The sequence below is a fragment of the Mucilaginibacter sp. 22184 genome (genome assembly GCF_052045695.1).
In the GTDB taxonomy this organism is placed as follows: Bacteria; Bacteroidota; Bacteroidia; order Sphingobacteriales; family Sphingobacteriaceae; genus Mucilaginibacter.
In genome coordinates this window covers 1-57671 of record NZ_JBQEPI010000006.1, presented here as the reverse complement: position 1 = coordinate 57671, position 57671 = coordinate 1, and the positions used below count along the sequence as shown (strand labels likewise).

The 57671-nt window shown below is 42.7% G+C and carries 49 protein-coding genes (1 of these 49 running past the window's edge); 39 read left to right on the top strand and 10 right to left on the bottom strand.

All coding sequences use genetic code 11. From position 1 onward, the window contains the following. A protein-coding gene (locus ACTJKG_RS14300) for a polysaccharide deacetylase family protein (RefSeq protein WP_172333721.1) crosses the window boundary here: on the top strand, positions 1-206 show its 3' end. Its footprint begins 610 nt before the window's first position; the window shows 206 of its 816 coding nt (coding positions 611-816); its start codon lies off the left edge, out of view; the stop codon is at positions 204-206. Between the two features lie 14 nt (positions 207-220). Here ACTJKG_RS14300 and ACTJKG_RS14295 read toward each other — a convergent pair whose 3' ends face one another. After that, entirely contained in the window at positions 221-1690 is a 1470-nt protein-coding gene (locus tag ACTJKG_RS14295; RefSeq protein WP_440739610.1) for a ligand-binding sensor domain-containing protein, read from the bottom strand. A 266-nt stretch (positions 1691-1956) separates the two neighbouring features. Here ACTJKG_RS14295 and ACTJKG_RS14290 point away from each other — a divergent pair, with 266 nt between their 5' ends. The 7 genes from ACTJKG_RS14290 to ACTJKG_RS14260 all read left to right on the top strand — a co-directional run bounded on the left by ACTJKG_RS14290 (position 1957) and on the right by ACTJKG_RS14260 (position 10027). Further along, a complete protein-coding gene (locus ACTJKG_RS14290; RefSeq protein ID WP_440739609.1) occupies positions 1957-2781 on the top strand; it encodes a hypothetical protein in 825 nt (274 codons plus the stop codon). A gap of 106 nt (positions 2782-2887) precedes the next feature. Further along, on the top strand, positions 2888-4135 hold the full coding sequence (locus tag ACTJKG_RS14285; protein WP_440739608.1) for an MFS transporter: 1248 nt from the start codon (positions 2888-2890) through the stop codon (positions 4133-4135). Between the two features lie 3 nt (positions 4136-4138). Then, positions 4139-5416: an arsenic transporter gene (locus ACTJKG_RS14280; protein WP_253952153.1), complete on the top strand. Its 1278-nt coding sequence runs from the start codon at positions 4139-4141 to the stop codon at positions 5414-5416. A 502-nt stretch (positions 5417-5918) separates the two neighbouring features. Then, positions 5919-6473: a YciE/YciF ferroxidase family protein gene (locus ACTJKG_RS14275; RefSeq protein ID WP_440739607.1), complete on the top strand. Its 555-nt coding sequence runs from the start codon at positions 5919-5921 to the stop codon at positions 6471-6473. 75 nt (positions 6474-6548) lie between these two features. Continuing rightward, on the top strand, positions 6549-6998 hold the full coding sequence (locus ACTJKG_RS14270; protein ID WP_440739606.1) for a ferritin-like domain-containing protein: 450 nt from the start codon (positions 6549-6551) through the stop codon (positions 6996-6998). Positions 6999-7432: 434 nt separating this feature from the next. Then, positions 7433-8734 (top strand): paraquat-inducible protein A, encoded by a 1302-nt coding sequence (locus ACTJKG_RS14265; RefSeq protein WP_440739605.1) that lies wholly within the window; start codon positions 7433-7435, stop codon positions 8732-8734. Then, positions 8735-10027, top strand: a complete 1293-nt coding sequence (locus ACTJKG_RS14260) for a paraquat-inducible protein A (RefSeq protein WP_440739604.1) — start codon at positions 8735-8737, stop codon at positions 10025-10027. Between the two features lie 163 nt (positions 10028-10190). Here the strand turns inward: ACTJKG_RS14260 and ACTJKG_RS14255 are convergent, their stop codons facing one another. After that, positions 10191-10643, bottom strand: coding sequence for a xanthine dehydrogenase family protein molybdopterin-binding subunit (locus tag ACTJKG_RS14255; RefSeq protein ID WP_253952168.1), 453 nt, complete (start codon positions 10641-10643; stop codon positions 10191-10193). Positions 10644-10856: 213 nt separating this feature from the next. Between ACTJKG_RS14255 and ACTJKG_RS14250 the strand changes: the two genes are divergently transcribed. Further along, a complete protein-coding gene (locus tag ACTJKG_RS14250) occupies positions 10857-11225 on the top strand; it encodes a hypothetical protein (RefSeq protein WP_172333715.1) in 369 nt (122 codons plus the stop codon). A gap of 305 nt (positions 11226-11530) precedes the next feature. Beyond that, on the top strand, positions 11531-11974 hold the full coding sequence (locus ACTJKG_RS14245) for an RNA polymerase sigma factor (RefSeq protein WP_172333714.1): 444 nt from the start codon (positions 11531-11533) through the stop codon (positions 11972-11974). A 594-nt stretch (positions 11975-12568) separates the two neighbouring features. Here the strand turns inward: ACTJKG_RS14245 and ACTJKG_RS14240 are convergent. The 3 genes from ACTJKG_RS14240 to ACTJKG_RS14230 form a co-directional block, all read right to left on the bottom strand. Continuing rightward, positions 12569-16195, bottom strand: a complete 3627-nt coding sequence (locus ACTJKG_RS14240; RefSeq protein WP_440739603.1) for a YobI family P-loop NTPase — start codon at positions 16193-16195, stop codon at positions 12569-12571. An 857-nt stretch (positions 16196-17052) separates the two neighbouring features. Continuing rightward, positions 17053-17964, bottom strand: a complete 912-nt coding sequence (locus ACTJKG_RS14235) for a helix-turn-helix domain-containing protein (RefSeq protein WP_440739602.1) — start codon at positions 17962-17964, stop codon at positions 17053-17055. Positions 17965-18031: 67 nt separating this feature from the next. Then, positions 18032-19036: an aldo/keto reductase gene (locus ACTJKG_RS14230; RefSeq protein ID WP_440739601.1), complete on the bottom strand. Its 1005-nt coding sequence runs from the start codon at positions 19034-19036 to the stop codon at positions 18032-18034. A 186-nt stretch (positions 19037-19222) separates the two neighbouring features. Here ACTJKG_RS14230 and ACTJKG_RS14225 point away from each other — a divergent pair, with 186 nt between their 5' ends. The 15 genes from ACTJKG_RS14225 (at position 19223) to ACTJKG_RS14155 (ending at position 33983) form a co-directional block, all read left to right on the top strand. Then, on the top strand, positions 19223-19981 hold the full coding sequence (locus ACTJKG_RS14225; protein ID WP_440739600.1) for an SDR family oxidoreductase: 759 nt from the start codon (positions 19223-19225) through the stop codon (positions 19979-19981). 96 nt (positions 19982-20077) lie between these two features. Then, entirely contained in the window at positions 20078-20818 is a 741-nt protein-coding gene (locus ACTJKG_RS14220) for an SDR family oxidoreductase (protein ID WP_440739599.1), read from the top strand. A 59-nt stretch (positions 20819-20877) separates the two neighbouring features. Beyond that, positions 20878-21924, top strand: coding sequence for a twin-arginine translocation signal domain-containing protein (locus tag ACTJKG_RS14215; RefSeq protein ID WP_440739598.1), 1047 nt, complete (start codon positions 20878-20880; stop codon positions 21922-21924). A gap of 108 nt (positions 21925-22032) precedes the next feature. Next, positions 22033-22929 carry an AraC family transcriptional regulator gene (locus ACTJKG_RS14210; RefSeq protein ID WP_440739597.1) on the top strand — a complete coding sequence of 299 codons (897 nt, stop codon included), beginning with the start codon at positions 22033-22035 and terminating at the stop codon, positions 22927-22929. Positions 22930-23023: 94 nt separating this feature from the next. Further along, entirely contained in the window at positions 23024-24058 is a 1035-nt protein-coding gene (locus tag ACTJKG_RS14205; protein ID WP_440739596.1) for an SDR family oxidoreductase, read from the top strand. Positions 24059-24076: 18 nt separating this feature from the next. Continuing rightward, a complete protein-coding gene (locus ACTJKG_RS14200) occupies positions 24077-24910 on the top strand; it encodes a helix-turn-helix domain-containing protein (protein ID WP_440739595.1) in 834 nt (277 codons plus the stop codon). Positions 24911-24931: 21 nt separating this feature from the next. Beyond that, positions 24932-25831 carry a helix-turn-helix domain-containing protein gene (locus ACTJKG_RS14195; RefSeq protein WP_440739594.1) on the top strand — a complete coding sequence of 300 codons (900 nt, stop codon included), beginning with the start codon at positions 24932-24934 and terminating at the stop codon, positions 25829-25831. Positions 25832-25893: 62 nt separating this feature from the next. Then, complete coding sequence (locus tag ACTJKG_RS14190; RefSeq protein ID WP_440739593.1) at positions 25894-27042, top strand: aldo/keto reductase; 1149 nt, start codon at positions 25894-25896, stop codon at positions 27040-27042. Between the two features lie 93 nt (positions 27043-27135). Then, positions 27136-28272: an SMP-30/gluconolactonase/LRE family protein gene (locus ACTJKG_RS14185; protein WP_440739592.1), complete on the top strand. Its 1137-nt coding sequence runs from the start codon at positions 27136-27138 to the stop codon at positions 28270-28272. Between the two features lie 119 nt (positions 28273-28391). Beyond that, positions 28392-29192 (top strand): SDR family oxidoreductase, encoded by an 801-nt coding sequence (locus ACTJKG_RS14180; RefSeq protein ID WP_440739591.1) that lies wholly within the window; start codon positions 28392-28394, stop codon positions 29190-29192. A gap of 8 nt (positions 29193-29200) precedes the next feature. After that, positions 29201-30004: an SDR family oxidoreductase gene (locus tag ACTJKG_RS14175; protein WP_440739590.1), complete on the top strand. Its 804-nt coding sequence runs from the start codon at positions 29201-29203 to the stop codon at positions 30002-30004. 41 nt (positions 30005-30045) lie between these two features. Then, positions 30046-30966, top strand: a complete 921-nt coding sequence (locus ACTJKG_RS14170) for a helix-turn-helix domain-containing protein (protein WP_440739589.1) — start codon at positions 30046-30048, stop codon at positions 30964-30966. Positions 30967-31070: 104 nt separating this feature from the next. Further along, positions 31071-31919: an SDR family NAD(P)-dependent oxidoreductase gene (locus ACTJKG_RS14165; protein WP_440739588.1), complete on the top strand. Its 849-nt coding sequence runs from the start codon at positions 31071-31073 to the stop codon at positions 31917-31919. After that, positions 31916-33082, top strand: coding sequence for an alkene reductase (locus ACTJKG_RS14160; protein ID WP_440739587.1), 1167 nt, complete (start codon positions 31916-31918; stop codon positions 33080-33082). The genes ACTJKG_RS14165 and ACTJKG_RS14160 overlap by 4 nt, the downstream gene beginning before the upstream one ends. Beyond that, positions 33069-33983 (top strand): helix-turn-helix domain-containing protein, encoded by a 915-nt coding sequence (locus tag ACTJKG_RS14155; RefSeq protein WP_440739586.1) that lies wholly within the window; start codon positions 33069-33071, stop codon positions 33981-33983. The genes ACTJKG_RS14160 and ACTJKG_RS14155 overlap by 14 nt, the downstream gene beginning before the upstream one ends. A gap of 49 nt (positions 33984-34032) precedes the next feature. On the opposite strand, the gene ACTJKG_RS14150 is transcribed toward ACTJKG_RS14155, so the two are convergent. After that, on the bottom strand, positions 34033-34791 hold the full coding sequence (locus ACTJKG_RS14150; protein WP_440739585.1) for an SDR family NAD(P)-dependent oxidoreductase: 759 nt from the start codon (positions 34789-34791) through the stop codon (positions 34033-34035). Positions 34792-34904: 113 nt separating this feature from the next. Between ACTJKG_RS14150 and ACTJKG_RS14145 the strand changes: the two genes are divergently transcribed. The 4 genes from ACTJKG_RS14145 to ACTJKG_RS14130 all read left to right on the top strand — a co-directional run bounded on the left by ACTJKG_RS14145 (position 34905) and on the right by ACTJKG_RS14130 (position 39912). Further along, positions 34905-35249 (top strand): winged helix-turn-helix transcriptional regulator, encoded by a 345-nt coding sequence (locus ACTJKG_RS14145; protein WP_440739584.1) that lies wholly within the window; start codon positions 34905-34907, stop codon positions 35247-35249. 30 nt (positions 35250-35279) lie between these two features. After that, positions 35280-36209, top strand: coding sequence for an AraC family transcriptional regulator (locus ACTJKG_RS14140; RefSeq protein WP_440739583.1), 930 nt, complete (start codon positions 35280-35282; stop codon positions 36207-36209). A gap of 74 nt (positions 36210-36283) precedes the next feature. After that, positions 36284-37606: an amidohydrolase family protein gene (locus tag ACTJKG_RS14135; RefSeq protein WP_440739582.1), complete on the top strand. Its 1323-nt coding sequence runs from the start codon at positions 36284-36286 to the stop codon at positions 37604-37606. Between the two features lie 986 nt (positions 37607-38592). Beyond that, positions 38593-39912, top strand: coding sequence for a phage integrase SAM-like domain-containing protein (locus ACTJKG_RS14130; protein WP_440739581.1), 1320 nt, complete (start codon positions 38593-38595; stop codon positions 39910-39912). 148 nt (positions 39913-40060) lie between these two features. Here ACTJKG_RS14130 and ACTJKG_RS14125 read toward each other — a convergent pair whose 3' ends face one another. Further along, positions 40061-40648, bottom strand: a complete 588-nt coding sequence (locus ACTJKG_RS14125; RefSeq protein WP_440739580.1) for an RNA polymerase sigma-70 factor — start codon at positions 40646-40648, stop codon at positions 40061-40063. A 149-nt stretch (positions 40649-40797) separates the two neighbouring features. Here ACTJKG_RS14125 and ACTJKG_RS14120 point away from each other — a divergent pair, with 149 nt between their 5' ends. The 4 genes from ACTJKG_RS14120 to ACTJKG_RS14105 all read left to right on the top strand — a co-directional run bounded on the left by ACTJKG_RS14120 (position 40798) and on the right by ACTJKG_RS14105 (position 50220). After that, a complete protein-coding gene (locus ACTJKG_RS14120) occupies positions 40798-41952 on the top strand; it encodes a FecR family protein (protein ID WP_440739579.1) in 1155 nt (384 codons plus the stop codon). Positions 41953-42083: 131 nt separating this feature from the next. Continuing rightward, a complete protein-coding gene (locus ACTJKG_RS14115) occupies positions 42084-45443 on the top strand; it encodes a TonB-dependent receptor (protein WP_440739578.1) in 3360 nt (1119 codons plus the stop codon). Between the two features lie 27 nt (positions 45444-45470). Next, on the top strand, positions 45471-46934 hold the full coding sequence (locus ACTJKG_RS14110) for a RagB/SusD family nutrient uptake outer membrane protein (protein WP_440739577.1): 1464 nt from the start codon (positions 45471-45473) through the stop codon (positions 46932-46934). 337 nt (positions 46935-47271) lie between these two features. Further along, entirely contained in the window at positions 47272-50220 is a 2949-nt protein-coding gene (locus tag ACTJKG_RS14105; RefSeq protein ID WP_440739576.1) for a discoidin domain-containing protein, read from the top strand. A gap of 261 nt (positions 50221-50481) precedes the next feature. On the opposite strand, the gene ACTJKG_RS14100 is transcribed toward ACTJKG_RS14105, so the two are convergent. Then, entirely contained in the window at positions 50482-50616 is a 135-nt protein-coding gene (locus ACTJKG_RS14100) for a hypothetical protein (protein WP_440739575.1), read from the bottom strand. Between the two features lie 225 nt (positions 50617-50841). On the opposite strand from ACTJKG_RS14100, the gene ACTJKG_RS14095 reads away from it, so the two are divergent. Together ACTJKG_RS14095 and ACTJKG_RS14090 are read left to right on the top strand one after the other, a co-directional pair. Further along, entirely contained in the window at positions 50842-51648 is an 807-nt protein-coding gene (locus ACTJKG_RS14095; RefSeq protein ID WP_440739574.1) for a hypothetical protein, read from the top strand. A 444-nt stretch (positions 51649-52092) separates the two neighbouring features. Next, the gene (locus ACTJKG_RS14090) at positions 52093-52467 is read left to right on the top strand and encodes a DoxX family protein (RefSeq protein WP_440739573.1); all 375 of its coding nucleotides are present in this window, start codon (positions 52093-52095) and stop codon (positions 52465-52467) included. Between the two features lie 92 nt (positions 52468-52559). Here the strand turns inward: ACTJKG_RS14090 and ACTJKG_RS14085 are convergent, their stop codons facing one another. Continuing rightward, a complete protein-coding gene (locus tag ACTJKG_RS14085) occupies positions 52560-53144 on the bottom strand; it encodes a Crp/Fnr family transcriptional regulator (RefSeq protein ID WP_440739572.1) in 585 nt (194 codons plus the stop codon). A 360-nt stretch (positions 53145-53504) separates the two neighbouring features. Here ACTJKG_RS14085 and ACTJKG_RS14080 point away from each other — a divergent pair, with 360 nt between their 5' ends. The 4 genes from ACTJKG_RS14080 to ACTJKG_RS14065 are packed head-to-tail and all read left to right on the top strand — an operon-like array spanning position 53505 to position 56917. Continuing rightward, positions 53505-54245, top strand: coding sequence for an SDR family oxidoreductase (locus ACTJKG_RS14080; protein ID WP_440739571.1), 741 nt, complete (start codon positions 53505-53507; stop codon positions 54243-54245). Between the two features lie 29 nt (positions 54246-54274). Beyond that, entirely contained in the window at positions 54275-55141 is an 867-nt protein-coding gene (locus ACTJKG_RS14075) for an NmrA family NAD(P)-binding protein (protein ID WP_440739570.1), read from the top strand. 5 nt (positions 55142-55146) lie between these two features. Then, positions 55147-56334 (top strand): MFS transporter, encoded by a 1188-nt coding sequence (locus tag ACTJKG_RS14070; protein ID WP_440739569.1) that lies wholly within the window; start codon positions 55147-55149, stop codon positions 56332-56334. A 25-nt stretch (positions 56335-56359) separates the two neighbouring features. Further along, a complete protein-coding gene (locus ACTJKG_RS14065; protein ID WP_440739568.1) occupies positions 56360-56917 on the top strand; it encodes a YbhB/YbcL family Raf kinase inhibitor-like protein in 558 nt (185 codons plus the stop codon). A 331-nt stretch (positions 56918-57248) separates the two neighbouring features. Here ACTJKG_RS14065 and ACTJKG_RS14060 read toward each other — a convergent pair. Next, positions 57249-57671: helix-turn-helix domain-containing protein (locus ACTJKG_RS14060; RefSeq protein ID WP_440739567.1), on the bottom strand; the 423-nt coding region annotated here is incomplete at its 5' end.

Genomic DNA, 57671 nt, shown 5'->3' with positions numbered 1-57671 from the left:
GGGAGTTTACCAATCTGTATCATAAAGAAAAATATGGTTTGCCACGCTATATATCCAGAAACTCTGGAGAGCCATTTATAAATCGGATAAAAAATTTTATAGCGTGGGCACAATTAAAAGGATATGAGTTTTCCAGAACGGATAACTTTGTATCTTCGATAGCAAATAAACATGCCGTTATAAAAAAGCTTACACCGGCTTCATAACAGCCCGCACGCTTTTATCTCCTCTTTTTGATCCTTAGTAAACCATTAGCTGTAGCCGCGTAGAGAACACCTTTGGAATCCTGGGCCAATTTATTTATGGTATAACCAGGCATAGGCGTATTATTGTTGTGATAGTTTTCCCAGCCATCTTTCAAATTAAACCTTACCAGTCCCGATTGCTCAGTAGCGATCCACAAAACATGTTCATACTTGTCATACAACATGTCGTTAACGTGGTTTGATGGCAAGCCGGAATTTTTATCCGTATAATGAAGCCAGGTTCCATTGGGCCTCAGCACTGCTATGCCTTCTTTGTCATCATCGCCCGGAGTTGCGTTGCAAGCGGTTAATGAGAAATACAAATTACCCGACTCATCTTCCGTAGCATTAGAAATATAGGTGTTTTTCAGAGGAGTGTTGGAGGTGTTATAAGTAGTTGGCACATTGTGATCAAGCATGATGCAACCCTTTGATGTGCCTATCCACAAACGTTTCCTGCTATCTTCATAAACATAATTAACATTGTTAGAGGGTAATAGCGGAATTGTTTTTTTATTCAGCACAACAACCTTATCCTGTCTTAAAACAACTAATCCGGCTTCTGTAGTGAAAAGAAGGTCACCGTGGCGGTTGTTTAAGATACGGATAGCTCCTGGAGTCACAAACTTTTTGAAATCAAAGATCTGCCATCCCGCATCACTGTACTTGTACATCTTATTATCAACGTATACCCATTTGTTATTATCCTTATCTACATTGATATCCATTACCGCTGTTTCGGCAGTAAATGGAGAGTTAAATTCGTTGATAGGGTTAAAGTTTTGACCATCAAAACGAGTCAACCCTTTAATGGTAGTATACCATAACACATCAGTTTTATCTACAATGCAAGTTTTGCTGATGTTATCCGGCAGGGGAGAGTTATACTTGGTCCAGGTGGTGAATTCATAAGAGTTCAAAGATGGATTGGTATAAGCAACTGTTTTGTTATAAATAGTTGGATCACCGGGTGGCTTTAGTTCGCTTAAATCCATCCTTTGCATTTGAGCAGATATTCTCCCATTCGCAAATCGGAAAATTACGTTAACAGATGCAGAAACAGTCTTGCCATTTATTTTGGCAGCTCGCCATATATTACCGTTCAGATACCTGATCAATTCTGCTGTTAAAGGACCGTTTGTAACGTCGGTGTGGCTCAATACACAACTGAAACCAGATGGCTCAACCAATACCTGGAAGGATATTGATCCAAAAGCATCTTTCAAAATATATTTACGATTGATTTGATCACATATATAATCAAGTGTAAACTGATCACAGGTTGCTTTGGGATCGCCACAATCCATGCAAAAATTGGCCGCATTACATATATCTATTTTTTCTAAAAACAGATTTTGCGCAAAGAGCGGTGCCGGTGCAAGTAAAATAAACAGGGTGATAAAGGATAACTTTCTAATTTTAAGTGGGTATAAGAATGCCAGCATTATGTTATAAATTAAAGAAAGCAAACTCAAACCACCAAATAAATATTAGTTAAATTATGTTAAACAAAAATATCAGGTGGTTAATTGTTTTACAAACGTATAACAGCAGCCAGGCAGAAAAAGTATTGGAACACGTTCAATGACTTAAACATATTAGAAAATATTACTAATTTTAGTGCCATTCATCATAACCTGTAAAGCTTCTGATAATGGATTTTCAAACAAATCAATCATTAAGCCTGCGGTTACATCATACTTGTTTCTATATGAAAAGATACGTTTTATTATTCCTGTTACTCAGCTCATTTTCTGTGTATGCTCAAAATACCATCAACAATTATAAATATGTTGTAGTGCCTGAGAAGTTTAGCTTTCTGAAACAAAAAGATCAGTATGGGTTAAACACTCTGACCAAAGGTCTTTTAGCAGAGAAAGGCTTTACTGTTTATTTTGATAATGCAGAATTGCCAAGTGAAATAGCAAATAATAAATGCCAGGCACTGAATGTTGACCTGTTAGAAAAAAATACCATGTTTACTACCAGTGTTACGCTTTTATTAAAAGATTGCCAGGGTAATATAGTTTTTAAGTGCAAAGAGGGTAAAAGCCGAGAAAAGGAATACCGGGTTTCTTATAATCTGGCCCTAAGAGAATCCTTTACATCATTAGATGCAGTATCATATGCTTATAACGGTGGCGTTAATACACCAGTGACACAGTCAACAGCTACCACAGCTGCTCCTTCCTTAACGGCTGTAAACACAACTACCCAGCCAGCAATTGCTACATCACCTGCAGTTGTTTCAACTGTTGCTGCAACTGCTAATGCAACTACCGCAGCAAAACCGGCACAAGCAGAAACAAATCAGCCCACCGGAACTTTATATGCCCAGGCTATAGCCAACGGATATCAATTAATTGATACTACACCCAAAATAGTTTTAACCCTTACTAAAACTTCAGTTCAGGATTATTTTATAGCAAGCAATGGAACTTCTAACGGCGTGGTACTAAAAAAGAACGATAGCTGGTTCTTTGAATACTATAAAGATGGCAAGCTTGTTTCAGAAAAACTGCTGGTTAAATTTTAGCCCATCTTAATTGAAGAACACTTCATAAGGGGAATAGCCATCGATGTTTTGTTTAATATAATTTAAACCCAAACATTGATGATCAAATGCTGTTGAAACTTGCAGCATGAACAAACAGTCCTCCCTCTATATTGATAAAAAAGTTATTCCGGCACTCCAGTCCCTTAATTTTTTTATGGCTGATATGCAGGCCGGTATTGGCCCTTTCTTGGGTATATTTTTATTAGCCCATGGATGGAAAAGCGGTTTAATAGGCTTTGTAATGACCATAGGCGGCGTTGCCGGCATGTTAATGACTGCGCCTGCAGGTGCACTGATCGATGCGACAAAACGTAAGCGCATGTACGTTGTTATCCCTGGTGTTTTTACCATTATTGCTTCCGGAGTAATTTTAATATCTCAAAATTTCTGGCTGATAAGTATATCTCAGGTAGCTACCGCTATAGCAGGAGCGGCAATTGGGCCTGCAGTAATTGGCATTACACTGGGTATTGTAAAACAATCCGGGTTCAATCGTCAAAATGGCTATAATCAGGCTTTTAACCATGCAGGTAATGTAGTAGGGGCCGGATTATCGGGTTATTTGGGTATGAAGTTTGGCATGCCTGCAGTGTTTGGACTCGCAGCCATCTTCGGAATGTTATCTATTATATCTATATCGTTGATACCTGCTAAAACAATTGATAATGATGCCGCCCGGGGTTTAAGAAAGGAAACAGCAATGGCTGAAAAAGCCAGTGGCCTTAAAACCCTGCTTACTTGCAAACCTCTTTTAATCCTCGCCGGGGCGCTTGCGGCATTCCATTTAGGCAATGGGGCAATGCTGCCTCTCTACGGAATGGCGGCTGCGGTAAACAATCAGGGAAATCCTATTATGTTTGTAGCTATGACTATTGTTATTGCACAATTATCCATGATTGGAATGTCGGTGATAGCGATGCGAATGGCAGCTAAAAACGGTTATTGGTTAGTAATGTTAATCTCTTTTTTAGCGCTTCCGGTTCGCGGTTTTATCGCGGCCCATATGATTAGTCATGTGGGGTTATATCCGGTACAAATACTGGATGGCGTTGGCGCAGGTTTACAAAGTGTGGCAGTACCAGGTCTGGTGGCTCATATTTTGAATGGTACGGGGCGTATAAATATTGGACAGGGCGCTGTAATGACTATCCAGGGACTTGGCGCCTCGCTTAGCCCTGCCATAGGTGGATGGATAGCTCAAAGTATGAACTTTAGCGCGGCTTTCCTGGTTTTGGGGAGTTTTGCGGTAATGTCTATATTTTTATGGCTGATGTTCTCTAAAATAATAAGAAAGGCTTGTGTTGTTAAACCTGTTATTGCAGCCAGCCTTTAAAACATGATTACATTTGTCGGCAAAACACACGCTCTTATGGCTCATTATATTATCTGGATTGTTACTTTTTTAGCTATATCGGGCGTTATTATCCGACCATTTAAAATACCGGAAGCTGTTTGGGCTGTATCTGGTGCTGTTCTGCTGGTTGTACTACAGCTCATTTCACCCGCGGATGCTTTTTTAGGAATTACCAAAGGTACCGACGTTTATTTGTTTTTAATGGGTATGATGCTATTAGCCGAAACAGCCCGGGAGGAAAAACTTTTTGACTGGCTGGCTGCCCATGCCACGCAGATGGCTAAAGGATCATCAACCCGCCTTTTTTTTTTAATTTACCTGGTTGGCATTGTTGTTACCACGTTTTTATCCAATGATGCTACGGCTGTGGTATTAACACCTGCAGTAGCTGCTGCGGTAAAGGCGGCTAAGGTTCAAAAGCCACTTCCTTATCTTTTAATTTGCGCCTTCATTGCCAACGCCGCTTCTTTTGTGCTGCCCATATCAAATCCTGCCAACCTGGTTATTTACGGAGATCATATGCCGCCATTACTACTGTGGCTGTCACAATATATTATACCTTCGATAGTTGCTATAGGCATAACATATCTGATGCTTTACTTGACTCAGCGAAACGCCCTAAAGCAGAAAATTGAAACCAATATTCTAATACCCATACTCTCGGAAGGAGGTAGAACAGCGATTTTTGGTATTGTTGGTACTGCTGTGATCCTTCTGGTAGCTTCGGCCTTAAATATTCAGTTGGGATTCCCTACAGCGGTTACTGGAATAATCACCTCAGGTATTGTGATCATCAGGGCCAGGAAAAATCCATGGATAGTTGTAAAAGATGTGTCCTGGAGTGTACTTCCATTGGTAGCGGGACTTTTTGTACTGGTTGAAGCCCTCAGCAAAACGGGTGTAATTCAAGTGTTGAATATTCTGTTGCACCAAAATGCACAAAATGCAGTTAACCAAACCGCCTGGGGAACTGGTATTGTTATTGCCTTTGCCTGCAACCTGATGAATAATTTGCCTGTGGGGCTTATAACGGGTAGCGTTATACAGGGCGGTCATATACCTGACATCATCAAAAGTTCTGCTTTAATCGGTGTCGATTTGGGTCCTAATCTTTCGATAACCGGCTCCCTCGCTACGATCTTATGGCTGGTAGCCCTGCGTAGGGAAGGGCAAAGCGTGAGCGCCTGGGCTTTCCTGAAACTTGGATTTTTGATCATGACCGTAGCGTTATTGTTTACCCTGGCATCGCTATGGATATGATCTTTAAGCTCTAATGTTTATGGGATGAGTTGTATTTACTTTTTCGGCGACAGGATGCCTGGGTAAAGAATACCATCGGTTTTTAACTTAAGGTTGATTAGGGGTGCTATATCTTCCAGCCCCATTAATGGCAATATCGTTCCTGGTTTTATTCCCCGGCCAAACGCTACAAAACCAGTCTGGATTTTCGGGCTGCATGTATCAATACTTCATTTAAATCAACCATCATCATTTGATTTTAAGTTTTACTCATTGCCCCCGTAGCTGAGCAACACCATAAACGGCAAACCATCGGTACTATAGATTTCAATCTTTTCATAAATTTTAATATAGCAGCTTACTGGGCGGGACGGGATTTATTTACTACAAAGAAATGAATCTTAATGTTTGATTATTTAATTAAAAAATAAATAATTTACTAATTGATAAAAAAATAACAACTCAATTAAAACTTTAGTCTGTTATTAAGGTTGTTAAAGAACATCTTATAAAACAACATCCTATGACAACTTTAACAGAAAACAACGGCACAAAGACCACGATTGGCAAAAACGGAAAAATGAAGAACTCAGAATTTCATGAATTCTTTGTAGACGAACTGAAAGATATTTACTGGGCCGAAAAACACCTGGTCAAGGCGTTACCAAAAATGAAAAAGGCGGCTACAAGCCCAGAACTGGCCGCAGCTTTTGATAAGCATACACAGGAGACCCAAACGCATGTAGACACTTTGGAAAAAGTATTTGGATTACTAGGTGAAAAAGCGGTAGCAAAAAAATGTGATGCTATGGCAGGTTTAATTGAAGAAGCTAATGGCATAGTAGAAGATACGGAAGCAGGAACCCTGATTCGCGATGCAGGTCTGATCCTGGCCGCACAAAAAGTGGAGCATTATGAGATCGCTACCTATGGAACACTTAAAGCTTTCGCCGGTAGTATGGGACATACGGAAGTGGCGGCATTATTAGGTCAAACACTGGAAAATGAAAAAACGACGGATCATGCATTGACCGGGCTTGCAGAAACCTCCATCAATGAACAGGCCGTCTCTGAATAGGATCAACCATCGCGCTTAGAGATAATAAGATAATAGATAACATAAATAATGATCAATAATAATTAATAAACACTCATGGAAACTACAGAGAAAACAACCGACATATTAAATGACTTGATTGAGATCAACAATGACCGCGCCGCAGGATTTGAAAAAGCTGCTGCTGATCTGAATGATGAAAACATTGATCTAAAAGCTACTTTCGATCAATTGGCACAGCAGAGCCGTACAAACGTAACCGAACTGGCAGCCGCGGTAGGTAGAAATAATGGCGCCCCGGAAACAGGCACCAGTGTGTCAGGCTCATTACACCGTGCCTGGATCGACGTAAAAGCTTTATTTGGCGGCAGTGATCGTAAAAGCATACTTGAAGAATGTGAACGTGGTGAAGATGCTATAAAAAAAGCTTACCGTGATGCACTGACAGAAACTGAACTGGAGCCAGAAGCTCGTCAGTTAATACAAACTCAGGGACAAAGTATTAACGCAAGTCATGATACGATTAAAGGTTTAAGGGATATGTAAATCCTACAAATCATCAATTTGAGTAAAAGCCGCGTCTTGAACAGTGCGGCTTTTTGAAAAATAAGTAAATATAAATGCCTGAACATGTGCAGTTCAAACTTATTGCGCATAAAGGGTACAATTTTCTTTAAATCCTCGCTATCAGAAAGGTATATTATATAACTATTCTTGGAAAGAGTTTATGGAAACGTTCCATTCCGCGAACCTGTAAATCTTGTCCGAAAAAAAATACAGAAAGAGCAATTAACGTTCCTTTTCATTCATGAAAAGGCAATGGCATGATATTGTATGATAGGTAATTAAACCTAATAGTATGGAACCATTTTTTTCTATTCAGGCATCTTTGCTATTGAAAACGCAAATTGACAATCGCTTTAAAAGCGACGCGGCCGTACGGTATAGTTACAAAAATTAGTCGCCTGATTTATCACATTTTGAAAACACAAAATCTTTTACCAAAACTACTTTTAATCCTGGGTCTTACTGTTTTACTGGGCCTGGAAGGTTTTTTTAGCTGGCGGCTACACGAGCTATCGGCAAAGCAGGAAACCATCAAGCTCGACCATTCCACCGTTAATAATATATCCTACGGTTTATTGTCTGTAGATCAATGGCGCGACGAAGTAGCGGGCATCGTGAACCGGCAGGTAAAACATTTCCAATTGACATCCAAACAAAAAAAGGAGCTGCAGACTGAAGTTGAATCTGTGCTTTACGCCCTCATCAATAAAGCCGAAGCTATGGTGGAGAAAAAACCTCAAAGCCTGGTCGGAAAAATTCGCAAGGCTGCCATAAAAACCTTCGTTAAAACAGATAAGATCAAGGCGCAGGTTCCTGATTTAGCCCGATCTATCATCACCAAGGCAGACAATCCCAACCAAAAGACCAAACTGAGCAACCTGGCGATGGGTAAATTTACCCAGTTGCAGCATACCGAAAGCATAGACAGTACATTGCGGGCCAATCATGCCCTGTTTGATAACATGTACCATAAATATGGGGTTCACTCTAAAGAACAGCTGAATCAAAAACTGGATGGCTTACTACAGGCTGTCCGTGTGGAAATGTACCGTTATTGCTTTTTTATGCTAGCCTGCATACTGGCTGTTCTGGTACTGTGGTGGGTATTGCGTAAGCGTACCGAACTGCACGGCACGCTGTTTATACTTTCGTTATTATTTGCATTTGTATTACTGGCAGTAGGGCTGAGCGCTTCGATGATTGAGGTGGATTGCCGTATTAAAACGCTTGATTTTGTGTTGCTTGGCGAGCACGTTTCCTTTAAAGATCAGGTATTGTTTTACGAAAGTAAGAGCATTTTGGGTGTAGTAGAAGTATTGGTGAAACAACCGGCCATTGATTCTATTGCGGTAGGTATACTTATCCTTTGTTTTAGTATCCTCTTCCCGGTCATGAAACTTAGTTCCACGGGTATCCATTTGCTTAGCAAAAGAAAGCTGGCCGAGAACCGCGTGATCAAATATTTTGCTTTTCAATCCGGAAAATGGAGCATGGCCGATGTTATCGTTATCGCTATATTAATGACTTATATCGGTTTGAACGGCTTGTTAGACAAACAACTCGCTATGCTCAATATTCGCGGTGATGACCTGACGCTCATCACGACCAATAACACGGCATTGCAGCCTGGATATATCATTTTTATCAGCTTTGTATTGTACGGGTTGATCTTATCTACTATTCTGAAATATATAACACCCTATAATGCTCACTAAATGAAGTACACCATTTTAAATATAATTGTACTTATCGGGCTTAGCCTTTTGTTAGGTGGTGCGGTTTATTCGGGCTATCGCCTGGCAGGGGTTTCTGCCGAGCGGGAACAGGTTAAGGAAGATTATAGCTTATCCAATAGTGTTTCATTCGGCTTATTTTCTATAGATCAGTGGCGAGACCGTATTACCGATGTGCTAAGCAGCCAGATACAGGATTTTCATATAACAAAAGCGCAGCAAAAAGATCTGCTGGTGATGGTGGAAAAGCAAATGCATGAACTGATTAGCAAAACCGTAGCTGAGATCAATCAGCCTCAGAAGGGGCTAGGGGGCAAGTTGAAAAAACTGGCCTTCAATACGCTGGTCGACTCGGCCGAATTACAAGCGCAGGTAAAGCCCTTCGCTAAAACCGTTGTTGCTAAAATAAGCAGCCCTGAAAGCGAAAAGCGGCTGAAAAACATTGCCGGAAGCAAGGTTAACCAGTTGACTAAACAGATCTATGACAGTGTTAGTGTAGCCAATTACACTGTTACTAAATATGTGTACAAAAAATATAAGGTATCTAATCCGGTTGCTTTTAACCAGCGTATAGATCAAAGGCTTTCTGCGTTGAAAATACAGCTTATACAATATGTATGTATCATGCTGGGTTGTGTATTATTGGCTCTATTACTGTGGTTTAGTTTGCGAAAGCAGGTGCATATGCAAACGCCATTATTTGTTTTCGCGTTGATTTTTGCCATGGTGATGTTGATAACAGGTAGCCTGCTGCCTGTAATAGAGGTGGATGCGCGTATCCAATCGCTGGATCTGGGGCTGCTAAATGGTAAGGTGGAATTTAAAAACCAGGTGCTGTTTTATCAAAGCAAAAGTATCCTGGGGGTGGTTGAAACATTAATCGCTCAGTCCAAACCAGATGCTATCGTTGTTGGTATACTTATTCTGCTGTTTATCCTCATTCTACCCCTCCTGAGGCTTATCGCCAAAGGGATTTATGTGCTTAGTCCCCAAAAGTTTGGCGGCAATGGCATAGTTCGTTACCTCACATTCGAATTGGGTAAATGGGATATGTCAGATGTAATGATAGTTGGTATGTTAATGACTTATATCGGTTTAAATGGTATTTTAAAAAGCCAGCTGTCGAACCTCAATATTCACAGCGAATCGTTAAATGTAATAACCTCAAATGGAACCTCGTTACAGCCGGGCTATTTTATTTTCGCAGGCTACGTTTTTTTCGCAGCCCTGCTATCTTATATTTTAAAACGTGTTTCACCCCATGATGGGTTATGAATTAATTTCGATAACAAAAGCCCGCAACCCGGCTGTTTTTCCATTCCGAAATTCCCACACGCCGCAGTAAGCATAGTGTTTAATATTACCCTTTTGTCCTTTCGGTGTCAGGCAGCTCCATAGACTTGTATAATCATATTGACTTCCTTCATCGGTCAATACTTCATACTAATTTATCTGGCGTCAATGGCAAGTCTCTTAATCTTTTCCCCGTTGCATTGAATACGGCATTGGCAATCGCTGCTGATACACCTGTGATACCAATCTCCTCGGCACCCCCTGCTCCAATGGGTGAAATATGCGGGTCGGGTTTGCCAATAAAATGCACATCGATTAGCGGAACATCCAGATGAACAGGGATGTGATAATCCGCCAGGGTGCGTACCACCGGGTTGCCCCAAAGTTTATCATATTCTGTCGCTTCCATCAAAGCCGCGCCTATTCCAAAAATTACACTCCCAATGATCTGCGAACACGCCGTCTTTTCATTCATGATGCGGCCCACATCCATTACGCTGGTAAAGCGTTTTACGCGAATTGTTCCAAAATCCTGATCCACCCATACTTCGGCAAACTGCGCGCCGAAAGATTGAAATGTATATTGTTTAACATCCAGTGCAGGTACAAGGATAAATCTTCAACTACAATCGCCCTCAAAAGTTAGCGTATTCCTCTCGATACAGATAAGGTACTATAGAGAATATCTTTAATAAGATGCCCTTCAAGCTTTATCAATAAATATTTTAAAATTATTTCATTTTTATCTGGGCCATAGGTTAGACTCAGCGGTCTATATCTTTTACAAGGAAATTTCAGTGCTTTTCCAATTATGACCAAAGAGCAAATAAAAGCCATATTACTAAAATATGAGTCGGGAACCTGTACAAAAAGTGAAAAGGCCTTGCCCAAAACCTGGTTTTTAAAACAATGGGTAGAAAATCTGCCTACATCCGATGAGGTGGAGGATGATCGTGACGCCATTGGGGCCGCATTGAATAAAAAAGTTCAGCCTCATATCTGCGGCCTTACTTTACCTTGTATTGTTGCTGTAGCCCCGATCATTTTGTGCTTATCCTTCGGCCGTTATTTCGTGTTGCAGAAACCTGTTAAGGCAAAGTGTTTTAGACTAACCAGCACAAGCAATTATAGCGTATTGAGCTCAATGTCAAGCTTTTCAGAAATAAATGCTGTGAAATAGAAAAGGTAAAATATAAAAATAAAACCGAGAGATGAAGGATTTATGCTTTCGGTTCAAAGAGATAATCAAAGGGGAATCTTGATTATAATAGGTTATAATGGTTAAGGAGCCCCGAAGGGGCTCCTTTTTAAGCAATAAGCAACTGGGCTTATCCTGAAACAGTGGCTGGTAGTGTAAAATATCTTCTTAATAGATGTTGTTGGATTTTTAAAGGCGAAAACTGATACGGATAATGAACAAGAATCAGGGATAGTCGGCCTGATGTGCAATTTATTGCTATTTGATTTTTATAAATTATTAATTAGGTGAGGCACAGTTTTTTAACAGACGAAGAATTATTATCTCTCTTAAAGGGTGGCGATCAGTTTGCGTACACCGAAATTTATAACCGACATTATAATGTTGTTTTTCGTTTTGTTCGTAAATACTTAAGATCATCCGAATTGGCCGCCGATATTAGCCAGAATGTTTTTTTAAAATGCTGGGAACAAAGAGAGCAATCTGTACTTATCAGGGAGCCTGCCTCATGGTTGCTTACCATTGCCAAAAGGCAGGCCATCGATTTCCTTAGACGGGCATCGGTAGAACAGACAGCATTAAGCACAATTCTGGCCAGTTATCCAACTCATCAGAATAAAGCAGAAGAGGATCAGTTCAGTCTTGATTATTGCGATTCGAATTTTGAACTACCTGATCCAACTTCACACACATATCCACTAACGTATACATTGTTTTCCTGGTCAACTTAGACAAATAATTCACTTGGTCTTCTTAGATGATGCTCCTGATTAAATATAATAAATTCCTCTACCTTTTTCGGGTTCTTTCGGACCAGAAACGCGGTTTTTATTTTGAACAAAACTGCCACGATTTTGCCACGACCTTTTGAATATTTTTGTTGTTTTTGAGCAATTGATGAAAATAAAAAACCCTGTAAATCACTGATTACAGGGTTTTCCTCATTTTTGATGAAGTATTCAGCGGAGAGCTAGGGTCATGAACCTTAGCTCTTATGTGCTTATTATCAGTAATTTACATTTTAAAAAGTTCCTTACTCTACGAATGACGCATTTAGCAAGTTTACTCTAATTGTTAAGTCAAATATAGTTAATTTTCATGTTTTTCAAAAAATTTCCAATAACTCATTGTTCTTATTTTTTTTTCGTTTTTTAAAAGGTACAAAATGTTGCATTTCAATAAACTACTGATTTATAAATAATTAGATAAAATTTTACTCGACCGAAGTGTTGTCAACATATGCTTCCAATTATTTTAAAAGCAAAATTGAATAGAAAAGGAAAGGCCAAGTCAAAACAGTTGTAAAACAAACTTTAACGCAATTACTACTTGCGTTTCGTGTTGATCACGATTTTGTTTTTTTCGAGTTTGTAGGATGATATAAAATCGGAAGTTTTCAACAATTGGGCGAGGAGTTCATTGATACCGAACTTCTCAAGTGCCGGCCTGTTACCTTTTCCTGCGATCTGCGTATATTTTCCACCCATTTTCAGCAGCGCATCGCCTGTTTGTTCATGATTGAGTTTAGGTAGATAGGAAACCAGCAAAGAAAGTTTTAAATGCTCGGTGGTAGATTTTTCCAACAATCTGATAAACAAATCATAACTAATGGCAAAGCTCTCATTTTCCTCGATAAAACGCAGGATCAGGTCAGCAAGGGCCGGCGTGATTACGGAGATTTCCATTTCCATAATCAAATCGGTTTTTTGTTTTGGGGTTAATACCTTTGAGGCGATCAGTAAATAATAATCGCGGCTGTCAAACATAAAATCTTCTTTTTTGGCGAGATATTTTGCATAATTATTTTCCAGTAGCCGGATATTTTTTCCGTCAAAATGTTCTTTCAGTAGATCATAGTTAGCTTTGGTGGTAGTGATTTTCCTAGCTGCGATTAAAATGTCGACTTTATCAGCTGATAGATTTTCAAATTCCAAAATGTTGTAGACCCAGGGAATGGACTTCACCAGCATTGAATAAGCTTTCTCAGAAAAAGTATTATTTAAAATGATGAATTTGGAAAGCGATGTAACGACTTCCTTTTTATCGCCTTCCGTTGGCCCGATTGGGTCATCTGCTAATAATTCGTAGTTATCGGACTGGTTCAGGTAAATAGTGAGCACTTCATCTGATTTATCTTCGTATACGTAATAAGCGAGCAAATCCTCCCAGTCAGGATGTGCCTTGTTTTCTGTCATCACATAGTTCCACAACAGCGGATCGATTTCGGCTAAACGATAACAGGCTTCCTCTTTAGCAACAATGGCTTGTTTGGTTTGTTCCTCAATGGATTCATGGTTTAGCAGCTGCACTAAAATCGCTTCATCTTCTTTGGTGTTATCCGCTAAAACCAATAAAATGTCATCCAGGTATACATCCAAGTTAGTATTGACATAGTTGATAAGTGGCTGGCAGCCTGAATTTATGATGGTGCTGTAGTTGCGTTTCTGCATTTTTTCAGCCAACTGGTCATCTGGTACGCCCTTTTGTGCAATCATAAACTCCAGCATTCCGGCGCTTAATTCGTAAAGGCTTTGGGTATAAATATAGTCGAATAGTTCACTGGCATCTGGATTGTATCGGATAGCCTTAAATTCAATATTTAATTTTTTTAACAGGTCTTTTTGTTTTTGCAGCAGCTCCCCGGGCGATAGCTGGAAAAGGTAGTCGTCCATTTCATTGATATAATTCGATAGACTGTTTTTCAGGTTCATTTTTTCGATATCTGCCAGGTCTGCATTCCTGACGATTTGCCTGAAATAATTGTCTTTCTTTTCCTTAGTGAGCGGAAACTGCGTGATAATAAATACCCACATCCCCGGCCATATTTTGCCCAGCGCTTTGATTACCTTTGGGATCTGTTTGCCTTTCTCCAGATAATTGTCAAGGAATTTAAAGGAGTTGACCGATTCATTACCGATTTGTTTGATAAGGCTTTCGAATTCTTTTATGTATGTCGCGTTGCTTAATGCCAGAAAGTCCAGTAACTGTGTGTTTAATATTTCTGCCTGCCCGTATTCACCCATTTGGAATTTTTTGAGGATAGGCTCAATTTTTTTGAGCTGAAAATTAAACCCTAGCGACTTATAGGTTTTGACACTAACTACGAAATCCATATCCGTGCGGGTAATCGTACCTTCGTAAAAGTGGGAAATATAGGCGTTGTACATCTCGTCAATGTAACCTCTGCGCAGCAGGTAGCTAAGGAGTTTTTCAGCTTCTACTACTGGTAGTATGGCGTCTTTAGGCTGTTTTTCAATTAATTGTTTCAATGTCCAGTTTCGCATTTGCTGATTTTCAAATTCCAATTGGGTAATCCTGGTTTTTAGTTTATCAATCTCACCATTGATTTTCAGCGTAATAGATTTTTCCCGGGCATCATAGGTCTGCAAGGCGTTTACCTCCTGTTCCAGCATTTTAAAGCTGATTCCTGAGCGCTGGAAATTGTAGTTCGCGCTTGAGGTTTGCAGGTTGGTTTGTACTTTTAGCAAATCAAAATGCTCTTGGGTCAATAATTGCGCGAGGCGGTATTCGTTGTTGTTTAAATAAACATAATTGGCAGACGGAATTTTTTTTTGAATGGCTATAATGTAAGCCGAGCGCAATTCATCAACGCTTTTGGGTAATGCATCTTCGAGTTCCTTTAAACTGTTTAGGTGCGCTGCAATCGTATGCTCGTTGTCCTCAACGAATTTATCGACCGTGGTTTTTTTGTGTTCAAAACTGTCAAATACCAAGCCTTTATTGCTGTTCAGATCGGCAAAGTCGGTAGGGTAAAAGTTTTTGTATACAATAATGGCAAGCAGGTTTTCCTGGTTTAATTCCAGTCCAATTTTCTTTTTGTACAAAATAAACTCATTGTAAATGTTCTTCAGCATCCGCATGTCCTCGATGAACAAAGTGATATCCATAATGAAGGTGTCTTTTAGTTCGCCTTGCATTTCTGCATCCTGGAATTTCTTTAACAGCTTTTCGCCCGAGTTGGACGTGCTGATAATTGGTATAACCGGAATCATAAAATCAAAAAACTTGGTCCGGTTGTTCTCTTTGAATATGTCGTCTTTCAATGCATAGAGGAATACCACTTTTCTTTTGATCTGCGTTGAGCTGTTGATTAGCGTATTGAGTTCCCGCAGTTTGGTAAATATTTCCGGGTCTTGGAAACGATCGAGGTCTTCGATGATTAGCACATTATAATCCGTTTCTTCAAAAAAATAAAGAATTTCATCTAAGTGTTTGTTTAAGATAGAGGTGTCAGTTTCTTCGGATAATTCGAATTCCCCACTTGTCACATTAAGCTTGTGGAATCGGGCGCTACTATAGGTTTTGAATAAACGGATTAAAATGAGTACTGTTCCAATGATAAATACTGCCGCGGCTAAATATAGGATAGGATCATTATGGGTTTTATCAAACTTCGTCCACCAGGAAATGCGGTCAAAAAAACTTGGTTTAAAAATAAATGCCGTTGTGATAATATAAATGATGAAGAAAATCGCAACTGAAGTAAATCGCCATCCGGCGGTGTTCCTGATCCGCCTGAACCGGGAAAAAGGAACGTCTTTAGCGCTAACTTTATAAAATATTTGCTGAAGGATACTGATCTCGATGCGTTTTCTATCATCCAGATCGGTTTTTTTCTCTTCCTCAAATGACGCAAGCGAAACGTTCAGGTATTTGTATTCCGGATATTTTTTTTCAAAAGTTTGGATAATACTGCTTTTGCCGGAACCGTATGGCCCGGTCAGTGCAATATTTTTTACGTTAGGATTTCGTAGCGCCCAAATCAGGTTGCCGGAATATGTATTATCCGGATCGGCATCAAGATTTGGTGTAAGGTCTTCTAAATGAGTAGGGTTTGGATTATAAGCATCCCTAGTAAAACGTTCGTCTAAACTTTTTAAAAACCGTATAACCGCTACCAGTGCTTTACTTATTCTTTCTTGTGATAACATTTTAGGGTAATTGGAATAATACTCAAATATAACTTATTGCTCAAGCATTTAAGTTTATTACGGTATTACTTTCTTATTTCCATGACTGTATTTGTCTTTGTGGGTGCAACACCAATCATCTTGTTACAGGTGCTTCCCTATTGCAACCCTTTTACTTAATGCTGATTTTTGGGACAACCAATCAGGATTGCCTATGAAATGGTTTTACGCATCGCCCCGTAAGGGGTAGTGGTAGCCGATTAACGGGCTAAGCGGGGCTTCATTTTTTTTATTTTGTATATGATGAGAGAGTTGAGTGCGGATTTTTTTACGCAGTTGAAAGCGGAATTGCTTAAGGTTCTAAAATTTAAAATTGAGATATATTGAGTAGGGGTTTTATTAAAACATCTTAACACTTTCTTGTTGAGACTTTAATTATTTTTTTAGGAGAGGGAGATTTTTGAACTTTAAGACAGATGTAGTGACAATCAGTATTTTAATTAATTCAGTTTTGTAACTCTACGAAAAACACTATACGATTTATCCATGCCAGTCGCTGAGATTATTGATCTTTTTTAAAACGATTAAAGCAGATAACTACCTGTGCAACTGGTTTTAACCGTTCTCAAAGGGGGGTGCTAATTTTAAGACATCGCGATAGGCAACAGTCGGTTCATACCGAATATATTCGCCATTAATGAAGCGAATTTTTACTTTTCTTTTTTCTTGTCTTTTCTCTCTTTATAAGCAGGAAAACCACCGATGCTATCATCGAGCTTGCTGTTCCTGAAACTAAGTTTGTAACAGTTCCACCGAATTTACCGTTTGTTGATAATAATAATTAAAAGCAGGCCTATTCAGGAAGCCATTTTCATAAGTCAATTCAGCTGAGTGCGGAATCCTGTAGGCGTTAACCCGGTCACATGACGAAATAACTTACTTAAAGACTGCGGTTGCTCAAATCCAAGCTGATAAGCAATTTCTGAGACTGAGGCATTGGTAGTTAACAACAGCGTCTTACTTTTTTCAATCAATTTATTTTGAATATGCTGGCGGGTGCTGAAGCCTGTATTTGTTCTGAGCATATCACTTAGGTAGTTCGCTGATACATGTAATTTATCGGCGAGTAACTGCACGGTTGGCAAGCCTTTCTGAGCGGCTTCGTTCTTTAAATAAATGTCCAGTTCCTCATCGATCTTAGCTAACAAACCCAGATTTAGCGTACGACGTGTGATAAATTGCCGGTTATAAAACCTTTGCGAATAATGCAGCAGCAACTCGATCTGTGCGATCATGACGTCCTGACTTAGCGCATCGATACGGGCGCTGTACTCAGTATCAATTTCAGCAACAATGCATTCAATTTTTATTCTTTCGTCGTCGGAAAGGTGCAGGGCTTCTGTAAGTTCATAGGAGAAGAAACCGTAATTTTTGATCTTGCTGCCAAGCGGATGCCCCGAAAGGAAGTCCGGGTGGAACATCAGGCAAAAACCTTCTTCCGGGGTGTTTTCACCTGCGGTTTGCGCTAATAGCTGACCGGGTCCAATGAAACACATCATTCCCTCGCTGAAATCATAATGACTATGACCGTAGCGGATCTTACCATTAAAGTTCCTTTTGATCGCAATACTGTAGAACTGCGGGCAAAAATAATCAAGCAACGCATTGTCTTTTTCAGTAATCTGCTCATAGCGATAGATACTGATGAGCGGATGTTTTGGTTTCGGTAAACCTAGCAACGTATGCAGCTCAGTAATAGAATTGATGATATATGGAACCCTATTTTTCATGGAAATCTTAAACAAGATAGAGGATTATTGGAAATAACCCTCTATCATTTTAATTAATAGCTGTCAATTAATCTTCCGAAGCCGGTGTCGTTTTTGCATCGCTTCTTGAGCCTGCCTGCTGAGTACCCAGCGGCAATATGGCCTCCAGCCTGGCCAGTTCCTGTACGCTCAGGGAAATGTCAGCGGCTGCAATGTTTTCCTCCACGTATTTCACCTTGCGTGTTCCGGGGATAGGCACATGCCCTTTAGCCGTGATCCAGGCCAGCGCCAGTTGTGAAGCGGTGGCGTTTTTTTCCAAAGCGATGGTTTGTAATGCTTTTACTAATTCCAGGTTTTTATAAAAATTTTCGCCCTGGAAGCGTTCAAAATGTCTGCGTACATCGTTCTCATCGAAATCATCGGGACTTTTCAGTTCACCTGATAAAAATCCCCGGCCCAGCGGTGAATACGGCACAAGCCCAATACCCAATTCTGTCAACACATCTGTGGTGCCATCTTCGTCCAATGTACGCTCAAATAGAGAGTATTCTGTTTCGATCGCTGTTAAGGGATGGATAGCATGAGCCCTGCGGATCAGATCCGCAGAAACTTCAGAGAGACCTGCGTAGCGGATCTTGCCTTCTTTCACCAGTTCAGCCATAGCTTCCATGGTCTCTTCGATCGGTGTTGAAGGATCAGGGCGGTGCAAATAATAAAGGTCTATGTAATCGGTCTTTAGATTTTTCAGTGAGCGCTCAGCCGCTTTTTTTATGTAAGCCTTGCTGCCGTTCAGCTTGCCGGTAAACTGACCTGCGTCATCAATTTCAAAACCGCATTTGGTAGCGAGGATCACCTGATTTCGTTTTCCTTCTATTACCTTCCCTATTAATATTTCGTTAGACAAGGGTCCGTAAGCATCGGCGCTATCTAAAAAGTTGCAGCCTAATTCAAGTGCCCGTTCGATCACAGCCACACCACTTTGCTCGTCTGTTTTTCCGTAGATGAATTGGATATCGCTGCCAGCCAGGCTCATGCAGCCCAGGCCGATCGCAGGAACTTCAAGGCCCTGGCTTCCTAATTTTACTGTTTTCATAGATCTCTTTGTTTTAAAGCAAAGATCATCAACCCTTTATTTACCCATGTGCCTCAATCAAGGATACTTGTATCTCAAACCACGCGGATTTAAGTCGAAGCATTTCCAGACACGACAAACCTTGATTGAGGCACATTCATTCTTATACTATGCAGCAGCTTTGTATTAATTATAAAGAACTCAGCTATGCAAAAACATCAATCAATCCTGGAAGGGAAAAAAGTCATCATTATTGGAGGCAGTGCAGGCATCGGCTTAGCCGCTGCTATTGCTGCCGCAAACAGTGGAGCCTTGGTTATTATCGCATCAAGTGATGCGGAACGTATGGAAAGGGCTCTTAGCCAGCTGCCTGAAAATGCTTCGGGTATCTGTACTAATGCCGGCGATGAAGAGCAGATCAAAAGGCTGTTTGAACAGACAGGCTTTTTCGATCACTTAATTTATACTGCCGGCGAAACCTTTTATTCGGGAATACTCAGCGAGATCGACATTAAAAGCAGCAAAAAGTTCTTTGATATCCGCTATTGGGGTGCCATGGCCGCTGTAAAATACGCTGCGCCTTATATCAATCCGGGCGGTTCTATTACTTTAACCAGCGGTATTGCCGGGCAGAGTCCGGGCAAGGGTTGGGCAATCGGCGCTAGCATGACTGCAGCAATGGAGGGCTTCACACGCGCAATGGCCATCGAGCTGGCGCCAATTCGGGTGAACGCGGTTTCACCTGGTATCGTGAACACAGAGCTATGGTCGCTGGTGCCACCGGAAGCCAGGGAACATTTATTTAGCCAGGCTGCATCACAGCTTCCCTTGGGTAAAATAGCCGGGCCACAAGACCTTGCGCTAACCTATCTTCATTTGATGGAGCAAAATTATATGACAGGGCAAACTATAACTGTGGATGGCGGCGGCGTTCTGATCAATATTTATGGCAGGCTGCAAGGCTAATGTTTGAATTATACAATGAACTGTTTCCTTCTGTCAATGTAACGATGATGCCGGAGCCTAATTTTGCCTTTAAACAAAAACTTATAACTTTTTGAAATGAACTTAAAAGAGAAAATAGCGCTGGTTACAGGAGCATCCAGCGGGATTGGAGAAGCCGTTGCAAAGGCGTTAGCAGGAAAAGGTGTTAAAGTAGGCCTGGCAGCAAGAAGAACGGATAAACTTGAGGGTGTGTTAGCAGAAATTCACGCGGAAGGTGGTGAAGGTATAGTTATTACAATGGACGTTACCGACCGGAATTCAGTAACAAAGGGCGTCGACCTGCTACTGGAAACCTATGGAAAAATAGATATCCTAATCAACAATGCCGGCGTGATGTATCTTTCCGATGTTGATGCCCTGAAATTAGATGAATGGGAGAAAATGGTTGATATCAACATCAAGGGTATCTTAAATCCTACCGGTGCGGTCTTGCCACATCTCATAGCGCAAAAATCCGGTCATATCATCAATACCTCCTCGATTGCAGGCCGTAAGCTGTTTCAGGGTTTAGGGGTTTATTGTGCTACCAAGCACGCGGTAACCGCATTTTCTGATATCATGAGAATGGAAATCGCGCCAAAACATCATATCCGTGTAACCTCCATTCAACCCGGTGCTGTAGCAACGGAGCTTCAGCAACATACGACAGATCCAAAGTACAAGGAAGCTATGGCTAATTCAACCTATCCGCCTTTGCTGCCGGAAGATATTGCCTCCAGCATGCTCTATGCCCTGGAGGCCCCGGATCATGTAGATGTCTCGGAGATATTTATTCTTCCGTCTGAGCAGGCATGGTAGTGCCTCATAACTTGTAACAGAATAGTTCAACCTGACTGAGGGTATAAAATTTTTTGAAAATGAAAAACGAAAAACTAACAAGTTCCAGGAGGAGATTTTTACAGCAAACGGCTTTGGCTGGTGCCGGTATCCTATTCATTAATCCGGCAATTGGCTTTTCCCGAAATAGTGATGCCAGCCATGACGCAGAAATAATGCCTGCCGATGGACAGAATGTTCCCGAGATCGAAAATTCGGCTATGTATTGCACGACGGTATATGCCTGGTTACGAACTGATATTCCGTTGGAGGTCGGACACAATTACTGGCGGGATATACATGGCACGCTTGTTTCACGCATCCCGGGTACCTGGTTATATCGTCAATTGCACTGGAAACCGGCCATCAGCGTACTTTCAAGCCGTTTTCAACGCTTTGTAAAACCTTTGAGTGATGCAGATCAGCCTCAGGGCATCGCTCACACCTTCTATTATGATGAAGCCGGACGCCGAAAATTCGAAAATCATCCGTTTATCAAAAAATATTTGTTGGACGACGAGCCAATGCTCGTACGGTTAAATGCTACCTTATGGTCTAAAGATGATAACTCCGGAACCCTTAAAGATACTTCGAATAATATGACGCCGCAGGGCAAACCTGAAAACGATGAATATGCGGTATCGTTTATTCTAGATCCGGAACTGAGTGCCGGAAAACGAAAACAAAGTCTGATTAACCTTGCTGGTAGTCTGGCTAAATTAGAGAAGACAACCAGGGTTAGGTATCACTTGCTGGAAGATTATGACGATGATCATTTTCCCGACACCAAGGTACCCCACCACCGGCCGGTAGCAGTCAGGTACAATGCCTGGATCGAATTGGGGGTCGCCCCGCAAACTGACCTGGCAACTATTTTAGAACCTGGTCTGAGCAACATGATGAATGAACTGGACACGATTCATATTTATCCGATCTACGACAAGTACACGATCATGGCCGGCGGTAAACCTACAATTGTAGGCCTTAAAGGCTATCCGGCGTATCAGACAATTTTAGCAGCAGGTGCGAAAAACCAGCTCCAGCAGCAGATGCTTGATGACGTGTATGGAAAAGTGCCACTTGGATAGTTAGCCATTGTTAACGGGCCTGGCTGCTGGATCTAATTTAAAATAATTAATTTTAATGCACTGGTTTCCGATTAAGGTGCAACATATGCAACGTAAAAAATTAAAACAATGATCGAAAAACAATCCATCAGCGAGTATTACCGGCAGCGCATACCAGAGGAGGTGAAGCCGGCCTATGTAGAGTTGGGCCCTTTCAATGTTTTCCGGAAAGACGACGTTGGCAGGGACAAAGCGCCGGTCAAATATGCGCGGAGAGAATTCTTTAAAATAGCACTTATTCATGGGAATTGTCTCTTTCATTATGCGGACAAGACGATTGAGATCAACGGCAGCACCCTGGTGTTCTCTAACCCGGATACGCCCTATACTTTTGAGCCGATAAAAGAAGAGGCAGGTGGTTACTTTTGCATTTTTCGGGAAAGCTTTTACAGTGAATATCTTCGCAACAGCCTAAAAGAGCTGCCCATGTACCGCCTCGCTGGAAGTCCTGCTTACGCCCTGGATAATATCAGCACCGAACAGGTGAACATTATCTTTGAAAAAATGATCAAGGAAGTTGCCGGTGAATACCAATTCAAATACGATTTGATACGGAATTATGTCACAGAGATCATCCACACCGCACTGAAATTGGAACCGTCCGGTCAGCTATATGCACATACGGATGCAAGTAAGAGAATCACGGCGGTGTTTATGGAATTATTGGAACGTCAGTTCCCCATTGAAAAGCCCGGCGATCAGTTTAAGATGAAAAGCCCGGCTGATTTCGCCCGACAGCTTTCGGTTCATGTAAATCACCTTAACCGGGCTGTAAAACAGACTACCGGAAAAACTACGTCTACGGTCATTTACGAGCGGTTAACCAGTGAGGCAAAAGCTTTGCTAAAGCATACCGACTGGAACGTAGCCGAGATCGGTTTTAGTCTGGGATTCGATGACCCAACACACTTTAACCACTTTTTCAGAAAGCAAACCAATAGCACGCCCATGAGTTTCAGAAATTGAACTCAATCTCCATATGACTTTTAAGCAAAGTAAATACGCCCTTAAAACAAAGCCGCGAAAGTGGGTAGAACCTACCTTTGAATAAAAAAAATTTATGGAGAATTCATCATTGAAACCCTTGGTTTTAGTTACAGGCGGTTCCGGTTTTATAGCCAGCTATTGCATTATTGAGCTTTTGAATAACGGTTACAGGGTAAAGGCCAGTGTTCGTTCGCTGGAGCGGATCAAAGAAGTAAAAGAGATGTTAACCAGAGGAGGCATAAGAAATTTTAAGGATCTGTCTTTTGTAGAGGCCGACCTTGGCCGGGAGTCCGGTTGGGATCAGGCTGTCGCCGGCTGTTCTTATGTCATTCATCCTGCATCACCTACGCCTAATCCTGCAGCTAAAACCGAAGAAGAATTTGTTCGGCCGGCAGTAAACGGGGCATTGTGGGTATTACGTGCAGCAAAAAAGGCCGGAGTAAAACGAGTGGTCCTGACATCTGCCTTCGGTGCAGTAGGTTATGGTACCAACAAACAATCGCCGTACACAGAGGAGGACTGGTCTGATCTGCGACAATCACTTCCGGCCTATCAAAAATCAAAGACCATGTCGGAAAAGGCCGCCTGGGATTACGTCAATGGCGAAGGGAAAGGGTTGGAGCTTTCCGTGGTCAACCCGGTCGCGGTCCTGGGACCTGTTCTCGGGCCTGATTATTCTCATTCCATCCGCCTCATCCAGGGAATGCTCAGCGGTACGATCAAGGGTTTGCCAAAAATCACCTTTCCGCAAGTGGATGTAAGAGATGTCGCAGACCTGCACGTGAAAGCGATGACGCATCCGGACGCCAAAGGTCAGCGCTTCCTGGCTTCGGCCGGAGAGGCTATCTCTAACCTGGATATCGCCCGCATCCTGCGAGAGGGTTTAGGTGAAAAAGCAGCAAAAGTTCCACAGCGGGAAATGCCAAGCTGGTTGATCAGAATCATTGGGCTTTTTAACCCCAAAGTGCGGCTTATCGTACCTCATTTGGGATTATACAAAGAAGTGAGCCATGACAAAGCAAGCCGGTTATTGAATTGGGAGCCGAGGCCTACCAGGGATGCGGTATTAGCCACAGGCCGGAGCCTGGTCGATTTAGGACTAGTATAATTGCTTAAACTAATAAAAATGCAAAAGACGGATTTGGAAACGGCTGCTCAAACTAAAGGAAGGATATTTGTGTCCTGCAAGCGGGAAAAGCACTATAGCAGGGAACTGATCCTTGATCAGCACGCTCTTGTATACATCATTTCTGGTACAATGAAAATTATCTATAGTGACCAGGTCTACACTTTTGAACGCAATTCACTCATTCTCATACCTCGAAATCAATTAGGGCGTCTGATTAAGCTTCCTGCCGAAAGTGAACCATTTCGTTCCGTTTCGATTCTTTTTCCTCCCGAGGTACTTCGCAGTTTCTATCAGGAGAAGCCAATTAATTTAGCTGAAAAGAAATGGTCAGGACATTTACAGGTAAGGCAACATCCGCTTATTGAAAATTTCTTTCAGTCGCTTGTGCCGTACTTTGATGTGAATGATGAGCTTCCGGATGAATTGGCTTCGCTCAAGATCCGGGAGTGCCTAACCTTGTTGGATGCATATGACGGGCAGACCAAAAGAGTATTAGCAGTCTCGGGGGAACCTGGTAAGATTGATCTTGCCGATTTTATGGATCAGCACTTTATCTTTAATCTTTCATTGGTAAAATTTGGTTATCTGACGGGCCGTAGCCTCACTACATTTAAGAAAGACTTTAAACAGATCTTTCAAATGACGCCTGGAAGATGGTTGACAGCAAAGCGTTTGGAACGAGCACATTATCAGATAGCTGTACAGCATAGAAAACCGATTGATGTATTTGTGGAAGTTGGTTTTGAAAATTTGTCCCATTTTTCAATTGCCTTTAAGAAGCAGTTTGGCTACAGTCCGGCACACCTTCCGGACAATCTTTTTGATCGATAACAGGTAATCAATAATCGAATAATGAGAACGATAAAGATACCAGGCGATTTTGGCGATTATGTTTCTGCCCATAACAAACTGCAACTAGAAGGCACTCTGGTGGTTGAATCCTGCAACCAGCCTTACGCGGAAAAGTTAAATGTATATGTTGAGGAACATTTGCTGCTGTGTGTGCTGGAAGGCGAGCATCATATACGCGTTGGCGAAACTGACCTTGTTTTTGGACGGCAGGAAATGATTCTGTTTAAAAAGGATACCTATTGCGAGTCCCACCAGGTAGCAAATGCCCCTGACGGTACAAGTTTAAACAGCGTTTTATTTTTCATAAGCGATAAATTAATTACCGATTTTCTTCGCCAAACATCATTTGTCGTTGATCGCAATCCCACTTCTAGTGAGGCTGGAGTTACCAGACAGTCCTTTGGGAATCGGATGGTTAAATATCTGGAATCACTTCAGCCTTTTTTTGCCGAACGTGAGCCCATCTCTCCGGCTCTTTTAAAGCTCAAACTGTTTGAACTGCTACATCACTTGGCCGAAGCTCATCCTCTCACCTTACAGGCCATGGTTTATAACCGCGGAAAATATATCCACGATATCAGCCGCATTGTTAGCGATAATTATTTAAAAAAGCTCCCGCTTCAGCAGCTGGCAGATATGTCCGGTCGCAGCTTATCCAGCTTCAGGCGCGACTTTCTCAAAATTTATGAACTCCAGCCAGCCAGGTGGATACAGAACCAGCGTCTTGAAAAGGCAAGGGAATTACTGCGGAACACGCCCATACCTGTAGGAGATATCTATCAGGAAGTCGGGTTCGAAAGTTTCGGTCACTTTTCAAGAGCCTATAAGCATTACTTCGGTCATACCCCGTCAGCAGAAAGAGCACAGCTTCAAACTGACACCGACAGGCAAATTCTTTGACGCTCAGAGCAAAAACTTCAATCACGTCATGCTGTTTTCCCTATAAGAAAACTTTTTAACCTATGACGACACGACGCGACTTTTTAAACCTAGCCGGCAAAAGCGTTATCGCTGCCGGCGTGGGTTTAGCATTACCCAAACAACTATTGGCCGTAACTGGTTCTAAAAATGAACATTTAATTAAAAAACCTATGGAAACAGCAGCAAATGACTGGATCAAATCCCTGCCACATTTTGGTATCGGCGGGGTGCCACTCGGCAATGAATTTGAAGAAGTAACTGATGAACAAGCACATGGAACCCTCGCAGCCGCATGGGAAGCTGGCGTGCGCTACTTTGATATGGCACCCTGGTATGGCCTCGGTTTGGCGGAACGACGTTTCGGCGCTTTCCTGCATAATCAAAAACGGGAAGACTTTTATATTTCGACCAAAGTGGGGAAATTACTGAAGGCATCGAAAAATAACCGCGGGCATGAAATGTTTCCGCATGCCGGGTCGCCCAATTCTCCAGTTTATGACTATACAGGACCTGGTGTGCGGAGATCGGTTGAAGACAGTTTGCAGCGACTCGGTATCGATAGTATCGACATGGTATTCGTGCATGATCTGTCTTCGGATTTTCCCTGGTTTGACCGGCCCTGGACAGAATATTATGATATCGCTAAAAAAGGTGCCTTCCCCGAGTTAAATAAGATGCGTGAGGAAGGTTTGATCAAGGCTTGGGGATTGGGAGTGAACACGCCCGAGCCTATCCTGATGACGATGCGTGACGCTACACCCGATGTTTTCCTGGTGGCTTCGCAATATTCACTAATTGACCATGAGAACGCTTTGCACCAGCTGTTTCCTGAGTTCCGGAAACGGAACATCAAAGCAGTGATCGGTTCGAGTCTGAACGCGGGTTTCATCTCCGGCAGTAACCGGTATAACTATAATCCAAAGAAGCCGATCCCGAAAGAATATTTTGATAAGCGTGACCAGTTAAATAAAATCGCGGCCAGTCATCATATTGACCTCCGTACCGCAGCACTGCAATTTTCTTCTTATCCGGATGTAGTGGCTTCTATGGTAGTGGGTGCGCGTACGGCCAAACAGATCAGGGATGATGCAGCATCACTTCAGGTAAAGATCCCTGCCGATTTTTGGGCTGAGTTAAAATCCAAGAAGCTCATCGATAAAGATGCCCCAACCAGCATGGGTCATGCCTGATCAGACTTAATATTAATCTTCTAAAACTCAGTCAAACCGGGCTAGGATGTACCGGCCTGGTTTGCTATGTCATTTTTTTTAAAGCTTTAATCTATGAAACACCTGATTTTTTTATCGCTGCTGGGCGCATTCTTATTGCTGGCCGCGTGTAAGCAAAACTCCTCTAATACAAGTAAGGATTTAAAAGATACGCTTGCCAACCGCGTCAAGCCGCTCGTTACCCTTCCTCCAGAATATATTACCTGCGATGGTATGGCTAACGTACCGAATAGTAATGACGTCATTATGTCGGTACCCAATTTCAGCAATGACACCTTATTGAAAGAAGGAAAGATCAAAAAGGCTCCCCCTGCCTTTATGGCTATTTTAACGCCGGATAACAAGGTCAGCCACTGGTACGATTTTAAACCTGGCGACCTCAACCCGGCAACCGGCAAAGTTGGCCCTATGGACTGCGCTTTTGGCCCCGATGGTAATCTTTATATTAACGATCGCCAATACTTCTTTAATAAAAAACACAATTCACGGATCATTCGCATCAACGTTAAAAACGGTCAACCGGTTAGCATGGATGTGGTTGTGGAAAAATTGCTGAGTTGCAATGGGATGTATTGGAAAGGTAATACTTTATTCGTTACGGAATCTGTGCTGCAACTGACGGATACCGGCACTGTTAGTGGCGTTTACGCCTACCGGTTGCATGAACTTAACGGCAAAAAACCGGTGCAGATGAAAGCTTACGCCAACAACCAGGGTGATCCGCATCTGGTGGTCAAGTTCACCTCCAACAAGCCTATGAAATCGGGGGCAGACGGCATTGTCTGCGACCACCAAGGGAACCTTTATACCACAGTGATCGAGGAAGGAGCTGTTTACAAAACTGTTCTCGATAGTAATAATAAGCCGGTTAAGACAACACTTTTTGCTAAGGACAAAGCGATGGACGGCACCGACGGAATTATTTTTGATGCCAGGCGCCGCTGCTTTTACCAGGTTGATTTCACCGGGAACGCTATTCATCGCATTGATATGCAGGGCCAGGTAGTCACATTACAACGTAATGGTGATGAAGATGGCAAAAATGGATTGCTTGATCAGCCGGCGGAAGTTGTGTTGCGCGGTAACGAACTGATTATCGTTAATATGGACATGGCCTGGGCTACTCCCGGCCTTTCAGTTAACAAAACGGTAAACTTGCAGCATTATCTCTCAAAGATTGATCTCCCTTAAAGCCTGATTAAAAGGGACCGAAATACCGGATACGTATTTTAGGATACAATCAAACTCAATACGGATACTCCTGCCATTTAATTCCTGTTGAACTTTGCAGGATTAAATTCAACATAGAAATGAGCAAGACTATTTTTATTACCGGAGCGTCGTCCGGTTTGGGTAAGGCGACCGCGAAATTGTTTCATGATAAGGGTTGGAAGGTGATCGCTACCATGCGCAATCCGGAAAACGAAACCGAATTAGCGCAATTAGCCCATGTTACCGTACTGCCTTTGGATGTGACCAATACGGAGCAGATCAGCGAAATCACCGGAAAGGTCGTTCATGATTTCGAAGTAGATGTAGTATTTAACAACGCGGGTTATGGCCTGTCAGGTCCATTGGAGGCTGTTTCAGAAGATCAATTGCTACGGCAGATCAATACCAATCTTTTAGGGGTTATCCGCGTAACACAGGCGTTTATTCCTTATTTCCGTACCCGGCAAAAAGGGCTTTTTATAACCACCAGTTCCCTGGGCGGCCTGATCGGGTTCCCGTTCTCTTCGCTGTATCATGCCACCAAGTGGGGACTGGAAGGCTGGAGTGAAAGCATGGCCTATGAGCTTAAAAGCATTCAGGTAGGTATTAAACTGATCGAACCGGGTGCGATCCAAACCGATTTCATCGGGCGTTCTTATGACAAAGCCTTCCATCCGGCTTACGATGAATTGTTTAACCGGTTCTTCGCCAATGTGGACGGCGTGACCTTTACAACCGCTGAGAAGATCGCCGAAGTGGTTTTTGAGGCTGCAACTGACGGGAAAGATCAGTTGAGATACCTCGCCGGGGACGATGCCAAAGCGATCTATCAGCAACGATTGCAATTGGGCGACGAAGCATTTCACAATTTTATGGCACAAACATTTTTAGGACAATAACTTACATCATGAAAAATACCATATTCATTACAGGAGCATCTTCAGGTTTTGGAAAAGAAACCGCATTGTTATTTCAGCGCAAGGGCTGGAATGTGGTGGCCACCATGCGCTCGCCAGAAAAGGAAACAGAATTAGCCGCTCTGCCAAACACCATGATCCTTCCGCTGGATGTGACGGATCAGGCCAGTATAGCCCAGGCGGTAGGCCAAACAATGGAAAGGTTCGGACAGATCGATGTTTTGCTGAATAATGCCGGTTACGGCCTGATCGGCGTATTCGAATCGGCCACTGCTGAACAGATAAAAAAACAATATGACGTCAACGTTTTTGGCTTGATGAGTGTCACCAAAGCCGTGCTGCCGGCCATGCGTTTACAAAAGCAGGGCGTTGTCATCAATATCTCCTCTTTCGGGGGAATCACTGCCGGACAATTCTCCAGTCTGTATAACAGCTCTAAATTTGCGGTCGAAGGTTTTTCGGAAGCTTTATCTCATGAACTGGCGCCCCTGGGCATTGCTGTAAAGATCATCGAGCCAGGCAGTGTAGCGACAAACTTCAGGGAGGGTATGGAAATGATCCGGAATGGAATTCCTGACTACGATCCGGAATTGAGCCTGCTGATGAGTCGTTATGCGAAACGTACGGCGCATTTGGCGAAAGCATCCGCCTCAGACGTTGCGGAAACTATCTACCTGGCAGCGACGGATGATACCTCCCGGCTTCGCTTTATTGTGGGCGATGACGCCGCCTTTTACATCAACCTGAAACAAAAAAACAGCGAAGCAGAATTTTTAAGGCTCATGAGGGAGTAGGTCAGATTTTAATCCATAATTTTAAATCAGATGAGTTAGCCGTGAAAAAAGCAGTCACACCACCATACCGTTTTACTTCCATCATCGAATTGCATCGTACGCTGGAGCTGCCTAAACCCCTGCACCCGCTGGTTAGTGTTTTTGATAACACCCAGGTCGCGGTCAATAAAAAACAGCTGCCAACCGATTTCCTGTTTGATTTTTACAGCATATCTTTTAAAAAGAGAACAAAAGGACGCACCGGTTACGGGCAAAGCTATTATGATTTTGACGACGGGACGATGACTTTCGTCGCCCCGTCTCAGGTGGTCGCCACTTCCCGCGATACCGAATACTTTGGTATATCCCTGCTGTTCCACCCTGATTTCTTAAGAAATTACCCTTTAGGTAAGCATATCAAACGTTTTGGCTTTTTCGCTTACGACAGCAACGAAGCCCTGCATCTGTCGGAAAAGGAAAAAGCCATTATACTCGGCCTGTTTGAAAATATCAAAATAGAACTGGAAAATACCATCGATGATTTTAGCCAGGATATTGTGATCTCCCACCTGGAAACGCTGTTGAATTACAGCAACCGGTTTTACAAACGGCAGTTTATTACGCGACGGACGGCAAACTATGACCTGTTAACGCAACTGGAAACGATCCTGGATGATTATTTTATCAACGAGCGGGGCTTAACTTCTGGCCTTCCGACCGTTGAGTTCCTGGCCTCCAAAATAAATTTGTCGCCGCGTTACCTGAGCGATATGTTACGCAGTATCACCGGCCAGAGCGCCCAGCAGCATATTCATGAAAAACTGATCGAAAAAGCTAAAGAATATTTGTCTTCGACGAACCTGACCGTTGCGGAAATAGCCTTTAAGCTGGGATTCGAATATCCACAATCCTTTAACAAGCTTTTTAAAAATAAGACCAGCCTGACCCCCGTCGCATTCAAAGAGAAACCTTCAATGAATTAAAATGACCTTCAAAGCTTTCCGGATTTTGGATAAGCCTTTCAGAGGTTTGGATAAGAAAGCCATCCCGTACCTGCAGAACTTTGTGTCATCCAAAAATTAAAGTTATGAACGATCAACAAGTATGGTTCGTTACCGGCGCATCGCAAGGTATCGGGCTTGTTTTAGTAAAAAGGTTATTAGCCGAAGGTTACAAGGTCGTGGCCACGACCCGCAAGATAAATGAACTAAAGGAAAATGTCGGCGACCTGCCCGGGTTTTTGCCGCTCGAAGTGGATCTGGCCAGCGAGCAGTCCGTTACCGAAGCGATCTCAAGAACTGTTGAAAAATTCGGGCGCTTGGATGCGGTGGTCAATAATGCCGGTTTCGGCATGCTGGGCGCGCTGGAGGAATTATCTCTTGAGGAGATCAAAACCGAATTTGAGGTTAATGTATTTGCGACCATTAATGTCATCCGCCAGGCTTTGCCGCAGCTGCGTCGCCAAGGTTCGGGGCATATTATGAACGTAACTTCCATTGCCGGCTGGAAAGGCGATAGCGGTGCATCGGTTTACAACAGTTCGAAGTATGCGATCGAAGGTTTAAGCGATGCATTGGCAGGAGAATTATTACCCTTGGGTATAAAGGTTACAGCGATTGCTCCAGGACCATTTCGTACCAATTTCCTTGGAAAAGGTTCTGTCCACTATGCTGATCCAGCAATAGCTGATTACGAACACATCCACCAGCATAAACAATGGCTGGATGAAAATCAGCATGGCAAACAACTTGGCGATCCGGAGAAGGCGCCAGATGTATTTATCAAAGTCTTCAATACCGAACAGCCACCAGTACACGTTTTGATGGGCAGTGACGCGGTAAGAATTGTCAACAGCCAGTTGCAGCGGTTACAGGACGAAATCTCGGCCTGGGAGGCCGTAAGTGTATCTACAGACTTTAAAGAAAACCGGTCATGAAAGAGCTATTCACACCGTTCGAACTATCAGGGCTTGAGCTGCCCAACCGGATCGTGATGCCGCCGATGACCCGCGTTCGTGCCCCACAGGATATTGCCACCGAACAGATGGCGCTTTATTATACGCAGCGTGCTACGGCCGGGCTCATTATTGCCGAGGGTTCGCCCATTTCCAATGAAGGACAGGGCTACCTTTTTAATCCCGGCATATACACACCTGAGCAAGTCGCCGGCTGGCGTTTAGTGACCGACTCCGTTAAAAGCGTCGGCGGCAGGATCTTTTTGCAGCTATGGCATGTCGGACGCATATCCCATACGTCCATTCAGGAAAACGGGCGTCAGCCCGTAAGTTCCACGAACCGTGTAGCCAGGTCTTCGAACGCTTTCGGCTGGGATGACAATGGCCAGCCGGGCTTCGTTCAGTCATCCGTTCCGCGCGCATTGGCAACTGCGGAGATCAAAAGGATCACCGGCGATTTTGTACAAGCTGCAAAAAATGCGATAGAAGCGGGTTTTGACGGCATTGAATTGCACGCTGCCAACGGTTACCTCTTCGACCAGTTCCTTAATCCAATGATCAATGACCGGACAGACCAGTATTCAGCTATGACGCTGGAGAACCGCCTGCGTTTTCTACTGGAAACAGTAGATGCGGTGTCGGCTGCCATTGGGTCAGAACGGGTAGGCGTTCGCCTTTCACCTTATGGAACATTAAATGATTGTCCGCATTTTGATGATATTGAGGACACATATTTAGCGGTAGGAAAGGCCTTAGGTGACCGAAAGACCGCCTATATCCACGTCATGGATCAATCCGGTTTTTTTACCATGCCGGATGGCGCGGAACCTACGAGTGAAGCGATCAGGCGATTGCTCATCCAATGGCGAAAAGATTCACCAGCCTTAGCGCTGATCTTTGACGGTAGCCTGACGACCAGCAAGGCTGTTGAAATGATCCGCGACGGCGTGATCGATCTGGCAGGTTTCGGTCAGCCTTTTATTGCCAACCCCGACCTGGTCAGGCGCTTTCGCGAAGATCTGCCGCTTAATGTAGCCAACAGGAAAACTTATTATACCGGCGGTGCGTCGGGATATATTGACTACCCTCCGGTGAGTCGTAGATCCGCGCAAAAAGCCTTAACTTTATCATATGAAAGCGCATAAGGCACCGTATCTCATCAAATCTATCGCCGAAGAACATCATTTCTGGAGTTTGCCCAAACCCCGGCATCCCCTGGTGAGTGTTTACCGGTTCGAAGACACTGCCATCAAAGAAAGTCTACCCGAGCTTTTTATGTTCGACTTTTATTGTATTTCCATTAAGAAAAATTTTAAGGGAAAATGCGTTTATGGCCAGCATTATTATGACTTCGGGTCGGGCGTGATGACCTTTTTATCGCCCCGGCAGGTCATGTCCCATCCCAGGGGCGACGATGCCGCTAAAGAAGGCATTTGCCTGGTCTTTCACGCCGACTATTTGCTGGGCTACCCGCTTGCTAAAACTATCGGTAATTATGGTTTCTTTTCCTATGAATTAAGTGAGGCGTTGCATTTATCAGAACAGGAAGAGGCTACCATAGAAGGGATCATGGACAAGATAGCTCTTGAATACCAATCCAATATCGACCATTACAGCCAGGACGTGATCGTCGCGCAGATCGAATTACTGTTGCAGTATTGCAACCGTTTCTACAACCGTCAATTTATTACCCGGAAACCGCAGAATAGCGAGATCCTGACCCGCCTGGAAAAATTGCTGAATAATTATTTTAACGACCCGGAACGCTTGAGTTCCGGGTTACCAACAGTCCAGTATATTGCAGACGAACTGCATCTTTCGCCAAACTACCTGAGCGATATGCTGCGCAGCTTTACGGGGCAAACGACGCAGCAGCATATTCATGCCAAACTGATCGAGAAAGCTAAAGAATTGTTATCGACGACCGCTCTTTCCGTAAGTGAGGTCGCTTTCCGTTTAGGTTTTGATTACCCGCAATCGTTCAATAAACTATTTAAAAACAAAACGAATTACTCACCTACGGAATTTCGTCAGTCATTCAACTGAGCGGATCACTACCAAACAACAAGTTCGAGTGGTTTTTACGTTATAGTTTTTATAACAAACCACCGGATACCGCTATTAACTCTCCTGTGATCCAGAAACTGCTCGCTGAAGCCAGGAAAACGGCCACCTTTCCGATATCTGATGGAAGTCCGCCACGGCCGAGCGGCGTAGCTGCCACTAATTGTTTGGCCCAAAGCTCTGCTGCTTCTCCCATTGCACGCGCGCCCTCGGTATCTACGTACCCGGGTAAGATTGCATTCACCCTGATGCCTTTGCTTCCAAGTTCTTGAGCGGTTACTTTTGTGATTTCATTCAATGCAGCTTTGGTTGCAGCGTACAGCGATGCGCCTTGCACGGTTTTGCGCGCAGCCAGGGAACTGATATTGATAATACTTCCACCGCTTTGCTCCATATATTTTACGGCTTCTTGAGTGGTCAGCAAAGGTCCTAAGACATTAATGTCAAACATTTTTCGATACCCGTCTTCGGTAACACCGGCTATCAGGGGATAATCATAGACCCCGGCATTATTAACCAGGATATCAATACGGCCAAATGCGGCAATACCGGCCCGGAACATTTCGCTGACCTGGTCTTTTTTTGAAATATCCGCTTTTACGGTCATGCATTTGACGTCAAGCGCTCTTACCTGTTCAGCCACTTTATCAGCGTCTTTGGGACTTGTGGCATAATTGATCACCACATTTGCGCCTGCCCGGGCCAGTTCCAGTGCGATCCCGGCACCAATGCCTTTAGAGGCGCCGGTTACAAGCGCTACCTTATCTTTTAAAATCCGATCTATGTTCATAGGTTTTTTTTGTCAAAGCTAAATGAGGTACCGGTGCCTGACAATCCCGGAATAATTATTCCCTATAGGAGCAGGCCGAAAAGATCGGTAATTTTGCATTTAATCAGGATGATATGTATGAAAGGAAGATTCCGCTGACATTGGGATGCGGATTTGAACTGGTCCGGCAAGTGGTGAATGGTAAATGGAAGTTTATGCTGCTATATTGCCTGCATGAGGGCATTACACGCCCAAGCGCGATGGAGCGGGCTTTGCCCGGTATCAGCCGGAGAGTGATCAATATTCAGTTGAATCAACTGATCGGCCACGGTTTGGTTAGCAAACAAGATTACGAAGAGATGCCGCCGCGGGTGGAATATTTTCTTACAGATCTGGGAAAAAGCCTCATTCCATTTATTATCGACCTGGGGACCTGGGGCGAGGAACATAAAGGAACCTTACAATTAAATATTGTCTGAATTCCATTACAGCCGCCATTACTTATAGCTATGGAACACCAGAAAACATTTCGGATAAAAAACTTGCGGGAGGCTTATTTCACCGGCGAGCACAAGCAAATGCTTCTTGAAAATGAGCGGCTTAGGGGCATTTCGGTGATCCGCACGGACGATCATTTCCGGAGTTGTAAAAATGCCGTAGAACCTCATGTTTTAGAAAACTACCTGGTATGCCTTATCCGTAAAGGAGCTGGAATCTACAACTTCGGCGCTGAAGTATTTCATTTAAAAGAAAATACACTTTGCCTGATCCCACCGCTTACCCTAACTTCGTGGCATTCTCAAACAGTTTATCAAGAGGGTTTTTGCTGTACTTTCTCCGAGGACTTTTTTACCACGGGTCAGGAGAATAAAAGCTGGCTCAGCCAGACAGGCTTAGCTGGCAACCTGGTCATTTCCCTGACTGCAGAGCAAATGGCTTATTTTTCCGGACTGATGGAAGAAATGCTTGCAGAAATGCAGACGCCATCCGGCGTTGACGTTGAATTGATAAGGGTTCAGCTGCACCTATTAATTCGGAAAGCGGTGGCACTTTATCCGGACACGTCCAAACATATCCGGCCCAAAAGCAACGCGGCTGTTGTCTTGGCTAATGATTTCGTCAAGCATTGCAGGGGAGATTTTGAACAACTATTGAATGGGGAAATACAGCGTTTACCTTCGCTGAACACTTATGCCGCGCGGCTGAATGTAACCCCTAATCACCTGAATGACATGGTCAGGCTCATCATGGGTAAATCTGTCGGGCAGTTTCTTCACCAGGAGCTGGCTGCGCACGCGACTAACCTGCTGCAACAGACCCAATGGCGGGTGGGGGAGATCGCGGACCGTTTAGGATTTAACGACCTGTCCTATTTTACGCGCTTTTATAAAAAACAACTGCAAACGACGCCCTCCAAGGTCCGGGGACAAAATCCGTAGATTGTACCAAAAATTCCGTAGGGCGTGTTAAAGGGTTCTCGCTGAACGGTATAATTTTGTTAAAAAATTATATTATGTCTATATCGAACCAGCGAATTTTAATTAAAGGAGCGACCATCCTTTCCATGGACAAGAACATCGGCAACCTTCCTTCGGGCGATGTCTTAATTGAAGGCACCAAGATCAAAGCTGTTGAAACCGAAATAAATATCGAAAATGCGCAAGTTATCCAAGCGGAGGGCATGATCCTTTCACCCGGTTTTACCGATGCCCACCGTCATGCCTGGCAGGGTAGTTTGCGCCGCCTGATGCCAGACGTCAGCGATCTGATGAGCTACGTAGAAGAAATACATTTCGGGCTTGCCCTGTATTATCGTCCCGAAGATATTCATATCGGTAATTTACTGACCGCGTGGAGCGCCATAGACTATGGGATCACCGGGATGATCGACGCCTCCCACAACACCCGTAGTTATGAGCACGCCGAGGCTGCGCTGGATGCTTTGGAAGCAACGGGCATCCGGGCGCTCTATGCACCGGCATTTCCGCTTGGCGGAGAATGGGAACAATCATTTTGGCCGGCAGGTCTAGAACGCTTACACAAGAAAAGGTTTTCTTCAGAAGGGCTGATCAAAATGGGTGTTTTTACCCATATCAGCACGAATGGCTGGGACGTGGCACGTCACCTGGGTGTTCCGATGATCACCGAATTCCTAGGTAAAGAACTATCTGCTTCTTTGAAAGGCCTGCAAGCGGAAGGCAAACTTGGGCCGGATAATATCTTTAATCACTGTACCGGCTTAACACCTGAAGCATGGAAGATCATGGCCGATTGCGGTGTTAAGGTCACGGTCGACCCTCGTTCGGATGCCCAATATGGGCTGGAAGAAGGAGTTTTCGCCTATCAGCATGCTATCGACCACGGGATGCGTCCCGGTATCGGTACTGACCTAGAGACCGCCTATGGCGGGGATATGTTTACGGAAATGCGTGTAGCATTTGCCTTGCAAAGGGCATTTGCGCAAAATCGAAAATATAACGGCGATGCTAAGGCTCCGGCGCCGGTGACCTCCAAAGCCTTGCTGGAAGCTGCTACGCTCCACGGGGCCGAGATCGCCGGCTTTGGCCAAGTCGCAGGCAGTATCACACCAGGTAAAGCCGCTGACCTCATTCTGATCGATACGAATGCGATCAACTTGTTTCCATCCAATGACGCCATTGGTACCGTGGTGCATGCAGCCGACAGGAGCAACGTGGATACAGTCATGGTGAATGGGAAAATCCTCAAATCTGATGGAAAACTGATCGGTGCCGATTTGGATTATTTAAAGGAAAGAGCACAATCATCTGTGCAATATTTACTAGAAAAACAAAACGATTTCAATCGAGTGAAGTAATTGGAAACACAGTTTTCAAATAACTTTACAGAATTTTTAGAGCTGGGTTCCAATTTTTAAATAAATCAAATAGAGAGTCAACCCAATAAATAGGCGTGTGATCGAATTGGTAAGAGGTAGGTTTCTCAAAGTTAGCTTCGATATCAACTCATTAACTAAAACTAACTTAAATTAATGACTTACAATAATTTATATTTAAAATGACTGTGCATAGCTACAGCCTTTTGATTCATGAAATAACAATTAATCCGACTTATCTTTTGTTAATTTTTTAAGGACGCCTGCCACCGTAATATTGCTTTCTGTTTGATTAAGCTGTTAAGGGGACATCATCTGAAGGTTAAACAATAAATCAGTGAGCAATGAAAAGCGGTTTTAATGTTATTTATTTAGTCGGCCCCACCTGCGATAAACTCAATTTAGGATAGGAGAGGGAGAGTTCCGAACTATGCCCTTGAGCATCTGGTGTTCAATTCATTACTTAATTTGACTGGTTTAACTCCACGAATTACGCAGTCTATTTTATTTTATACATATATGCCCTTTAATCCAAATAAGCGAGAGCTTTTATGAACGCCAATGAAATTGTTATTTATTTTAGTTAGCGGTAGGGTAGAGGACCGTCCATTCTAATCATAATTGTCATGTAAGTTCTTAACCTAAGACTAAAGATTTATTTATTCTAAAGTAAAAAAATTACCACCACCGCATATTCAGAGAAGTGAGTTCTGTAATCCGGTATTTGTAAAGAGTAGAAGACTCATAATCTTTTGGTCCCTGGTTCGAGCCCAGGTGGGCGCACTGAGTAAAAACCCGCTTTCTGATAAGATGAGCGGGTTTTTTTGTCTTACACATGCGGGTTAGGATCACCTGCGGCACCGTGGCTGTTACATATTTGTTACGGGATTTACATAGTTTTTTGTTGAACTTGACGCCCCCATGTAACAAATACGTAACGGGATATGGCGTCATAATTAATGTAAATTATGGCTACGACCGTAAGTGCAAGAATTTATTCGCACCATGAAAAGAGCGATGGTACTTTCAATGTTAAGTATGTTGTGTATCACAAAGGAGAAAGAAAGTTTATTGATTCTCCCCATTTTGTCTCAAAAAGACAAATAACTAAAGATTTCGAGATCAAGGACAAGTTTGTTTTGCGTTGGCTTGACGAAGCGCTTGACGATTGTCGGGTACTGATCAGCACGATTAATTCACGACTTGATTTCTTTACCTGTGAAGAGTTGCGTGACTATCTCAGAGACAGCAATAAGGATATTGACCTTATTGAGTTTGCTAATTCCCATATTGATTATCTTAAAGAAAATGACCGTGAGCCATACTCCAGGACATTTCGAAAAATAAGGAACAGCTTGGTAGATTATTTCGGAAGGTCACATGTTTCGATCAATGAAATTCATTCCAATATGCTATACATGTACGAACGCTTTCTGAAAGCTCCCCGTACAATATCCCGAATAAATCAATTAGGTAGATTAGTGACCACGACTGAGAAAGGACTTTCAAAAGGTGGTTTGCACGCACATATGCGTGATCTCCGCACCCTATTCAATGAAGCCAAGAGGAAATTTAATAACGATGAGCTTGGTATAATAAGGATAAAGCATTACCCGTTCACCAAGTATAAAGTTGGAACCCCTCCTGCAACTAAGGTTAGAAGTTTTGATATTGAAGAGGTAATACAAATCCGGGATTCAATAGTGCCTAAAGATACCCGAGTTGAATTGGCCAGGGATATGTTTATGTTATCCTTTTATCTCTGCGGAACAAACGCCGTGGATTTTTATCACGCCTCTGATGCAAACATCAAAGAAGGCAGGTTCGAATATAACAGATCAAAGACACAGGGGCGTAGACAAGATGAGGCATTTATAAGCATTAAGATCGTCGAAGAGGCGAAACCCTTATTAAATAAATATTTAGGTAAACTTAGTACACGGTATGGTGCCTATGATTATCTAGATTATGCCTTATATAAAGGCATGAAAGGTTTGCGAGAAATTACAGGACTCGATGAACTAACCCTGTATTGGGCTCGACACACGTTTGGAACTTTGGCCAGAAATGCTTGTCGAATGAGTGTTGATGATATCGGCGAAGCGTTAAATCATATCGACAATGGACACGCTACAACAGATATTTATCTGGCAAAAGATTGGGGCATTGTTGACGATGTTCAACATCAGGTCATTGAATTATTAAATTACCGCATTAATGACCCCCAAAATGTAATTGACTTAAATCCAGAAGATTCGAGAAAAGCAATGAGAATAGTTAGTGCATAGTCGTATCAATTAGTGCAAAGCGCAATAAGTCATGCGTCTTGTCATTTTCTTAATTGGATATGATTGGCAAGCTAGTGACCAAAGACAGAATTAAGATTTTTAATTCTGTCTTTACATTTTAATGTCTTTATTTATAACCGACAAAGTCTCACTTAAGGAACATGAACAATGTGAACGTTATTAAAGAAGCAATATTTTTGAACGCCAGGCGTAGATGCTTTAGCGCCATGGTGAGTTGATTTTCAACTGTCTTTTTTGAGATACCCAACCGATCTGCTATTTCTTGGTTTGATAAATTTTCAATCCGGCTTAGCATAAATATTTCATGACAGCGCTCGGGCAATTGGTTTAAATATTTATCCAGTTCGCTTCTTAGCTCCGCATCCTGTAACCGCAGCTCTCCGGTATTTTGTTCAGATGAATGATCATCCTCCGCTATATCGGCCTTAAAAACCAACGTAAGCTTTGTGCTTTTAGCTCGGCTGTACAACTGATAGCGAATCGCTGTTAACAGGAAGTTGGGAAACTTATTAATTTTAAGTTCTTTACGCCGGGTCCATAAACTCAAAAAAACATCGTGAACAATTTCAAGGCTGCTTTCTTCATCATTTAGCTGTCGGAAAGCGATTTTGTACATTCTCGCCCAATAACGGTTAAAGAGGATATCGAACGCAGCTCCGTTATCATTACGGATCTCATTCCACAGTTCAGAATCGCTCTTGAGGGCTTTAAACATACAATTGGTTTTATAAAAGTAGAAAAAAGTAATTATATGTCTCAGTAACATAAAAAAACAATAATTCTTTTACAATTCTATGGGTGTTCCCATCCTAAATACATACTATATAAATACAGACCTATTTTAAAGCTTATAAACTAACCATAATGCTCACCAAAGAAGAGTTTCTTTTCCTGTTTAAAAAGAATTTGTCGGGGGAATGTACGCCCGAAGAGATACGGTTATTGGAATCATACCAGGATAATATTGTAATGCCTGATGATAAATGGGAAGCTGATCTGGGCGATAAAAAGCGGGTTCGAGGTACCCTTAAAGGGATGCTGAAGGAAAGCATTCCAGAAAGGTCTGCCCGTCGATCATCGATCGGTGTATATAGGATGGCAGCCGCTATTATACTGCTTTTAGGTGTATGCATTATAATATGGAGGGGGCGACTATCTTCAATTCCTAAACAGCCGGATATGGAAGCTACATCGTCCAAAAAGATCCTTCCCGGTGGCAATAAAGCTTATTTAACGATGGCCAACGGGTCCGTAATCACCCTTAACGGACTTAAAAACGGAACGCTGGGTACACAAACCGGTATCCGCATCAATAAAGTGAAAGACGGCGTATTATCCTACGATAAGCAAACCGAAGGGCAAAAGGATGGTGCCGGTGAACTGGCTTATAACACCATCAACATCCCCCGCGGCGGACAATATCAACTAGTCTTATCTGACGGCACTAAGGTTTGGCTCAATTCGGCATCGTCATTAAAATACCCTGCCGCCTTTAGCGGTAAGGAACGCAAGGTTGAACTTGCTGGAGAAGCCTATTTTGAAGTAGCTAAAGATCGCACCAAACCATTTACGGTGGGTGTTAATGGTATGAGTGTACAGGTGTTGGGTACCCACTTTAATATAAATGCCTACAGTGATGAAAAGACCATCGAAACAACTTTACTGGAAGGCTCGGTGAAGTTGAGCAGTAACGGTAAACAGGCATTCTTAAAACCAGGTCAGCAGGGTAAGTTTAGTATCCAGCAAACCGCATTCAATATCAGCAATGTGGATGTTGAAGACGCGGTAGCTTGGAAAAACGGCTTTTTCGCTTTCAATAACGAAGATATTCAAACAATTATGAAAAGGATTTCGCGGTGGTATGACGTCGATGTTGTATTCCCCGAAAAATTTAAACGAAAAAACTTTGGAGGAACTGTATCCAGGTTTACAGACGTTGAGCAAGTGTTAAATTCGCTGGAGCTGACCGGTTCTGTTCACTTCAAAACCGAAGGAAGGAGGATAACTGTGATGCCATAATTACTTTTTTTATGAAGAAGACATCATGTTATCTTAAAAAACTAACCAGGGGAATTGGAGCTCCCCCGGCTAGTATAAGGTAACATAACCAATCGTTAGCAACAACCAATTATTCATTAACCTCAAATCAAATGTATAAAATTATTAATGCATTCGTATGCATGCGGCATGCCCGCGCCCTATTAAAACCGCTGCTCGTCATGAAACTCATCATCATATTACTGACTGCCTCCATTTTACAGGTTAGCGCCGCTACCTATGCCCAGCAGATCAGTATCAACGTTAAAGGAACTTCCTTACAGCAGGTTTTTAAAAAACTCAGAAAGCAAAGCGGCTACAACTTTTTGTATGATAGCGATATGTTGAACGATGCCCACCCGGTAAGCTTAAATCTTAATAATGCTACGCTAGATGACGTGCTTAAGGCATGTTTTGCCGGTCAGCCTTTAACCTATGTCATCAACCAAAATACGGTAATAGTGAGGTCGAAACCGGAGCCTGTTACTCAAACACCGAATGATGTTACAGTAAAAGGTAAAGTATTGGATGAAAAAGGCCTGCCTGTACCCGGTGTAAGCGTTAAAATTAAAGGCACAAGCACCGGCGCGGTTACCGATATAAACGGTAACTACACAGTGAAACTGCCTACGGGTAATGAAACCTTGGTATTTACCTTTATTGGCTATGCCCCGCAAGAGATTGTGGTTGCCGGCCGTACCCAACTGGATGTTACCCTCAAAGAAATGCAATCGGCCTTAAATGAGGTTGTAGTAGTAGGCTATGGTACACAGAAAAGGGCGGATGTGAACGGTGCCATCTCATCGGTAGGTGCAAGCAAACTGAAAGATCAGCCGGTAACCAACCTGCAAGGTGCTTTGGAAGGTAAAACATCTGGTGTGCAGATTATCCAAAACTCCGGCGCGCCAGGAGCTTCGGCCCAGGTGAGGATCCGCGGTTTAACTTCATTAAGCAATTCTGATCCTTTATATGTTGTTGACGGGATCCCGTTGGCATCAAACGATATTAACATCATCGATCCAAGCAATATCGAATCTATCGATATTTTAAAAGATGCTTCGGCGCAGGCCATCTATGGTTCGCGTGGTGCCAATGGCGTTGTGTTGATCAAAACTAAAAGAGGTAAAAAAGATAATTCGGTTATCTCGTTCGATACCTACCAGGGCGTATCAAATGTGCGTAAAACATTGGATATGCTAAACGCTTATGAGTATGCTCAATTAAACAACGAAGCTTACAAAAACGCGGGCCAGAACCTACAGCTACCTACCAACCTAACCCCATCATCGCCAACAACCGATTGGCAAAAAGAACTGTTCCGCGCTGCTTACATGCAAAACTATAACGTGGCCTTAAGCGGCGGCAGCCAAAATGTTACCTATCGCGTTAGCGGTGGCTATCTGAAACAGCAGGGAACCATTGTAGGTTCTGATTATAACAGGTTAAACATCTCGAACAATTTGGTTTTTACACCCAAATCAAATCTGGAGTTTGGTGAAAGCTTCGCCTTGAATAAATCGCTTACGCACAGCGTACAAACTGATTACAACGGCAACCTGATCAATGATGCTTTTGCCGAGGACCCAACCATCCCGGTTAAAAACGCCGATGGCAATTTCAGCGCGACTAAATTCTCTGATATAGTGAACCCGCTGGCAAAGATCTATTACCTGTATAACAACCGGGCATATAATCAGTGGGGATTGTTAGGCAACACCTATTTGCAATACAAGCCTATTAAAGGCCTGGTGCTGAAATCATCATACAGTATCGACCTTAAATTTGCCGATAACAAACAGTTTACGCCAACTTATGATGTAGCGCCTAACTTCAGGAACCCTAATCCTTCGCTTTATCAGCAAAAAGACCAAACCAACCACTGGACATGGGATAACACCGCCACTTACAACTTTACCGTGGGTAAAGATCACCACTTCGAGGCACTGGCAGGTGTATCTGAAGAGCGTTTTACGTATAACAACGTGTACGGCCAAAATCAGGGCCAGCCGGGTAATGATCCCTTTTTGCAATACCTTGATGCCGGTATCAGCAACCCGGTAACCGGCGGCAGCCAGCAACAATGGGATTTGTTATCGTACATCGGTCGTATTAACTACAACTATCAAAATAAATACTATTTAACGGCTACTTTGCGTCGTGATGGTTCATCAAAGTTTGGCGCCAATAACCAGTTTGGTAATTTTCCATCAATAGCTTTGGGTTGGAATTTAACCAACGAATCGTTCTTCCCTAAAAACAACGCGCTTAGTTATTTAAAGCTTCGTGGTAGCTGGGGTAAGCTGGGTAATCAATCGGTATTGGGGTATTATGATTATGCTGCCAATATCAATACAGGCTATTACGCTATCGGCCTTCCTGCTTCGGCACAGCCAACCGCAGGCCCTAATGGCTTGCCAAACCCGGACATCCGCTGGGAACAAACCAAACAATGGAACGCGGGTTTCGACTACCAGCTGTTTAATGGTAAGATCACAGGATCGTTTGATTATTATGAGAAAACAGCCCAGGATATGCTGCTGGTGCTGAACATTCCATCAATATCAGGTTTTACCCAAAGCCCACGTCAAAATGCCGGTTCGATGAAAAACTCGGGCTTTGAGTTTTCGGCAGATTATAATACCGAGATCACAAAAGATCTGCACTTTAACGCTGGCTTCCACTTTGCTACCGTTAAAAACAACGTGTTAAGTCTGGAGCAAACCGGAGAGAAAATTTACAGCGGAAATATTAAACCGGGTCAAACCGAGTTAACCGAGGTTGGTCACCCCATCGCCTCGTTTTACGGTTATGTAGCCGATGGTATTTTCCAAACTCCTGCCGATGTAACCAACCATGCTAAGCAGGCATCGGGCACAGCGCCGGGCGATATCAGGTTTAAAGATTTGAACGGCGATGGCGTGGTTGATCAAAACGACCAGACATATCTGGGTTCGCCAATTCCTAAATTAACTTACGGGTTTAACTTTGGTGCCAGCTACAAAGGTTTTGATCTTAACCTGGCCTTCTCGGGCGTGTATGGTAATAAGTTGCTTGCTGCATATAAATACTATACCAATGGTTTCTTTATCTCCAACTATAACATGGAAAAAGAAGCTTTGGGCCGCTGGACAGGTCCGGGTACCAGCAATACCCTGCCACGCCTAATAGCCAGCGATCCTAATAATAACTCGAGGGTATCCAGTTTTTACCTGCAAAGTGGCTCGTACCTGCGTTTGCAAAACCTCACTTTCGGTTATACGCTTCCGCAAAAGTTTTTGGAGCGCACAAAGATCAAATCGTTAAGGTTTTATTTCTCGGCCCAAAACCTGCTTACGTTCACCAAGTATACTGGTTATGATCCGGAGATCGGTCAGCAATACAGTGGTGCCGGCGGTAACCTGGATATGGGTATCGATAATGGTAACTATCCGCAAAGCCGTACGCTTTCGCTGGGCGCTAATCTGTCTTTTTAACCGATGTACAATTTAAAAGTTAATATCATGAAATCTAAATATATGATCCTCGGTGCCGTGTTGATGACCGGTTTAGGAGGATGTAAGAAATTTTTGAACGAAACACCAACCGCGCATCTCTCAACATCAAGTTTTTACAAGACCAGCGATGACGCCGTAAGAGCGGTTACCGATGCCTACAGGCTGATGAAAGACCAGGCTTACGGTGGATATTCTCCATCATCATTCGGCGATATCATGTCTGACGATGCCAACAAAGGTGGCGGTGGTGCGTCAGACCAGGGTTTGATCCAACAGTTAAAGATCTTTACCGCCAAGGCCGATAACGGTTATGTATATAATGCCTGGAGGGATAACTTTAAAGGGATTTACCTGGCCAACCTGGTATTGCAAAAAGTACCGGCAATTGCCATGGATGATAACCTCAAAAAACGTGTTTTAGGTGAAGCCCAGTTTTTACGCGGCTATTATTACCTGCAACTGGTAAGGCTGTTCGGCAGGGTGCCACTAGTTACCACCCCGCTGGAAAATGGCGATTTTAACGTGAAACAGTCTGAATCTCCGCAAATACTGGCACAAATTGAAGCCGATGCAAACGCTGCCATCGGCTCGTTGCCAACCAAAAGCGATCAGGCCACAACCGATAGAGGCAGGGCAACCAAAGGCGCTGCTCAGGCGCTATTGCTGGAAACCTATATGTGGGAAAAGAAATGGACTGAAGCCCAGCAGTTGGGCGACCAGATCATTACTTCGGGCCAATACACCCTTGCGCCGGATGTAACCCAGATCTGGACACTGGCCGGAGAGTTTGGCCCTGAATCGATATTTGAGGTAAATAACGAAAATATTCCGGGTAAAGGCGTCGGTAACCTGCTGAATTTATTCGATGCGCCGAGGAATACCTGGGGCTATGGTTTTACCGTTCCGTCCGAATCGTTGGTGAAAGAATTTGAACCCGGCGACCCAAGGTTGCATGCTACCGCGATTTTTGATAAAGAAAAATTATCAGATGGTACCGTAGCCGATGGTTCAACCAGCGAAACTGGTTACTGGAACAAAAAATATTGGTTACCCACCAGCCAGATCCCTACTAATAACGGTGGCGGAGCCGGTGACGGCCCAACCAATGATCGGGTCTATGGCTTAGCCCAGGTCATGCTCTGGACGGCGGAAGCGGCCTTCCAAAACGGAAATGCTCTCCATGCAACTGAGTTGGTTAACCAGATCAGGGCTCGGGCCAGGCAAAGTGGAGGAAACACCGATAACTCTATTTTACCAGCTTACGGTACGGTTACCTTAGCTAATATTTATCATGAAATGCGTGTGGAGACCGCCCTCGGCGAGCATCGCCGTTTTTATGAATTGGTGCGCACCGGCAGGGCTGCTGCTTTGTTGCCCGGCTTTAAGGTTGGGGTTAATGAGCACGTGGCTATTCCACTAACAGAGATTCAGTTGAGCGGTGGGGTTTTAACGCAGAATCCGGGGTATTAAATTGGCCTTTAGACTTTTTAATTTATCTCTTAGGTAGAGCGAAAATAAGGGGAAAATCCGGGGTGTGTTCTTGCGTAGGTTAAACGACATGCGCCTAACACACCCCTCACCTCTCGAAAAAAGGTATAGCACATCGCTCAATTTTACCAATATCAAGATTTGCCATCACCTCATAAGAATATATCTCATATCGGGTTCTATCAGGTTCAATTACCTGTAGACAAAAACTTAAATTATCATTCAATATACTTGTTCCTAAGGCCAAGTAAATGTGCCTGTTTAACTTTTATCAGGTAGTGCCGGTACTTAGGTTTTCAACTTAAATTAATTAAAATTAATGATTAAACGCATTACATTAACCAGACTTTTAACTGTCATCGTTACATGTTTTAGTTCGATGGCCCATGCCCAAAGTAACGAGGTGTCTCTCAACAGCTCGGCCGGACAACAATGGAAAGTAAAACCACAGGCAGATGTTATCGACGCCTCACAAGTTAAGGATGCCGGATATAATACTTCCAACTGGGTTACAGCCATTGTGCCGGGAACAACCTTTGCATCGTACGTAGCAGCCGGTTTAGAGAAAGACCCCAACTTTGGCGATAATATTTACAAGGTTGATAAAGCCAAATACGATCGCAGTTTTTGGTACCGTACCGAATTTGGCATCCCCCCAAGCTATACCAAAAAAACTATCTGGCTTAACTTTAAAGGTGTAAACCGCAAGGCCGACATCTATCTTAACGGAACGTTGCTGGGTAGTCTTGACGGTTTTATGCAGCGCGGGCAGTATGACATAACCAGCCTGGTAAATCGTGCCGGTAAAAATGTGATCACAGCACTGGTTTATATCCCTAAACAGCCATTGGCTAATGTGGGCAGCCCCAACTACGTATCAAGCGCCGGCTGGGACTGGATGCCATATGTACCGGGCCTTAACTCGGGCATAACCGATAACGTTTTCCTAAGCAATACGGGCGATGTAACTATTAAAGATCCATGGATCCGTGCTAACCTGCCAACCAATGCCCGTGCAGATGTGTCGGTATCACTTGAGGTTAAAAACAACACTGCAAATCCACAGACCGCTATAATAAAAGGGGTAATTACGCCGGGAAATATTGAGTTTCAGAAAAAGGTTTATGTGGATGCTAATGGAACAACTGATGTTAAGCTGAACAAGCGCGACTTTGAGCAGCTCATGATCAATAGCCCTAAACTATGGTGGCCAAACGGTTATGGTGAACCAAACCTGTACAATTGCAAACTGAGCGTTAGTGTAGGCAATGAGGAATCGGATGTGAGGAACATCAAATTCGGGATTAAAAGATATAGCTATGATACCATTGGTCATGTATTGCATCTGGCCATCAACGGCACCAAAGTATTTATAAAAGGCGGCGACTGGGGCATGAGCGAATACCTGCTGCGCTGCCGCGGCGCCGAGTACGATTACAAGGTTAGGCTGCATAAAGAAATGAACTTCAACATGATTCGCAATTGGATAGGTTCAACTACTGATGAGGAGTTTTATGATGCCTGCGATAAATACGGCATTATGGTTTGGGATGATTTCTGGTTGAACGCCAATCCAAATCTCCCGGCAGACCTGACCGTGTTCAATGCCAACGCCATCGAAAAAATAAAACGCTTTAGAAACCATCCCGCTATTGCCGTGTGGTGCGCGGACAATGAAGGATGGCCTGAACAACCGCTAAGCGCCTGGTTAAAAGAAGACCTGGATACCTTTGATGGCAGCGACCGCTGGTACCAACCAAACTCGCACGCCGAAAACCTGACCGGCAGTGGCCCATGGGATGCTAAAGACCCGCGTTACTATTTCACTGCTTACCCAACAGGTTTGGGTGGCAACAAAGGCTGGGGCCTGCGTACCGAGTTGGGTTCAGCGGTGTTTGTAAATTTTGAAAGCTTCAAAAAATTTATGCCGAAAGAAAACTGGTGGCCGCGCAATGAAATGTGGGACCAGCACTTTTTTGGTCCGAAGGCCTTTAATGCAGGGCCGGATACTTACCAGGCCAGCATTACTAATGGTTACGGGGAGCCTAAGGGTATTGAAGATTTTTGCCGTAAAGCGCAGTTTGTAAGCCTGGAGAGTAATAAAGCCATGTTTGAAGGCTGGCAGGATGCCATGGGCGAAGACGCATCCGGTTTAATGACCTGGATGAGCCAGTCGGCCTACCCATCAATGGTATGGCAAACTTATGATTACTATTATGATCTGACTGGTGCCTACTGGGGCGTAAAAAAAGCCTGCGAGCCGCTGCACATTCAATGGAACCCGTTAACCAATGCTATTAAGGTTATTAACACTACTCGTAAGGATGCGGACGGGTTAACGGCTTCGGCAGATGTGTATAATCTGGATGGTACGTTAGTGAAACAATACAGTCAATCGAAGATAGTTGATGCCCCGGCCAACAGTTCGGGCGCGGCGTTTGTTCTTAAATTAAACCAATACAAGGTCGATCTGGCAAAAAACAAAAAGGTGGTAAGTTCATCTTCAACAAATGGAGATCCGTCGGCCATAAATGATGCCAACCCAGCCTCGCGTTGGGCCAGCCGCTATAGCGATGGCGAATGGGTGTATATCGATTTGGGTAAGGAAGAAGTTGTGAATGGTGTTGGCCTCACCTGGGAAGATGCCTATGCCAAAGCTTTCAAGATACAGGTATCAAACGATGCTAATCACTGGCACGATGTATACAGCACCACCGAAGGACGACAGGGAGAGCAAAAGATCACTTTTCCGGAGGTTAACGCCCGTTACGTAAAAATGCAGGGTGTTGAGCGTGCTACCTACTGGGGTTATTCGCTGTATAATTTTGAGGTTTATGAGGGCGATGTAGCCAGCGAAGGCTTATCGGCGGTACACTTTATTAAACTAAAACTTACTGATAATACCGGTAAGGTAATATCTGATAATTTTTACTGGAGAGGTAACAAGCGTAAAGATTATACTGCTTTAAATACCCTGCCAAAAGTTCATTTAAATGTTAATTATAAAACGGTTAAGGCCGATGGTAAATATTATATCACGGCACAGGTAACTAATCCTTCATCATCCAAGGGTGTAGCTTTCGGGGTGCGAGTGCAGGCGCTCAAGGCATCAACCGGGGAACAGATTTTGCCGGCTATCATGAGCGATAATTACTTCACTTTGTTCAAAAGCGATACCAAAACAATTAAGATTGAATTTGATCCTCACATTTTAGGTAATGATAGCATCAAATTATCTGTAGAAGCTTACAATGGTTTTGGCAAATAGAAATGTCCTTTTCATTAATAGGCTAATGATTCTTACTGGCAGTCGATTGAGCTAAACTGGCTGTTGATGGCGGCTTTTTTTATGATATCAGTACATAAAATCCCGTAAAGCCTGTTGACATAAGTTCAACAGGCTTTATATTTCGATTTTATTATAAGCTCATACTGATACGATTTGCAGACAACAAAGCCCCTTGCTGGGCTCTTGTCTTTCCGGTGTTTGGTCTAACTTTTTATCCAGCTTTTTTTCAGCCGGACTGCGCTAGTTAAATCCTGCATCTCTCTTGGCGGCTTCCACTTTTTTAGGTGTAGGGCCTTCTTTTTTTGCCTCGTATTTTAATTCAAGAGGCTGTTCCGATACAGATTTTCCTTCAACTTTTGATCCTCTTGTGCTCATGATTTTATATAATTAATGTTTCTTATGAGATAACAATCTTTACACCATTGCTTAGTTCTCAGAAAGAACCTTGAAACCACGAAAGGTCGTTTACATTTTTTCTCTTTTGAAATTCCTGGTAAGATATTTTTTATAATCTTGATTTGCAGACTTCAAAAGTTTCGACTTCCAGTATTGCATAATTGGTGTTGACCAAATTGAACATGCTGGTTAACTTAGCTGCTTATGAAACAGACCGAACAACTGGCACTTGATTTAAAAAGACTGCATAATCAAGGTGTAAACCTTGTTAATGCCATCCAAGTTGAGATATTTCCTGAAGAATTAGAGGCTCATTTTGTCAATAATCTTAAGAAGGATTTTGAGGTATTCAAAAAATCCCTACCAGTTTTTAGGAACACTTACCAGGCCTGGTATTCAGAAGCGCAGATAGTCATCAAAAGGCTTCTGCCATTGAGACTGAATGACTTCATCTCTTTATATGAAATCCCAAAAGCACGTAAGGAAGTAAAAAAAGAGAACTATACGATTGAGGATTATCTGCGAAATACTATTATAACTTCGGGGTTTGATAAAAAAATCATTGCTGGTCCGGGTGACGCCATACCATTGGTTCAGCAACAATTAAATATTCTTGACTCCGTCACTGCTCGCTTGGAAAGTACCATATCAGAGATTACCGAAATATTGCAGGCCGAACTGCTTGACAAAATCCTGGCCGCTGCCAAGGAACTTGCCAAAAGCGGATTGGCCCGTTCCGCCGGAGGTATTTGCAGTGCTATCATACAGCAACACATGGAAACTCTTCTGGTTAAATATGGGCTGAAGTTGGCAAAGAAATCGCCGGGATTAAAAGATTATAATGAAATCCTTCAAAAAGCAGAAGTCTATGATTTTGGAACGGGCCGCCAGATCCAATATCTTATTGACTTGAGGGATTTATGTGTCAAAACCACCAAAAAAGCCCCAACGATAACAGACATTGAGGAACTGCTTGCGGGCACTGAAAAAGTAATTAAGACCATTTACTAGTATAATCTGAATTGCGACTATATATAAACATTAATTCTTCAAGATCCCCTTTTCGCCGGGCTCCCATTTTAGTTACAACACCGTCCGTAACGGTTACTTACGCCTTTCGTAATGCGACGCCTTTGCTTCACAAAAGAAGTCAAAATGAAAAATAACGATTGTCGGTGTATTAATTGAATTATACAAAGTAACCGCTAGATTATTTCGGCTACGGGTTGGAAAGTAATCGTGAATAATCGGTACTTAACTTACTTTAATCGATAGATTATTAAGGATCAGCCGGAAAAGACCGTTTGTGCTGGTTAAATCGAATGTTTGACCAGTGTTATTCAAAAAAACTACGAACGTTTTTTGTCTCAATAGTAAATATTGCTATCATCGATGATACCACTATCCTTTGCTATAGTTCAACAATTGAATAGACTTGAGTAGTATTTTTGTATTATGAAAACAATTAAAATTATTTATTGGGTTAGCACTGTAATCGTTGCAATTATGATGATAAATTCTGCGATTATGTATGTGACTGTGCTTCAACTAAAGGAAACATTTATTCACCTTGGCTTTCCAAATTATTTCAGAATAGAACTTGCAGTTATGAAACTGATAGGATCAGTTATTTTGCTTTTACCTGTATGGAAAAACTTAAAAGAATGGACATATGCGGGATTTGCAATTACTTTTATATCTGCATTTATTGCACACTGCTCCGTTGGTGATCCAATTTTAAATAGAATAATGCCGATATTATTTCTATTGATTCTCGCCATTTCATACATAGCATACCATCGAAAGCTAGTATTAAATAGCAAAAAATAGCCGGATAAAAAAGACTGTTTTGAGCTTTACTTGGACCATCAATATTACAGCGGGATCATGATGCGATCTCTTATTTGCAAAAGCATTTTAATTTAAAATTTGATATTTTTCCTTATCCGGCTGAGTGATTGTTGTGCAATTCCTAGAAATGAAGCGATATCACTTAAAGGCACTTTTTGAATGATATCCGGCTGTAATGTTATAAACTTTAAATACCTGGTGGTTGCGATTTCTCCCATATAGCTATTCCGCTGCTGAATTTTATCAAGTAAAGCTTTTTGAGACAGATTTTCAATTAAACTCTTGAAGAATGGTAACTTTTCATACAAAAGGTGTAATCGCTCTTTTGAAAATACAAGCAGTTCCATATCAGTGGCTGCTACTATTGCCTCAGCAGAAGGCCGGTCAGAGGTAAAGCTGTCAATGATTGTACAAAGTTTATTCTCTTTGACAAAAAATAAAACCACTTCATTTCCTTTTTCATTTCTTGTGGTAATTTTCAAGATCCCACTGACAATAAAATATAACTCCTTGGCTTTTTTTCCTTCTTCCAGCAATATGTCTCCCGCCACAGCACTTTTTGTCCGAAGATAACTTCGAATTATCTCAAAATCCTCAATAGTGATGTCTTGGAAAGTCTTTAAATAGTTGTACAGTTTAAGTTGATTGTCTTCCATGTATTTTATCTATAGCGGTTTAGCGAACTAAGTATCGAAACTTTAACCAATTAATACTATCGAATTAATGTCTATTGTCAGGCGTCAGTTTACAATCTTTAAAATGAATTAAATATTTTAATTCTGCTTATTGTATACTTTAAAGATTTACGCAAAAGAAATGTTTTTGAACTACAATAAGGCTACCAATTTTAAATTTATTCCCGACCGTAAGCATCATCGAGCTGTTAAACCTGCTTCGGCATTTAAAAACTTGGCTTAAAATTTTTTTATAAAAAAAATTTGATTAAGATTCTTTTTACCATTTGTTAAATGGCCTGTTGATCATAACCAACAAATTTGCATAAAAATTATAGAGTTATGAACACTACAAATAAAACATTTTCATTAACAGGTAAACGGGTCGTGATTTTAGGCGGCACATCTGGTTTAGGATTGGCTACTGCCCATGCGGCAGCTGAAGACGGAGCTGAAGTCATAATCGTTTCAAGTAGTCAGCAACGCATTGACAGTGCACTGCAAACGCTTCCAAACAACAGTACCGGGTTTGCCGCAGATTTAAGTGACGAAGGAAACATTAAAAATTTGTTTGAGAAAATCGGTGCCTTTGACCACCTTGTATATACTGCAGGTGAGAATATTAGCCTGAGCATGATTGCGGATACTGAGATACCTAAAGCTCAGGAGTATTTCAAAATTCGCTTCTGGGGAGCCTACGCAGCGATCAAACACGGGGCACCTCACATTAATAAAGGCGGGTCGATTTGTTTAACAAGCGGAATCGCTAGTCAACGACCTGGTGCAGGTTGGTCTTTAGGCGCATGTATTTGTTCTGCTGTCGAAGGCCTTTGCCGTGCTATGGCTGTAGAACTTGCCCCTATACGGGTGAATGCCGTTCTTCCTGGCGTTATCAAAACAAATTTATGGAGCAGCATGACCGAAACCGACCGCAATGGCTTATTCGATTATGTCAGCAATTCTTTGCTTGTTAAGCGTGTTGGTGAAGCGGACGAAATTGCACAGACCTTCTTATTTATGATGAAGCAGACTTTTGCAACCGGACAGTGCTATGCGGTAGATGGTGGCGCATCATTAGTTTAACCATCTCTCATCTTATTAAATTATAATTTATGTATGTAATAACAGGTGTTACCGGTCACGTTGGCCGAGTAACTGCAGATATCTTATTAAAAAGGCAGAATCCATTAAGAGCCGTTGTACGAAGTGCCGCAAAAGGTACCGAATGGGCAACTCAAGGCGCAGAGGTTGCGATTGCAGACTTTTTTGATTTGGGGTCTCTTATTGAAGCTTTTACCGGCGCTGAAGGCTTATTTATTATGACGCCACCCGCTTTAGATTTAGACGCTGTCATTGAAAAACATCTTTTGATGCTGGACAACATCTTAAATGCAATTAAAGAAACCAAACCTCAAAAAATTGTTTATCTATCTTCCATAGGCGGACAATTAGAAACCGGCACTGGGGCTATCCGTAAATTATATGATATGGAACAGGCTCTGAAAAGCCTTGACATTCCTACAGTGGGAATAAGAGCCGGCTGGTTTATGGAAAATTTTGCCGGATTAATTCCTTCAGCAATTGAGTCAGGAATATTATTAAGCTTTTTAGATCCGACGGATTTGCAAATTCCCATGGTGGCTGTAAGTGACATTGGCAAGCTTGCCGCAGAGTTACTAACTCAAGATTGGAGCGGCCATCGAATTGTTGAATTGGAAGGTCCGTGTCGCTATTCAGCAGACGATGTTGCCTCAAGTTTAAGCTATTATACAGGACGCAAAATATCCGCTGAACCAATTCCTTCAATAAATTACGAAAATATGTATTTATCATTCGGATTTACCCCGGATGCATCCAGATTAATGGCGGAAATGAATATCGGGTTCAATAAAAAATGGATTGTTTTTGAAGAACAAAATGTTGAGCATATTTCCGGCGAGATATTATTGGAAGACCTGTTGAAGACGTATATTAAATAATCTTCATGGAAACTTTTACCGGAAGTGGTCCAAATAAAACGCTGCTAATCATATTAGGACTGGCAGCGTTTCTAGTCTTATTTCAAGCTTACCTTATTGCACCCCTAATCCCTGTGCTTACCCATGATTTCAAAAGCACTGATGGAATAACCGGACTGGCAGTGCCAGCCTATACTATTCCCTATGGTTTGTCGACGTTATTTTATGGACCTTTATCTGATCGTTTCGGCCGCAAACCAATTTTGCTAATATTATTTGCGTTGATGGCCTTATCGACGGTAATCATTGCTGTCTCCCAATCAGTCCAGATATTCCTGTTAATTCGAGTGTTAACCGGAATAACGACGGGAGGTATTGTGCCAATATCTATCGCTTTGTTAGGAGATATCTATCCGTATGCCCAAAGGGGAAAGGCCCTTGGGGTACTTTATGGCGCAATGGCCGGAGGCATGACTTTCGGATCGACATTGGGTGCCTATCTTAATCCAGTGATTGGATGGCGGGCTGAATTTATAGTCACAGGCGGTATATGTTTTATGCTCTTTTTATGGACAGCTGTTAAACATAACATTTTTCCGGAGAAACAGGTCATTATGAAGGCGTCACTAAAGGATGTATTTGGGAATGCTAAAATGTTGATGCAACAGGTACAATCACGAACACTTTATTTATTCATTTTTCTTAATGGCATCTTTCATTCTGGTGTATTTGCATGGCTGGGCTATTTTTTTAAACTAAAGTATGATCTTAGCGATCAGGGAATAGGATTAGCATTATTAGGGTACGGCGTCCCTGGTATGATTCTTGGTATTTCTATTGGGAAGGCCGCTGATAAATACGGACGAAAAAAACTGATTCCAATAGGATTAGCCTTTGGCGCAGTGAGCGTTTTTCTCTTAGCGGTCAAGCTTTCACTTTTTATGGCAGCATTGGCGATAACCGTGTTGTCAATGGGTTATGACATGACTCAGCCATTATTTGCAGGAATGGTTACTACACTAGTCGATCAGTCTAAACGCGGGCAAGCGGTAGGTTTAAGTTCATGCATGTTGTTCGTCGGCTACGGCGTCGGTGCATTGATATTTCATTGGTTTATGACTTGGGGAATGAATGCCGCACTAATCGCATTTTCCATCATAGAAACTTTATTATTTTTTTCCTCACGTATACTTTTTAAATATCAGTGGAAATAATTTCTCAAAACCAAATTTTTAAAATATGATAACTGTTCAAATGAAAAATTTAATAATAATTTTTATTGCTGTTTGTTTAAACGGCCTTGTCGCAAACGCACAAAATTTTACACTTAAAAGCCATGAATTAAACGGGCAATTAACCGAAAAACAGTTTTTCAATGGGATGGGATTTACCGGCGGAAATCAGTCGCCAGAACTTTATTGGGAAAACCCTCCATCGGACACTAGAAGTTTTGCTATAACCATTTATGACATGGATGCGCCGACTGGTAGTGGTTTTTGGCACTGGGTTGTATTTAATATCCCTGCTAACATTCGGGAAATAAAATCAGGTGCAGGGGATTTAAAACAAAACCTTCTTCCTCCACAAGCGATTCAAAGCCTTACTGATTTGGGGACACCGGGTTTCACCGGTGCGGCACCAAATGAAGGGCCCGCTCATCGATATTTAATAACTGTTTATGCATTAAGTAAAGTACTTGAATTGACCAAAACAGCCACTCCGGCTTACGTCGGTTATAACCTTAACTTTTCAACAATTGCGCGGGCATCGCTAGTAGTATATGGTCAAAGACATTAAATTCCAATTGAATGGCTACCAGAAGATGGTGGCCATTTTTATTTGAGCTGAGCAGAGCTGAGCATAAATCTGATTTAACTGCAATAATTGGATAATAATTAATTTCTACAAGTTGATGTTAAGGCTGGTCGTTTTATGCAATATGGTTTAGCTGTAGGGCGGCATATGTCCATTACATGTCACAGATATTTGGCCCAAATTAAGCAAGATGAGTTTGCCACTATCAGTTATCAACATGCTTTTCGTTGAAAGCCACCATCAAGTTTTATGAAAGGAATACCACCAAATTATATTATAGATACAAGAATTGTCATTATTCGTGCATCCATTTTTAAGTAGCTGCATTTCTCTTTTGTGCTGCCAGTTCCGTTGGTGCCATCCCAAAACGTTTTTTAAAGGCATAAGAAAAATGAGGCAAAGTTTCAAAGCCAAGTTCCAGGTAAATTTCAGAAGGTTTTTTATTTTTTTTGTCCATCAGGAAGTAAGCTTCCTGCAAGCGTCGCTGCACCAACCAGCGGTTTGGCGTATTGTTAAATACTTGTTTGAAGTCCCGTTTAAATGCGGATAAGCTCCGCCCTGTTAAATAAGCTAACCGGCTGATCTGCACATTGAATTGATAATTGCGGTGCATAAACTGGATAAAACACATGAAAATGACCCTATCCGGCCAGATCAAAAAGGCCCCCTTCGCCAGTTGAAAGTGACCACGTTCGCCAAAGCAAAGTGACCCCTCTTCGCCACGTGAAAGTGACCC

Bases quoted from the DNA above. Each gene is read 5' to 3' on its own strand.
- ACTJKG_RS14295 (WP_440739610.1), bottom strand. From the start codon at position 1,690: ATGCTGGCATTCTTATACCCACTTAAAATTAGAAAGTTATCCTTTATC.
- ACTJKG_RS14290 (WP_440739609.1), top strand. From the start codon at position 1,957: ATGAAAAGATACGTTTTATTATTCCTGTTACTCAGCTCATTTTCTGTG.
- ACTJKG_RS14285 (WP_440739608.1), top strand. From the start codon at position 2,888: ATGAACAAACAGTCCTCCCTCTATATTGATAAAAAAGTTATTCCGGCA.
- ACTJKG_RS14280 (WP_253952153.1), top strand. From the start codon at position 4,139: ATGATTACATTTGTCGGCAAAACACACGCTCTTATGGCTCATTATATT.
- ACTJKG_RS14275 (WP_440739607.1), top strand. From the start codon at position 5,919: ATGACAACTTTAACAGAAAACAACGGCACAAAGACCACGATTGGCAAA.
- ACTJKG_RS14270 (WP_440739606.1), top strand. From the start codon at position 6,549: ATGGAAACTACAGAGAAAACAACCGACATATTAAATGACTTGATTGAG.
- ACTJKG_RS14260 (WP_440739604.1), top strand. From the start codon at position 8,735: ATGAAGTACACCATTTTAAATATAATTGTACTTATCGGGCTTAGCCTT.
- ACTJKG_RS14250 (WP_172333715.1), top strand. From the start codon at position 10,857: ATGACCAAAGAGCAAATAAAAGCCATATTACTAAAATATGAGTCGGGA.
- ACTJKG_RS14240 (WP_440739603.1), bottom strand. From the start codon at position 16,195: ATGTTATCACAAGAAAGAATAAGTAAAGCACTGGTAGCGGTTATACGG.
- ACTJKG_RS14235 (WP_440739602.1), bottom strand. From the start codon at position 17,964: ATGAAAAATAGGGTTCCATATATCATCAATTCTATTACTGAGCTGCAT.
- ACTJKG_RS14230 (WP_440739601.1), bottom strand. From the start codon at position 19,036: ATGAAAACAGTAAAATTAGGAAGCCAGGGCCTTGAAGTTCCTGCGATC.
- ACTJKG_RS14225 (WP_440739600.1), top strand. From the start codon at position 19,223: ATGCAAAAACATCAATCAATCCTGGAAGGGAAAAAAGTCATCATTATT.
- ACTJKG_RS14220 (WP_440739599.1), top strand. From the start codon at position 20,078: ATGAACTTAAAAGAGAAAATAGCGCTGGTTACAGGAGCATCCAGCGGG.
- ACTJKG_RS14215 (WP_440739598.1), top strand. From the start codon at position 20,878: ATGAAAAACGAAAAACTAACAAGTTCCAGGAGGAGATTTTTACAGCAA.
- ACTJKG_RS14210 (WP_440739597.1), top strand. From the start codon at position 22,033: ATGATCGAAAAACAATCCATCAGCGAGTATTACCGGCAGCGCATACCA.
- ACTJKG_RS14205 (WP_440739596.1), top strand. From the start codon at position 23,024: ATGGAGAATTCATCATTGAAACCCTTGGTTTTAGTTACAGGCGGTTCC.
- ACTJKG_RS14200 (WP_440739595.1), top strand. From the start codon at position 24,077: ATGCAAAAGACGGATTTGGAAACGGCTGCTCAAACTAAAGGAAGGATA.
- ACTJKG_RS14195 (WP_440739594.1), top strand. From the start codon at position 24,932: ATGAGAACGATAAAGATACCAGGCGATTTTGGCGATTATGTTTCTGCC.
- ACTJKG_RS14190 (WP_440739593.1), top strand. From the start codon at position 25,894: ATGACGACACGACGCGACTTTTTAAACCTAGCCGGCAAAAGCGTTATC.
- ACTJKG_RS14185 (WP_440739592.1), top strand. From the start codon at position 27,136: ATGAAACACCTGATTTTTTTATCGCTGCTGGGCGCATTCTTATTGCTG.
- ACTJKG_RS14180 (WP_440739591.1), top strand. From the start codon at position 28,392: ATGAGCAAGACTATTTTTATTACCGGAGCGTCGTCCGGTTTGGGTAAG.
- ACTJKG_RS14175 (WP_440739590.1), top strand. From the start codon at position 29,201: ATGAAAAATACCATATTCATTACAGGAGCATCTTCAGGTTTTGGAAAA.
- ACTJKG_RS14165 (WP_440739588.1), top strand. From the start codon at position 31,071: ATGAACGATCAACAAGTATGGTTCGTTACCGGCGCATCGCAAGGTATC.
- ACTJKG_RS14160 (WP_440739587.1), top strand. From the start codon at position 31,916: ATGAAAGAGCTATTCACACCGTTCGAACTATCAGGGCTTGAGCTGCCC.
- ACTJKG_RS14155 (WP_440739586.1), top strand. From the start codon at position 33,069: ATGAAAGCGCATAAGGCACCGTATCTCATCAAATCTATCGCCGAAGAA.
- ACTJKG_RS14150 (WP_440739585.1), bottom strand. From the start codon at position 34,791: ATGAACATAGATCGGATTTTAAAAGATAAGGTAGCGCTTGTAACCGGC.
- ACTJKG_RS14145 (WP_440739584.1), top strand. From the start codon at position 34,905: ATGTATGAAAGGAAGATTCCGCTGACATTGGGATGCGGATTTGAACTG.
- ACTJKG_RS14140 (WP_440739583.1), top strand. From the start codon at position 35,280: ATGGAACACCAGAAAACATTTCGGATAAAAAACTTGCGGGAGGCTTAT.
- ACTJKG_RS14135 (WP_440739582.1), top strand. From the start codon at position 36,284: ATGTCTATATCGAACCAGCGAATTTTAATTAAAGGAGCGACCATCCTT.
- ACTJKG_RS14130 (WP_440739581.1), top strand. From the start codon at position 38,593: ATGGCTACGACCGTAAGTGCAAGAATTTATTCGCACCATGAAAAGAGC.
- ACTJKG_RS14125 (WP_440739580.1), bottom strand. From the start codon at position 40,648: ATGTTTAAAGCCCTCAAGAGCGATTCTGAACTGTGGAATGAGATCCGT.
- ACTJKG_RS14120 (WP_440739579.1), top strand. From the start codon at position 40,798: ATGCTCACCAAAGAAGAGTTTCTTTTCCTGTTTAAAAAGAATTTGTCG.
- ACTJKG_RS14115 (WP_440739578.1), top strand. From the start codon at position 42,084: ATGTATAAAATTATTAATGCATTCGTATGCATGCGGCATGCCCGCGCC.
- ACTJKG_RS14110 (WP_440739577.1), top strand. From the start codon at position 45,471: ATGAAATCTAAATATATGATCCTCGGTGCCGTGTTGATGACCGGTTTA.
- ACTJKG_RS14105 (WP_440739576.1), top strand. From the start codon at position 47,272: ATGATTAAACGCATTACATTAACCAGACTTTTAACTGTCATCGTTACA.
- ACTJKG_RS14100 (WP_440739575.1), bottom strand. From the start codon at position 50,616: ATGAGCACAAGAGGATCAAAAGTTGAAGGAAAATCTGTATCGGAACAG.
- ACTJKG_RS14095 (WP_440739574.1), top strand. From the start codon at position 50,842: ATGAAACAGACCGAACAACTGGCACTTGATTTAAAAAGACTGCATAAT.
- ACTJKG_RS14090 (WP_440739573.1), top strand. From the start codon at position 52,093: ATGAAAACAATTAAAATTATTTATTGGGTTAGCACTGTAATCGTTGCA.
- ACTJKG_RS14085 (WP_440739572.1), bottom strand. From the start codon at position 53,144: ATGGAAGACAATCAACTTAAACTGTACAACTATTTAAAGACTTTCCAA.
- ACTJKG_RS14080 (WP_440739571.1), top strand. From the start codon at position 53,505: ATGAACACTACAAATAAAACATTTTCATTAACAGGTAAACGGGTCGTG.
- ACTJKG_RS14075 (WP_440739570.1), top strand. From the start codon at position 54,275: ATGTATGTAATAACAGGTGTTACCGGTCACGTTGGCCGAGTAACTGCA.
- ACTJKG_RS14070 (WP_440739569.1), top strand. From the start codon at position 55,147: ATGGAAACTTTTACCGGAAGTGGTCCAAATAAAACGCTGCTAATCATA.
- ACTJKG_RS14065 (WP_440739568.1), top strand. From the start codon at position 56,360: ATGATAACTGTTCAAATGAAAAATTTAATAATAATTTTTATTGCTGTT.